Source organism: Neobacillus niacini, from assembly GCF_023715785.1.
Taxonomy (GTDB): Bacteria; Bacillota; Bacilli; order Bacillales; family Cytobacillaceae; genus Neobacillus; species Neobacillus niacini_E.
Genome location: NZ_JAMBOX010000002.1, coordinates 401,854 through 459,524 on the forward strand (window position 1 = coordinate 401,854; position 57,671 = coordinate 459,524).

53 protein-coding genes, 2 pseudogenes and 1 riboswitch (2 of these 56 only partly in view) are annotated in these 57,671 nt (G+C 42.0%); of the genes and pseudogenes, 28 read left to right on the forward strand and 27 right to left on the reverse strand.

Going from position 1 to position 57,671, the window contains the following annotated elements; all coding sequences use genetic code 11:
* Window positions 1-205, reverse strand: a pseudogene (locus tag M3234_RS06600) (nucleobase:cation symporter-2 family protein) (it extends 1,106 nt beyond the left edge of the window).
* On the reverse strand, window positions 202-798 hold the full coding sequence (locus M3234_RS06605) for a xanthine phosphoribosyltransferase (protein WP_262303939.1): 597 nt from the start codon (window positions 796-798) through the stop codon (window positions 202-204). Before M3234_RS06605 ends, M3234_RS06600 begins: the two are co-directional and overlap by 4 nt.
* A gap of 124 nt (window positions 799-922) precedes the next feature.
* Window positions 923-1,024: riboswitch (purine riboswitch) on the reverse strand.
* Between the two features lie 336 nt (window positions 1,025-1,360).
* Between M3234_RS06605 and M3234_RS06610 the strand changes: the two genes are divergently transcribed.
* From M3234_RS06610 to M3234_RS06620, 3 genes are read left to right on the forward strand one after another with little or no spacing between them, the layout of a single operon-like run.
* Window positions 1,361-2,551 (forward strand): glycine C-acetyltransferase, encoded by a 1,191-nt coding sequence (locus tag M3234_RS06610; RefSeq protein WP_262303940.1) that lies wholly within the window; start codon window positions 1,361-1,363, stop codon window positions 2,549-2,551.
* 12 nt (window positions 2,552-2,563) lie between these two features.
* Window positions 2,564-3,526, forward strand: a complete 963-nt coding sequence (locus M3234_RS06615; protein ID WP_262303941.1) for an L-threonine 3-dehydrogenase — start codon at window positions 2,564-2,566, stop codon at window positions 3,524-3,526.
* A 56-nt stretch (window positions 3,527-3,582) separates the two neighbouring features.
* Window positions 3,583-3,750, forward strand: coding sequence for a hypothetical protein (locus M3234_RS06620; RefSeq protein ID WP_262303942.1), 168 nt, complete (start codon window positions 3,583-3,585; stop codon window positions 3,748-3,750).
* On the opposite strand, the gene selD is transcribed toward M3234_RS06620, so the two are convergent.
* Window positions 3,747-4,799: a selenide, water dikinase SelD gene (gene selD, locus M3234_RS06625; protein WP_262303943.1), complete on the reverse strand. Its 1,053-nt coding sequence runs from the start codon at window positions 4,797-4,799 to the stop codon at window positions 3,747-3,749. The two genes, M3234_RS06620 and selD, sit on opposite strands and share 4 nt — an antisense overlap.
* A gap of 192 nt (window positions 4,800-4,991) precedes the next feature.
* Here selD and M3234_RS29225 point away from each other — a divergent pair.
* Window positions 4,992-5,177 (forward strand): annotated as a pseudogene (locus M3234_RS29225) (Rdx family protein); the annotation flags it as partial.
* Between the two features lie 79 nt (window positions 5,178-5,256).
* Here M3234_RS29225 and M3234_RS06630 read toward each other — a convergent pair.
* Complete coding sequence (locus M3234_RS06630) at window positions 5,257-5,664, reverse strand: Hsp20/alpha crystallin family protein (protein ID WP_262303944.1); 408 nt, start codon at window positions 5,662-5,664, stop codon at window positions 5,257-5,259.
* Window positions 5,665-5,765: 101 nt separating this feature from the next.
* Between M3234_RS06630 and selA the strand changes: the two genes are divergently transcribed.
* Window positions 5,766-7,175: an L-seryl-tRNA(Sec) selenium transferase gene (selA, locus tag M3234_RS06635; RefSeq protein WP_262303945.1), complete on the forward strand. Its 1,410-nt coding sequence runs from the start codon at window positions 5,766-5,768 to the stop codon at window positions 7,173-7,175.
* Between the two features lie 39 nt (window positions 7,176-7,214).
* Here the strand turns inward: selA and M3234_RS06640 are convergent, their stop codons facing one another.
* Window positions 7,215-7,355, reverse strand: a complete 141-nt coding sequence (locus M3234_RS06640) for a small acid-soluble spore protein P (RefSeq protein ID WP_262303946.1) — start codon at window positions 7,353-7,355, stop codon at window positions 7,215-7,217.
* Between the two features lie 111 nt (window positions 7,356-7,466).
* On the opposite strand from M3234_RS06640, the gene M3234_RS06645 reads away from it, so the two are divergent.
* Window positions 7,467-7,733: a hypothetical protein gene (locus M3234_RS06645; RefSeq protein WP_066304858.1), complete on the forward strand. Its 267-nt coding sequence runs from the start codon at window positions 7,467-7,469 to the stop codon at window positions 7,731-7,733.
* 45 nt (window positions 7,734-7,778) lie between these two features.
* On the opposite strand, the gene sspO is transcribed toward M3234_RS06645, so the two are convergent.
* Window positions 7,779-7,928: a small acid-soluble spore protein O gene (gene sspO / locus M3234_RS06650; protein ID WP_262303947.1), complete on the reverse strand. Its 150-nt coding sequence runs from the start codon at window positions 7,926-7,928 to the stop codon at window positions 7,779-7,781.
* Between the two features lie 307 nt (window positions 7,929-8,235).
* Between sspO and acnA the strand changes: the two genes are divergently transcribed.
* The 9 genes from acnA to M3234_RS06695 all read left to right on the forward strand — a co-directional run bounded on the left by acnA (window position 8,236) and on the right by M3234_RS06695 (window position 17,663).
* Window positions 8,236-10,941, forward strand: a complete 2,706-nt coding sequence (gene acnA / locus M3234_RS06655) for an aconitate hydratase AcnA (protein WP_262303948.1) — start codon at window positions 8,236-8,238, stop codon at window positions 10,939-10,941.
* Window positions 10,942-11,294: 353 nt separating this feature from the next.
* The gene (abc-f, locus tag M3234_RS06660) at window positions 11,295-12,992 is read left to right on the forward strand and encodes a ribosomal protection-like ABC-F family protein (RefSeq protein ID WP_262303949.1); all 1,698 of its coding nucleotides are present in this window, start codon (window positions 11,295-11,297) and stop codon (window positions 12,990-12,992) included.
* Window positions 12,993-13,070: 78 nt separating this feature from the next.
* Window positions 13,071-13,607 carry a peroxiredoxin family protein gene (locus M3234_RS06665; RefSeq protein ID WP_262303950.1) on the forward strand — a complete coding sequence of 179 codons (537 nt, stop codon included), beginning with the start codon at window positions 13,071-13,073 and terminating at the stop codon, window positions 13,605-13,607.
* A 140-nt stretch (window positions 13,608-13,747) separates the two neighbouring features.
* On the forward strand, window positions 13,748-13,879 hold the full coding sequence (locus M3234_RS06670) for an FbpB family small basic protein (protein WP_066304847.1): 132 nt from the start codon (window positions 13,748-13,750) through the stop codon (window positions 13,877-13,879).
* 65 nt (window positions 13,880-13,944) lie between these two features.
* A complete protein-coding gene (locus M3234_RS06675) occupies window positions 13,945-14,085 on the forward strand; it encodes an acid-soluble spore protein N (protein WP_262303951.1) in 141 nt (46 codons plus the stop codon).
* Window positions 14,086-14,242: 157 nt separating this feature from the next.
* Complete coding sequence (tlp, locus tag M3234_RS06680; protein WP_262303952.1) at window positions 14,243-14,470, forward strand: small acid-soluble spore protein Tlp; 228 nt, start codon at window positions 14,243-14,245, stop codon at window positions 14,468-14,470.
* A gap of 117 nt (window positions 14,471-14,587) precedes the next feature.
* On the forward strand, window positions 14,588-16,903 hold the full coding sequence (locus M3234_RS06685) for an AAA family ATPase (protein ID WP_262303953.1): 2,316 nt from the start codon (window positions 14,588-14,590) through the stop codon (window positions 16,901-16,903).
* A complete protein-coding gene (locus M3234_RS06690; protein WP_066304838.1) occupies window positions 16,903-17,331 on the forward strand; it encodes an acyl-CoA thioesterase in 429 nt (142 codons plus the stop codon). Before M3234_RS06685 ends, M3234_RS06690 begins: the two co-directional genes overlap by 1 nt.
* A 14-nt stretch (window positions 17,332-17,345) precedes the next feature.
* Complete coding sequence (locus M3234_RS06695) at window positions 17,346-17,663, forward strand: hypothetical protein (RefSeq protein ID WP_262303954.1); 318 nt, start codon at window positions 17,346-17,348, stop codon at window positions 17,661-17,663.
* Between the two features lie 14 nt (window positions 17,664-17,677).
* Here the strand turns inward: M3234_RS06695 and M3234_RS06700 are convergent, their stop codons facing one another.
* The 4 genes from M3234_RS06700 to plsY form a co-directional block, all read right to left on the reverse strand.
* Entirely contained in the window at window positions 17,678-18,439 is a 762-nt protein-coding gene (locus M3234_RS06700) for a CPBP family intramembrane glutamic endopeptidase (RefSeq protein WP_262303955.1), read from the reverse strand.
* Between the two features lie 37 nt (window positions 18,440-18,476).
* Complete coding sequence (locus M3234_RS06705; protein ID WP_262303956.1) at window positions 18,477-19,625, reverse strand: CapA family protein; 1,149 nt, start codon at window positions 19,623-19,625, stop codon at window positions 18,477-18,479.
* 122 nt (window positions 19,626-19,747) lie between these two features.
* The gene (locus M3234_RS06710; RefSeq protein ID WP_262303957.1) at window positions 19,748-19,918 is read right to left on the reverse strand and encodes a hypothetical protein; all 171 of its coding nucleotides are present in this window, start codon (window positions 19,916-19,918) and stop codon (window positions 19,748-19,750) included.
* Window positions 19,919-20,045: 127 nt separating this feature from the next.
* Entirely contained in the window at window positions 20,046-20,645 is a 600-nt protein-coding gene (gene plsY, locus M3234_RS06715; RefSeq protein WP_262303958.1) for a glycerol-3-phosphate 1-O-acyltransferase PlsY, read from the reverse strand.
* Window positions 20,646-20,808: 163 nt separating this feature from the next.
* Between plsY and M3234_RS06720 the strand changes: the two genes are divergently transcribed.
* The 10 genes from M3234_RS06720 (at window position 20,809) to M3234_RS06765 (ending at window position 35,226) form a co-directional block, all read left to right on the forward strand.
* The gene (locus M3234_RS06720) at window positions 20,809-22,548 is read left to right on the forward strand and encodes a glycosyl hydrolase family 18 protein (RefSeq protein ID WP_262303959.1); all 1,740 of its coding nucleotides are present in this window, start codon (window positions 20,809-20,811) and stop codon (window positions 22,546-22,548) included.
* A 250-nt stretch (window positions 22,549-22,798) separates the two neighbouring features.
* On the forward strand, window positions 22,799-23,632 hold the full coding sequence (locus M3234_RS06725; RefSeq protein ID WP_262303960.1) for a sensor histidine kinase: 834 nt from the start codon (window positions 22,799-22,801) through the stop codon (window positions 23,630-23,632).
* A 101-nt stretch (window positions 23,633-23,733) separates the two neighbouring features.
* Window positions 23,734-24,153, forward strand: coding sequence for a CoA-binding protein (locus M3234_RS06730; RefSeq protein ID WP_262304130.1), 420 nt, complete (start codon window positions 23,734-23,736; stop codon window positions 24,151-24,153).
* 266 nt (window positions 24,154-24,419) lie between these two features.
* Window positions 24,420-26,399 (forward strand): DNA topoisomerase IV subunit B, encoded by a 1,980-nt coding sequence (gene parE, locus M3234_RS06735; protein ID WP_262303961.1) that lies wholly within the window; start codon window positions 24,420-24,422, stop codon window positions 26,397-26,399.
* A complete protein-coding gene (gene parC, locus M3234_RS06740) occupies window positions 26,396-28,843 on the forward strand; it encodes a DNA topoisomerase IV subunit A (RefSeq protein ID WP_262303962.1) in 2,448 nt (815 codons plus the stop codon). The genes parE and parC overlap by 4 nt, the downstream gene beginning before the upstream one ends.
* Before the next feature lie 97 nt (window positions 28,844-28,940).
* The gene (locus tag M3234_RS06745) at window positions 28,941-29,690 is read left to right on the forward strand and encodes a hypothetical protein (protein ID WP_262303963.1); all 750 of its coding nucleotides are present in this window, start codon (window positions 28,941-28,943) and stop codon (window positions 29,688-29,690) included.
* Window positions 29,691-29,808: 118 nt separating this feature from the next.
* Complete coding sequence (locus tag M3234_RS06750; RefSeq protein WP_262303964.1) at window positions 29,809-30,258, forward strand: MarR family winged helix-turn-helix transcriptional regulator; 450 nt, start codon at window positions 29,809-29,811, stop codon at window positions 30,256-30,258.
* A gap of 22 nt (window positions 30,259-30,280) precedes the next feature.
* Entirely contained in the window at window positions 30,281-32,008 is a 1,728-nt protein-coding gene (locus M3234_RS06755; RefSeq protein WP_262303965.1) for an ABC transporter ATP-binding protein, read from the forward strand.
* Window positions 32,005-33,894: an ABC transporter ATP-binding protein gene (locus M3234_RS06760; protein ID WP_285858301.1), complete on the forward strand. Its 1,890-nt coding sequence runs from the start codon at window positions 32,005-32,007 to the stop codon at window positions 33,892-33,894. The genes M3234_RS06755 and M3234_RS06760 overlap by 4 nt, the downstream gene beginning before the upstream one ends.
* Window positions 33,895-34,023: 129 nt before the next feature.
* Complete coding sequence (locus M3234_RS06765; RefSeq protein ID WP_262303966.1) at window positions 34,024-35,226, forward strand: glycosyltransferase; 1,203 nt, start codon at window positions 34,024-34,026, stop codon at window positions 35,224-35,226.
* 120 nt (window positions 35,227-35,346) lie between these two features.
* On the opposite strand, the gene xerS is transcribed toward M3234_RS06765, so the two are convergent.
* The 16 genes from xerS to M3234_RS06845 form a co-directional block, all read right to left on the reverse strand.
* A complete protein-coding gene (gene xerS / locus M3234_RS06770) occupies window positions 35,347-36,435 on the reverse strand; it encodes a tyrosine recombinase XerS (protein ID WP_262303967.1) in 1,089 nt (362 codons plus the stop codon).
* Between the two features lie 220 nt (window positions 36,436-36,655).
* Complete coding sequence (locus M3234_RS06775; RefSeq protein ID WP_262303968.1) at window positions 36,656-37,294, reverse strand: GntR family transcriptional regulator; 639 nt, start codon at window positions 37,292-37,294, stop codon at window positions 36,656-36,658.
* Window positions 37,295-37,573: 279 nt separating this feature from the next.
* On the reverse strand, window positions 37,574-38,629 hold the full coding sequence (locus M3234_RS06780; RefSeq protein WP_262303969.1) for a M42 family metallopeptidase: 1,056 nt from the start codon (window positions 38,627-38,629) through the stop codon (window positions 37,574-37,576).
* A gap of 80 nt (window positions 38,630-38,709) precedes the next feature.
* Window positions 38,710-40,389 carry an ABC transporter substrate-binding protein gene (locus M3234_RS06785; RefSeq protein WP_262303970.1) on the reverse strand — a complete coding sequence of 560 codons (1,680 nt, stop codon included), beginning with the start codon at window positions 40,387-40,389 and terminating at the stop codon, window positions 38,710-38,712.
* Between the two features lie 83 nt (window positions 40,390-40,472).
* Window positions 40,473-41,393 (reverse strand): ABC transporter permease, encoded by a 921-nt coding sequence (locus M3234_RS06790; protein WP_262303971.1) that lies wholly within the window; start codon window positions 41,391-41,393, stop codon window positions 40,473-40,475.
* 18 nt (window positions 41,394-41,411) lie between these two features.
* Window positions 41,412-42,323, reverse strand: coding sequence for an ABC transporter permease (locus M3234_RS06795; protein WP_262303972.1), 912 nt, complete (start codon window positions 42,321-42,323; stop codon window positions 41,412-41,414).
* Window positions 42,324-42,346: 23 nt separating this feature from the next.
* A complete protein-coding gene (locus M3234_RS06800; protein WP_262303973.1) occupies window positions 42,347-43,318 on the reverse strand; it encodes an ABC transporter ATP-binding protein in 972 nt (323 codons plus the stop codon).
* Window positions 43,315-44,295 (reverse strand): ABC transporter ATP-binding protein, encoded by a 981-nt coding sequence (locus M3234_RS06805; protein ID WP_262303974.1) that lies wholly within the window; start codon window positions 44,293-44,295, stop codon window positions 43,315-43,317. Before M3234_RS06805 ends, M3234_RS06800 begins: the two co-directional genes overlap by 4 nt.
* Window positions 44,296-44,502: 207 nt before the next feature.
* Window positions 44,503-46,266, reverse strand: coding sequence for a M28 family peptidase (locus tag M3234_RS06810; protein WP_262303975.1), 1,764 nt, complete (start codon window positions 46,264-46,266; stop codon window positions 44,503-44,505).
* Between the two features lie 222 nt (window positions 46,267-46,488).
* Window positions 46,489-47,763 carry a hypothetical protein gene (locus tag M3234_RS06815; protein WP_262303976.1) on the reverse strand — a complete coding sequence of 425 codons (1,275 nt, stop codon included), beginning with the start codon at window positions 47,761-47,763 and terminating at the stop codon, window positions 46,489-46,491.
* Entirely contained in the window at window positions 47,744-48,466 is a 723-nt protein-coding gene (locus M3234_RS06820; RefSeq protein ID WP_262303977.1) for a creatininase family protein, read from the reverse strand. Before M3234_RS06820 ends, M3234_RS06815 begins: the two co-directional genes overlap by 20 nt.
* Window positions 48,467-48,486: 20 nt before the next feature.
* Window positions 48,487-49,626 (reverse strand): M20 family metallopeptidase, encoded by a 1,140-nt coding sequence (locus M3234_RS06825; RefSeq protein WP_262303978.1) that lies wholly within the window; start codon window positions 49,624-49,626, stop codon window positions 48,487-48,489.
* 184 nt (window positions 49,627-49,810) lie between these two features.
* The gene (locus M3234_RS06830) at window positions 49,811-50,752 is read right to left on the reverse strand and encodes a M14 family metallopeptidase (protein WP_262303979.1); all 942 of its coding nucleotides are present in this window, start codon (window positions 50,750-50,752) and stop codon (window positions 49,811-49,813) included.
* Between the two features lie 29 nt (window positions 50,753-50,781).
* Complete coding sequence (locus M3234_RS06835; protein ID WP_262303980.1) at window positions 50,782-51,816, reverse strand: ketopantoate reductase family protein; 1,035 nt, start codon at window positions 51,814-51,816, stop codon at window positions 50,782-50,784.
* A gap of 9 nt (window positions 51,817-51,825) precedes the next feature.
* Entirely contained in the window at window positions 51,826-52,635 is an 810-nt protein-coding gene (locus M3234_RS06840) for an SDR family NAD(P)-dependent oxidoreductase (RefSeq protein WP_262303981.1), read from the reverse strand.
* Window positions 52,636-53,065: 430 nt separating this feature from the next.
* Window positions 53,066-55,036 carry an acetate--CoA ligase gene (locus M3234_RS06845; RefSeq protein WP_262303982.1) on the reverse strand — a complete coding sequence of 657 codons (1,971 nt, stop codon included), beginning with the start codon at window positions 55,034-55,036 and terminating at the stop codon, window positions 53,066-53,068.
* A 264-nt stretch (window positions 55,037-55,300) separates the two neighbouring features.
* Between M3234_RS06845 and M3234_RS06850 the strand changes: the two genes are divergently transcribed.
* The 3 genes from M3234_RS06850 (at window position 55,301) to M3234_RS06860 (ending at window position 56,334) form a co-directional block, all read left to right on the forward strand.
* Window positions 55,301-55,552 carry a YpbS family protein gene (locus M3234_RS06850; protein WP_262303983.1) on the forward strand — a complete coding sequence of 84 codons (252 nt, stop codon included), beginning with the start codon at window positions 55,301-55,303 and terminating at the stop codon, window positions 55,550-55,552.
* Window positions 55,553-55,680: 128 nt separating this feature from the next.
* Window positions 55,681-55,953: a ferritin-like domain-containing protein gene (locus M3234_RS06855; RefSeq protein WP_262303984.1), complete on the forward strand. Its 273-nt coding sequence runs from the start codon at window positions 55,681-55,683 to the stop codon at window positions 55,951-55,953.
* A 24-nt stretch (window positions 55,954-55,977) separates the two neighbouring features.
* The gene (locus tag M3234_RS06860) at window positions 55,978-56,334 is read left to right on the forward strand and encodes a spore coat protein (RefSeq protein WP_262303985.1); all 357 of its coding nucleotides are present in this window, start codon (window positions 55,978-55,980) and stop codon (window positions 56,332-56,334) included.
* Window positions 56,335-56,568: 234 nt separating this feature from the next.
* Here the strand turns inward: M3234_RS06860 and ltaS are convergent, their stop codons facing one another.
* Window positions 56,569-57,671, reverse strand: partial view of a lipoteichoic acid synthase gene (gene ltaS / locus M3234_RS06865; protein ID WP_262303986.1) — the 3' portion only. Its footprint extends 853 nt past the window's final position; only the last 1,103 of its 1,956 coding nucleotides appear in the window; its start codon lies off the right edge, out of view; it ends in the stop codon at window positions 56,569-56,571.

Genomic DNA, 57,671 nt, shown 5'->3' on the forward strand with positions numbered 1-57,671 from the left:
CAATCCCAAAATAACGGTTCTGCCACACCTGCTATAAAGTGGCGATCCCGCTTGTTAGAATATCCAACGAGACTAAATACGCCAATTGTTTATGGTTTAAGCCTAAAGCACCGCCGATAATTAACGGGACAATGACGGCTCCAGCATACATAGCCAGAACATGTTGAATTCCAAGTGATGCTGTTTTTAATGGATGGTTTTTTATTTGACAAGTTCCTCTGCTTTCTCCGATTTAAATGTAACCTCGCCGTTAGCAAGGGATGCGACCCTGGCTAGCGATTCCACCCTAACTCCATGTTCCTGAAGCAGTTTTGCTCCGTCCTGGAACGACTTTTCAATGACAATTCCGAGACCTGACACTTGGGCGCCGCTTTGCTTGACGATTTCGATTAAACCTAGCGCCGCTTGTCCGTTGGCAAGAAAGTCATCAATAACCAGGACTACATCATTTTTATTTAAGTATTTTTCTGCGATGGATACTTCGTTTGTTTCATTTTTTGTAAACGAATGAACGGAGGCAGTTAACAGGCCGTCGTTTAAGGTAAGCGATTTTCTTTTTCTGGCAAAAACAACTGGTACATTCAGCTGCAATCCGGTCATCACTGCAGGAGCAATCCCTGAAGATTCGATAGTGACAATTTTGGTAATCCCTTCATTCTGGAAGCGGCGGGCAAATTCTTGGCCAATTTTCTGCATTAAGTTGGGATCAATTTGATGATTCAAAAATGAATCCACTTTTAAAACGGATTCCGAAAGGACTTTTCCGTCCCTTTGAATTCTTTCTTCCAATAATCTCATGATGTACCTCCATTTTTTTGAAAAATAAAAAGCCCAATGGTCATTGCTCACAAACGAGAGTGAGGCAATGTCCTTTGGGCTTATTACTAAAAGGAATAGGAAGAAGACCGCAATCAATAAAGCGGAAATCACATTACCCACTCATAGTCGGATTGTTAACGGCAATCCGGTAGAAACTTGCGGGCCATATCCCCGCGATTATACGAGTGTTGCTATGAATTTATACCCCATTATAGCACGGTCATTTGTCATTTCAAGCATTTTTTTGTTGAAAAGGCGAATGATTTTAAAAGTAAAAACATTTTCGTTCGCCTTTGCAACCCCTGTCAATATTTTGCTTTGTAGGTTTTCGCCATTTTTGGGGCAATCTATACAATATAAAAATATTTTTTACTTTTGTCCTTCAGGGGTGAACATTCTTGAAATAATATGATATTGTATAGTAAAGGAAATCCTTTAATGGCGCAGTTTTGAAGGGGTTCGCACTGTCCGCCTCAGGAGGACATTTGTATTTTTGTAAACGACAAAAAGCAAGTTTTGAATAGAAAAGGGGGATTTTGATATGTCCAGTCAAACGTTAGAGCAATTTTTAAATGAAAACCTTGAAGATTTAAAAGGCAAGGGTCTATATAATGTTATTGATCCGCTGGAAAGTCCAAATGGCCCGGTCATCACGATTAATGGCCGCGAATTGATCAACCTTTCTTCCAATAATTACTTGGGCTTGGCAACAGATGAGCGCTTGAAACAAGCCGCCAGAGAGGCGCTTGAGAAATATGGCGTTGGAGCAGGTGCTGTTCGAACGATCAATGGCACCATGAAACTTCACGTGGAATTAGAAGAGAAGCTGGCAGAATTTAAACATACCGAAGCTGCGATTGCTTATCAATCTGGGTTTAATTGTAATATGGCTGCGATATCTGCGGTAATGGACCAAAACGATGCGATTTTATCCGATGAATTAAACCATGCCTCGATTATTGATGGTTGCAGATTATCCAAGGCAAAAATCATCCGTTTTAATCACTCGGACATGGAAGATTTGCGTGCTAAAGCCAAGGCTGCCAAAGAGTCTGGTCAATACAATAAATTGATGGTTATTACTGACGGCGTTTTCTCTATGGATGGGGATATCGCGTTATTGCCGGAAATCGTAATAATTGCTGAGGAATTCGACTTAATTACATATGTGGATGATGCCCATGGCTCAGGTGTATTGGGTGATGGTGCAGGTACCGTCAAGCATTTTGGCCTTTCCGATAAAATTGATTTCCAAATCGGCACCCTATCAAAGGCGATCGGGGTTGTCGGCGGTTATGTGGCCGGGAAGAAAAATCTGATTGACTGGCTGAAGGTCCGCAGCCGCCCGTTCTTGTTCTCCACCTCGTTAACTCCTGCAGATGTCGCAGCCAGCAAGCGGGCGATTGAAATTCTGATGGAAAGCACGGAGCTTAATAAAAAACTTTGGGAAAACGGAAACTATCTGAAAAAAGGCTTGAAGGATTTAGGGTTTAATATCGGCAACAGCGAAACACCAATCACTCCTTGTATTATTGGTGAAGAAACGGTAGCGCAACAGTTCAGTAAGCGACTGAACGAAGAAGGCGTTTACGCAAAAGCGATTGTGTTTCCAACTGTACCAAAGGGGACAGGGCGGGTCCGCAACATGCCGACTGCAGCGCATACGAAGGAAATGCTTGATCGGGCAATTGCCATCTATGAAAAGGTTGGCAAGGAAATGGGCATTATTTAAGGGGGAGAAACAATGAAGCGGATTATGATAACCGGCGCTTTAGGGCAGATTGGTTCAGAACTCACCTTAAAGCTTAGAGATATATACGGCACAGACAATGTTATTGCGACTGACATAAAGAAAAACGACAGCGAGGCCGCGCTTGGCGGCCCTTTTGAAACGGTAGACGTTACTGATTTGAAAAAGATGGTGGAAACTGCAAAAAAATATAATGTGGATACGGTCATGCACTTGGCCGCTTTGTTATCTGCCACCGCCGAAGCAAAGCCGGTGTTTGCCTGGAATTTAAACATGGGCGGATTGATGAACGCCCTTGAAACCGCTCGTGAGCTAAACGCGCAATTTTTTACGCCGAGTTCAATCGGTGCCTTTGGCCCGGCAACACCGAAAGACAACACGCCGCAAGACACGATTATGCGCCCGACAACGATGTATGGGGTCAATAAGGTGGCAGGAGAGCTGTTGGCCGATTATTATTATCATAAATTTGGTGTTGATACGAGGGGCTTGCGTTTCCCTGGATTAATCTCTTATGTGGCACCTCCAGGCGGCGGCACCACTGATTATGCCGTGGAAATTTATTATGAAGCGGTGAAGCACGGTCGTTATACTTCTTATATTGATAAAGGCACCTATATGGATATGATGTATATGCCGGATGCGCTGAATGCGATTATCGATTTAATGGAGGCGGATCCTAGCAAATTAGTCCACCGTAATTCCTTTAATGTAAGTTCAATGAGTTTTGATCCGGAGGAAATCGCTCGTAGCATCGCCAAGTATATTCCTGGATTTAAGATTAGCTACAATGTGGACCCTTCGCGCCAGAAAATCGCGGAAAGTTGGCCGAATTCGATTGATTCCAGCGCTGCTGTAGCTGAGTGGGGCTTCCAATACGAGTATGATTTAGACAAAATGACGAAGGACATGATCGAAAAACTTCGCCAGAAATTTCAATTGAGAATCCCAAGCTAAGGCTTGGGGTTTTTGTTTGGGTAGGGAGGGGGAGGATCCAACGGGGTGGGGATTTGATGAAAGTGAGGTTTCTGGGGCTCTTGAAGACAAAACCGGTGCAGAAATGGCTGAAAGTTTCCTCAACCAGGCCTCTTGAGGACAAAACCGGTGCGGAAATCAATGAAAATGTCCGTAAGAACGACCGTCAACTAGAAAAACAGCGAAGCGTCGAGCTTCGCTGTTAACTTTTTACATAAATCAATTTCTCTTTTCTTTCAGTCACCCGTCCGACAATAGCGGCATGGGCCAACCCTCTTTCATGCAACGCCTCAACATAAGGGCCCGCTTCCGCCTCATCAATCGAAACCAACAGGCCGCCGGAAGTGATCGCATCACACAATACCAGTTGTTCCTCAGGTAAAATGTCTTCGTACTGAACGTCATCACTCAGCCATTTATGATTGGACTTAGAGCCGCCTGGAACGACGCCTTCCTTGGCCAATTCAACAGCGCCATCCAAAACGGGTACTTGTCCAGCAAATATTTCGAAACTTACTTCGCTGCCGCGGGCCATTTCACTGCCGTGGCCTAGCAATCCAAATCCGGTTACATCTGTCACCGAATGCGGGGAGAACGGCATCAAAGCTTCTGCAGCGTCCTTATTCAGCAGCGCCATCGTTTCGGTAACCACAGCCTCTTGTTCTGGAGTCACCGCGCCTCTTTTAATCCCGGTTGTCAGAATGCCGACACCGAGCGGCTTTGTAAGAACAAGCACGTCCCCAGGCTTTGCCCCGACATTTTTCCACACCTTATCGGGATGGACAATACCCGTAACGGAAAGGCCGAATTTTGGTTCCTGGTCATCGACTGAATGGCCGCCAACCGTTAATGCGCCTGCTTCCTTTACTTTATCGGCTGCGCCGCGTAAAATTTCTGCCAGCATATCGGCGCCCAGCTTTTTAATCGGATAACCGACAATATTCAGTACCGTTTTCGGCTCACCGCCCATGGCATATACATCACTCAGCGAATTGGCGGCAGCAATTTGTCCAAACATATATGGATCATCGACAATCGGAGTAAAGTAATCGACCGTTTGAATTAGAGCGATCGAATCTGTTAATTTATAAACCCCGGCATCATCGCTGGTTTCGTTGCCGACGAGTAACTCCGGAACGGGGTCTTGCTTTGGTAATTGACGCAACACTTGCGCCAGGTCCTCAGGACCGATTTTGCAGCCTCAACCAGCTTTTGTGGACATGGCGGTCAGGCGAATTTTCTCTTGCTCACTCATCAATTTACACCTCCATTTTCTTAGTATACATTTTTCTACAATAAACCGCACTAATGGAAGCAGAACATTTGCGGAATACTAGGCCGTAGGCTACACTGTTTGTACTACTACAATATTGTAAACTCCAGGGGGTACAAAATGAAGGACTTTCATGTTATCGTCGAATTTTGCATGCAATGAAACTACGCACCAAAGGCCGCGAGTTTCGCGGAAGAAATCATTACCCATTTTAGAAGGGATATCGCAAAAGTAGAATTGATTCCAGCTTCAGGCGGCATTTTTGAAGTAACTGTCAATGGAGAGAAGATCTATTCAAAAAATGAAACAGGCGTGTTCCCTGATACCGATGAATTAATTCAAAAAATGGAAGAAAAATAAAAAAAACCTCGTACCAATCGGTGCGAGGTTTTCTATTGTATATAATAATGTTATGTTAATTGAAAATAGAAAAAAACACCTAAGGCAGGGTAATAAAACGATCTTTTCCAAATCCATTCTCTATCTTTTTTGATATGAAAATTTCCAACACCCCATGCTGAAAAGAGGCGCGTACACAATGATTTATTATAGGAAAAGGGAAGTTAATGGCGCGAACTTTTTTGGGGAAAGGCGAGGGGGAGGAATAATCATGCTTCTGGGCTGAGATAATTAGCTGCGACTTTTCCATTTTCACTGTAATTTCCGAGCTGGCATATTCGTCCAAAGAACCTTCGACAATCCAATTTTCATCTGTTTCGTATATGTCTATTCTGAATTGAGAATGGTCATAATGCGATGTGAGCGGATCTAAAAAATAGTCTTTTAACCATTGCTCCATTTTCTCCAAATCAACGGTTTGGTCTTGAGGAGACTTTTTATTCTTCACTTCCATTTCCTCCTTGCTCGTATCATACTATTCACTGAGCCGTTAAACGTGAAAAATGTTATAATAGGACGAAAGAAGGAATTGTAAAAGGAGTTTACATAATGAAAGAATCGCTAAGATCAATCCCCCCTGTCCATGAACTGCAAAAACATAATGAATTTTTAAGCATCCTTGAAAAAAGCGGGCTCGATTCGGTCCAATTAACCAATCAGTTAAAGGAAGTAATGGAAGAGATTAGACAATGGTTGCTTCAATCAAAATGGTCAGGACCAAAACCGGGAACCACCGCGTTTATTGAAGAGGTATTCAATCACCTTAACATAAAAGTATCCAATCAATATTCCTATACAATACAACGGGTCATCAATGCAACGGGCACCATCTTACATACAAATCTTGGCAGGGCACGATTAAGCGAATCTGCGATTAATCATGTGGTGGAAACAGCGCGAAGTTATTCGAACCTCGAATATAAGCTAGACGAAGGTGAGCGTGGTTCGCGGCATAGCCATGTGGAAGCTTTAGTAAAAGAGATCACCGGCTCAGAGGCCGCCATGGTTGTCAATAACAATGCCGCGGCTGTTTATCTCGTGCTGCGGGCGCTGGCAGAAAATAAGGAAGTCATCGTATCTAGGGGACAGCTTGTCGAAATTGGCGGGTCATTCCGAATTTCTTCCATTATGGAGGAAAGCGGCGCCAAGCTGGTGGAAGTTGGGACAACCAATAAGACTCATCTTTATGATTATGAAAATGCTTTAAGTCCGGACACGGCGATTATCATGAAGGTTCATACAAGCAACTTTAAAGTTATCGGATTTACGAAATCAGTCGAAACGGACGAGCTAATCCAGTTAGCCAAAAAGACCGATGATGTCATTTTTTATGAAGATTTGGGCAGCGGCGCCCTGTTTGATTTTAGAAAACACGGAATTGGTGATGAACCTGTTGTCAAAGAGGTAATCGAAATGGGGGCGGATGTTGTTACTTTTAGCGGTGACAAGCTTTTGGGCGGCCCTCAGGCAGGAATTATAGCCGGGAAAAAAGAAATTATTGCGAGGTTGAAAAAACATCAATTGGCGCGAGTGGTGAGGGTCGATAAGATGACTCTGGCAGCGCTCGAGGGTACATTATTAGCTTATGCCCGCGGTGAAAAAGCCATGCTTGAGATCCCAACGATCCGCGATTTATTAGTTTCCGTTATAGAATTAGACGAAAGGGCACAAACCTTTGTTTCAAAATTGTTACAACGATCAAGCCAGTATAGAGCAAAAGTTTTGCCGGACATCAGCCAGGTGGGCGGTGGAACGATGCCCGATGTGGAATTGCCTACAGCAGTCATTGCTTTAACCCATCAATCATTAACGGCAGAACAGTTGGGCCGTAAACTGCGGACTGAAACGAAGCCGGCGATTGTCGGCAGGATTCAAAGGGATGAGTTCATGATTGATTTGCGGACCGTCACGATAGAAGAGGAAGAGTTGATTATTGAAGCATTAACAACTATTCATTGATCAGCATCGGTCCGGGGTATCCCGACCGATGCTTTTTGGTTACATATCGTGATGAGACTTGCTTTTCTGGCGTGTATGATTGCGGTTTTTCACCTTTTTTGATCCGCTCAGCGGCTCTGGCTGACCGGATGTCTTTGGCTGATTTCGGTGCATATCTTTGCTGTCATTTTTGTTTGTCACGATTATCCCTCCTCATTTTTTAGGATGCAGTCAATCCGTCGTTTTATGCTGAATATTTTTTTAGCATCTGTGCAATTTAAAGGGTAAACAAATTTGAGGAGGAAAAACAAAATGCAAAGAAATCCGTACAACAAGAATAAGCAGGAGGCATTTCAAGCGGCCCAGCAAGGATTTGAAAACGCTCAAGGGCTTTATGAAACGATTGTCAGTGACAGCGCAAGCTACGGCCATCAGTTAAAACATTTAAAAAATGAAGTCAATGAGGCTTACCAGCAGATTGAAAATGCTCTTGAGGTGGCTTCTGAGCACCAAAGAGCTCAATTAGAGCGGTTTCAGCAGGATTTAAAGCAGATGGTGACCGAAGTAAATATGGATTAACACATAAAAAGCGGTGGCCACTTAGGTCCCGCTTTTACTACGTTGTTATTGATTCTTTTTCCGTTTTTTATTGTTCCGTTTTTCCATTTCAGTTAAGTGCTCTGTTGCCATTTCTTCATTAAAACCGGCACCCACACCCTGTGCTTTTGCCGCATTCATGCCGGGCCGTACATGGTTCGCCTTCCGCTTCGCCATATTCATCACCTCCCAATACTGTTATGATTTCCATTCGAACGAAATAAATGACAAATTAAAGTTTTTTTGCCATAATAAAGGGGAAAGTCCTTCGGCCCACGAACCACAATTCATCATAAGTAATCAACTGTGTTTTCGAAATATTTCGAACAAATTACATAAAAAAGATAAGATAAACTTATCAAACACAATAACTTTCTTGTTATTTACTTATGTAATCGCTTGTATTAAGATTAGAATTGTGAGAAAAGTTAAGCCGGATGGGAATTTTCAAACTTTTCGACTTTTCGAATAGGGGGGTTTTTTCATGGTTAAAAAGGATGTATTTAACGCCCGCTCTTCCTTCGACGTTAACGGCAAAAGCTATCACTATTATCGCTTGGCCGCTCTGGAAGAAGCAGGCATCGGCAATGTATCAAAATTGCCTTACTCCGTAAAAGTATTACTAGAATCAGTGCTTCGCCAATACGATGGCCGTGTAATCACAGAAGAGCACGTTGAAAACCTGGCAAAATGGGGAACAGATGAGCTTAAAGAGGTGGATGTGCCATTCAAGCCATCACGCGTTATTCTTCAAGACTTCACTGGCGTTCCTGCAGTCGTTGACCTTGCTTCTTTAAGAAAAGCAATGGCTGACCTTGGCGGTGACCCAGACAAAATCAACCCGGAAAAAACAGTTGACTTGGTTATTGACCACTCTGTACAGGTTGATGCATATGGAAACGAAAATGCGTTAAAAGTAAACATGGACCTGGAATTTGAACGTAATGCCGAGCGTTATCAGTTCTTAAGCTGGGCACAAAAAGCGTTTAACAACTATCGTGCTGTTCCTCCTGCAACTGGGATCGTTCACCAAGTTAACCTTGAGTACTTGGCCGATGTGGTTCATGTTGCTGAAGTGGACGGCGAACTAGAAGCATATCCAGATACCCTTGTTGGTACTGACTCCCATACAACGATGATCAACGGTCTTGGTGTTTTAGGCTGGGGCGTTGGCGGTATCGAAGCAGAAGCTGGCATGCTTGGTCAGCCTTCATACTTCCCAGTGCCAGAGGTTGTCGGGGTTAAATTAACTGGCGAACTGCCAAACGGCGCAACTGCGACAGACCTTGCGTTAAAAGTAACCCAAGTTCTTCGTAAGCATGGCGTGGTAGGCAAGTTCGTAGAATTCTTCGGACATGGCGTATCTGTACTGCCACTTGCTGACCGTGCCACAGTTGCCAACATGGCTCCTGAATATGGCGCAACTTGCGGATTCTTCCCAATTGATGATGAGTCTCTCGCATATATGCGCTTAACTGGCCGAGATGAAGAAGCTATTAAAGTAGTAGAAGCATATTGCAAAGCAAACGGCTTATTCTTCAATCCTGCAGAAGAGCCTGTTTATACGGACGTCATCGAAATCAATCTTGCTGAAATCGAAGCAAATCTTTCCGGCCCTAAGCGTCCGCAAGATTTAATTCCACTTTCAAAAATGAAGGAAGAATTCGTGAAGGCTGTTTCTGCTCCGCAAGGCAACCAAGGTTTCGGCTTAGGCGCAGATGAGCTTGAAAAGTCTGCAACGGTTAAGTTTAATAATGGTGACGAAGTAGAAATGAAGACTGGTGCAGTTGCGATTGCGTCAATAACTAGCTGTACAAACACTTCTAACCCTTATGTACTGGTTGGTGCAGGACTTGTTGCGAAGAAAGCAGTCGAACTTGGAATGGAAGTTCCTAAGTTTGTCAAAACTTCTTTAGCACCTGGCTCCAAGGTTGTAACTGGATATCTTCGTGATTCCGGCTTGCTTCCATACCTTGAGCAAATCGGCTTCAACCTTGTAGGGTACGGCTGTACAACATGTATCGGTAACTCCGGTCCATTAAAAGAAGAAATCGAGAAAACTGTAGCGGAAAACGACCTATTAGTTACATCCGTTCTTTCCGGTAACCGTAACTTCGAAGGACGTATTCACCCGCTTGTAAAAGCGAACTACCTGGCTTCACCGCCGTTAGTAGTCACTTATGCATTAGCAGGTACTGTCAATGTTGACTTTGAAACAGACCCGATTGGTAAAGACAAAGACGGCAACGACGTGTTCTTCAAGGACATTTGGCCAACAACTGCTGAAGTTAATGATGTTGTGAAGCGCACTGTAACTCCTGAGCTATTCCGTAGAGAATACGAGAATGTCTTTGGTGACAATGAGCGCTGGAACGAAATCAAGACTAGCAATGAGCCATTATATACTTGGGATGAAGATTCCACTTACATTGCTAACCCGCCATTCTTTGAAGGTTTATCTAAAGATCCAGGCGAAGTTGAGTCATTAACTGGTCTTCGTATCGTTGGTAAGTTCGGCGACTCTGTAACAACTGACCATATTTCTCCTGCAGGAGCAATCGGCAAGAATACTCCAGCTGGAAAGTATCTATTAGAAAAAGGCGTTCAGCCTCGTGACTTTAACTCTTACGGTTCTCGCCGTGGTAACCACGAAGTCATGATGCGCGGTACGTTTGCAAACATCCGCATCCGTAACCAAATCGCTCCTGGTACAGAGGGCGGCTTCACCACTTACTGGCCAACAGGCGAAGTGATGTCGATTTATGATGCTTGCATGAAGTACAAAGAGCAAGGTACAGGCTTAATGGTTCTTGCCGGCAAAGACTACGGTATGGGATCTTCCCGTGACTGGGCTGCTAAAGGTACAAACCTTTTAGGCATCAAAACCGTGCTTGCTGAAAGCTTTGAGCGTATCCACCGTTCTAACCTTGTGTTAATGGGCGTTCTTCCGCTTCAATTTAAAGACGGCGACAGCGCTGAATCATTTGGTTTAACTGGTAAGGAAACATTCGAAGTTCAAGTGGACGAAAGTGTTAAACCACGTGATCTTGTAAAAGTAACAGCAACTGCTGAAGACGGCAGCAAGAAAGAATTTGAAGTGGTTGTCCGCTTCGATTCCGAAGTTGAAATCGACTACTACCGTCATGGCGGTATCCTGCAAATGGTATTGCGTGAAAAGCTGCAAGCTTAATCGAAAAGCGGAAGCGCCTAAGCGCTGTAGCTAGACAATAATCTGCAATTAACACACCGTGCTCCTTGGGCACGGTGTGTTTTTCTTAAAACCATTGACATTTCGGGCGTTATTTAAATAAAATGGAACTATCAAACGAAAAGGAATGAAACAAAGGCCGATGAAGTTTTAATCTTATTTTTCAGCACATGATTCGAATAAACGAAAAATGTTGAACCTGAAGAATGGGATTTGTCTGCCCTTTTTTATGTCCTGATCATACGTACGCTTCCTCAAACCTAATTAAGGTTTATTTTGTGTGCCATTATTATGACATTTAACTCTCTTCAGGTTCGCTCGAAGGGGGTTTTTTTATGAACAAATATACAGTGGTTCTGAACGTGAAGGGTTTAGAGAAAAGCTATAATTCACGTAAAATTTTGGACCAAATCCAGTTTGATCTTAAATACGGCGAAAGAATCGGGCTTGTTGGCTATAACGGGGCGGGCAAAACCACTTTGGCCAACCTGGTATTGGGAAAGGAAACACCTGACAAAGGATGGATTGAAAAAAAAGCCCAATTAAAAATCGGGTATCTTTCACAATCGATCGATTATGAAGTGAATGATTTTCAAGAAGCATTAAAAATAAAAGAGGTCTATCAGCTTGCCAGCGAACTTGGTCTCAAAAAGGTCTATGATTGGCAGGAAGACAGGCTGGCTAACTTGAGTGGCGGGGAGAAATTAAAGCTTGCCCTGTCAAGCATTTGGGCTTCCAATCCAGATTTATTGATTCTCGATGAACCAACTAACCATTTGGATTACAAAGGAGTCAATTGGTTAGTTTCTGAAATCGAAAAATTTCCAGGGGCTGTGTTCATTATTTCCCATGATCGGCATTTTCTTGATCAGACTGTCAAACGGATATTTGAACTGCAAGCGGGGAAACTCCATCATTTCAATGGAAATTACACCGCTTACCGTCAGGAAAAAGAACGGCAAAGGGCGAATCAGCACCATCAATATGAAGTCCAGCAGCGCCAGATAGAAAGAATGGAAGCGCAAATGGAGCAGTTAAAGACTTGGTCTGATAACGCGCACCGAGCCTCTACAAAAGAAGAAGGCTTTAAAGAATATCACCGAGTAAAGGCCAAAAAGGTTGATAATCAGGTAAAATCAAAAAGAAGGCGATTGGAGAAAGAACTTGCAAAAAATAAGGTAGAAAAACCGATTGAGGATGCAAAGGTTCGTTTTCAGTTTGACGGCCATGGCAAACGGGGAAAACGAATCATTGAAGCCCGAAACTTGGGGATGTCCTACGACGATCGGAAGCTGTTCCAAAACTCGCAGTTTTATATCAATCACGGCGAACGGATTGGGCTTTTAGGAGAAAACGGCTGCGGTAAAACAACCCTAATCAAGATGATTATGGGTTTGGTGGAAGGTACCACAGGCGAATTGTGGAGCAGTAAGTCGCTAAAGATCGCTTATCTTAGCCAGGATGTTTCCGATTTGCCCGCTGAAAAGACAGCGTTGGAGGCTATGGGTTTTACGGATAAGAAAAGCATTTTTAAAGCTAGGACCATGCTAGCCAACATTGGATTAACAGAGCAGTTGATCATGAAGCCAATCGGTACATTAAGTCTCGGCGAACGGACGCGGGTAAAGTTGGTGGATATGTTGATGAAAGAATACGATGTGTTGATTTTGGATGAGCCAACCAATCATCTTGATCTGCCAAGCAGGGAGCAGCTTGAAAAAACGTTAAGCGAGTTTACTGGAACAATTATAACAGTCTCCCATGATTATTATTTTTTAAACAAGCTTTGTGACATTGTGCTTGCTTTTGACAATAAACAAATTAGCCGTTTAGAAATGACACCGGAACAATATTTTAATAAAGGCAAACAGGATGGTGATGATAAACAGGAAACACTGTTGGTCATTGAAACGAAAATCGCTGCTATACTCGGAAAATTATCGACTATAGACCAAAAGGATTCAAATTATCAGCGTTTGGATGAGGAATTTCAAGCGCTTGTAAAGCAAAAAAACCGATTGTCACAGAATTAACACATCCGATTTTGTTTCCATAGGGTTTATAGTGTAAAATCAACATTAGTGAGTACTAAAACGAAGGAGAGATTCGGGATGTGGAAAAAAGTCATTGCTGCCGTGTTGTTAATTTCGTTATTAACCGTAGCAATTGTCCAAGCAGTTAATAAACAAACAAAAGAACCCGAGCCAGCGAGTCAGACCGCTGCAAGCCAAAAAGGCCCTGCAGTAGGCTCAATGGCCCCGGATTTTGAATTAAAAACATTGACTGGCGAAACTGTAAAGCTTTCCAATTTAAAAGGAAAAAAAGTGATGCTCAATTTCTGGGCAACCTGGTGTCCGCCTTGTAAAGCGGAAATGCCTGATATGGAAAAGTTTCATCAGGAAGTTGGCGATGAAGTGACCATTTTGGCGGTAAACATTGACCCGCAATTGGATGTTCAAGCATTTGTGGATGAATATAAAATTACGTTCCCAATCCCGTTAGATACCGAAGATGCAGTGAACGAGGAGTACAAGGTCCTGTCGATTCCTACCACTTATTTTATAGACAGTAAAGGAATAATGCAGCATAAATTTGTTGGCTCCATGAAATATAAGGACATGAAAGAACAGGTTGGTAAATTAAAATAGAGAAATCAGGCATTGGTTCACAGCCAATGTCTTTTTTATGAAAAAAGAAAAAAACGAATAAATTTTCAAAAAGTTGTAATAATTGCAACCGTTTCCGGGCATAATTACTGTTACAATAGTAAGTAAGGAAGGTGAGCCAAATGAGAAAACCAAGAAAACGTTCATTTGCAGAACTAGTATCTGAAAATAAATCACAACTTTTAAAAGATCGTGCTGCAATGGAAAAAATCGAACAGCGCATTGAAGCAAAACGTCTCGGCAAAGCTGAGTAACCCAAAAGTTTACCATTCATGGTTTAACGCCCTTTGGACAAAATGTACATAAGGGGGGATAGTGAATGGGTAAAGGGTATCAAACAAAACGTTTCCGACCTTCACATGTGGGGACACAACCTAGAAGGTCAACTGCAAATAAAGGAAATCAAATGCAAGACACCTCAGGCGAACACGCCCAGGTAATGCAAACAAAAGGCGAATAAACATCATTTATAGACCCGAGCCTAAATTGGCTAAGGGTCTTTTTGTTGTGTTAAAATAACGAAATTTTTAGGCATTAAGGTAAACATTGCCGTGATATTTTTTTGCTGTCGAAACAAACTATATCTGTAGTGAGTACATTTCAAGGAGGAACTACGGATGACCTATAATAACAAACCAAATCCAGATGACCGTAGCGATAATGTTGAAAAGCTGCAAAACATGATTGAAAATACAATCCAAAACATGGAAGCGGCTGAAGAGTCAATGGCGTTAACAGACAGCGATACACAGCGCCGGCAAATCCAGGAAAAAAATGAGCGCAGACGTGAAAGCATTGATTCCTTCCGTTCTGAAATCAAAGATGAAGTTAGAGATCAAAAATAATCCATCCAAAGGACCTGTTCCAGCCTAACGGGTCCTTTTCTAATGCCATTTATTTCGCCGGGGTGCGGACTTTATGGTAAGATAGGGAAAGAAATTTTTATAGTGATGTGATAATGAATGAATCAAGATAAACAAGAACAAATCAACACGTGGGAGAACGAGCTAAATGAAGCAGGGGTGCTTAAAGAGGAAAGCCATGTGCTCGAAGCCTATAGCCAAGAACACGATGTCAAAATCTCCTCGAAGCTGCTCACATTATTAGCACTGTCAAGACTTGGCCGCGATCACCAAGATCCATTGGCACCCACCCTGCTTGAAAAAGCAATCGCTCTTAACCCTGAGAACAAACAAGCTAAGGAGATCCTTGTTCGCACCGATTGGCATGACTTTAAAGATATGTTGGACTCACTTGCCTTTCCGGCCATTAGGGAAACAGATAACCGCACGGCAAAGAAGAAAGTATCACAGCATTACATAAGTGTATGCCAGAGGTTTTTGCAAAAGGGTGAAGAGCAGCTTCCGGCCCTAGAGGCGAAGCTTGATCTTGCCTCGACCATGATGGATAAGAATATTTTTCAAACCTACCGCAAGCTCTATGAATTGCTGACTTCTGCGATAAGCGAAACAAGCAGCTTGTTGAAAGCGGCAGAGGAATATGACCAATCGATTACCGGTGTATTTCATACCGCCACCTACTACGATGCTTTAAAATTTCATTTAGCCAACGTAGAAGAAATCAAAACCAACTGGCAGCAGCTTTTTATAACGGATGAAGAGGAGCCCGCCAGTACTGAAAAAACTGCTTTGGACCAATTGCACGGCTTAATCGGCATGGATTCTGTCAAAAAGCGCGTCAATGATTACTACCGGTTTTTAAAATACCAGCAGCAGCGAAAAAAGCTTGGTTTTGCCAGTAAAGACGAAATGAGCCTAAATATGGTCCTTACCGGTAATCCAGGGACAGGGAAAACCACCCTCGCGAGACTGTTGGCGAAAATTTATCACGAGCTTGGAGTTCTGCCACGCCAGAAAGTAATCGAAACCAATCGATCACAGCTTGTCGGCTCCTTTGTCGGCCAGACAGAGGAAAACGTCAGAATGGTTGTCGAACGGGCTGTCGGCGGTGTTTTATTTATTGATGAAGCCTATAGCTTGAAACGTGAGGGTCAATCAGGCAATGACTACGGACAGGCTGCGGTCGATACGCTCGTTTCCTTGATGACGTCACATGAATATGGCGGTAAATTCGCTGTCATCCTGGCAGGCTATCCAGAAGAAATGCGGACGTTTTTACACGCCAATCCTGGCCTGCGCAGCCGGTTTCCGCAATCAAACTTTATCCATTTGCCGAATTACTCCAATGATGAATTAATTCAAATTGCCGAAGCAACTGCCATGGATAATGATTATTATCTAACAGCTGACGCGAAGCTTGAGATCAGTCATCGCCTTGACCAGGAGCGTGTGGACGATACATTTGGCAATGCCAGAACGGTCCGCAATATTGTGATGGATGCGATTTTTAAAAAAGGGGCGGGTACAACCGGGGACGACCTGCTCCAATATATGCTTTTAACCAAAGCGGACTTTACCGTTAATCGTGAGGATCAAACGGAATCACCGAATGATAAGCTCAATAATTTAATCGGTCTTGAATCGTTAAAAACAGAAATTCGTACATTGGTATCGTTTGTAAAAATGCAGCAGTTTCGCCGAAATCATGGACTGCCGACAGTGCCGGTTCAACTGCATTCCGTGTTTACGGGAAACCCTGGGACCGGAAAAACCACTGTGGCCAAGATTTATTCCGAGCTGTTAAAGGAATGCGGGCTATTAAAGCGCGGGCATTTAATTGTCACCAGCAGGGCCGATTTTGTTGCAGGGTATGTGGGGCAAACGGCGGAAAAAACGAAGCGAAAAATCAGAGAAGCACTTGGCGGCGTGCTTTTTATTGATGAAGCCTACTCACTGCTTAGCCAAACCTCAGGAGACTTTGGGAAAGAAGTCATAGATACACTGGTTGACGAAATGACCAAGCAGAACGAAAACTTGGTTGTGATTTTAGCAGGCTACCCAACTGAAATGAATGTCCTGCTTGAAAGCAATCCCGGCCTGCGTTCGCGGTTTAAAAAATTCTTCTTCTTTCCCGACTATTCTCCAGAAGAATTATTGGAAATTATCGTTTCATATGCGGGGAGCTTTCAATACAGCGTGACAGAGAAGGCAAAACAAATGCTAATAAATACCCTTGAAACAGAAACAACTCGAGGAAATGGCCGGTTTGCGACTAATTTGGTCGATGAAATGATTCAGGCTCAGGCGGCCAGATTGATGAATGACGATCCCGGTGAAAATCTGCTGGAGAAATCGCTGATTCTCGAAGCTGAGGATGTTCAAAGAGCAATTGAAAAAATAGTGGGAGTGGAGCGGTAATGGATCATTATTTTGTTTCAACTAGGGAAATTCAGCTTTATTATGCTGATACAGACATGATGGGCGTGATTTATCATGCCAACTATTTAAAGTTCTTCGAGCTCGGCCGGACAGGCTTAATCGAAGACCTCGGCTACAATTATTTATCGATGGAAGAGGCTGGCTATTATGCTCCGGTGTATGATATTGGAATCACCTACAAAAAACCACTTCGATACGGTGACAAGGCCTTTGTGAAAACATGGGTTGAACTTAATGACGGCATTAAAACCATTTATGGCTACTCCATTATGAACGGCAATGATGAAGTATGTGCCGAGGGAACTTCGACTCATATTATTGTCAAGAAGAATAATTTTCGACCGACATCGTTTAAAAAGGCATTCCCTGAATGGTTTTTAAAGTACGAGGAAATTAAAAAGAAGTAAGAGGTGAGGCATGGGTGGCGTTTGGGATTAAGAGACGTGATGTGATCGAATGGAAAGAGAAAATCGATCGTGGCGAAATTGCTTTTCTCACCCATTATTGGCTCGATGACCGTTTTCCTGGGTATAATACCGTAACAAAGGTTGGCTGTGGTGACCTTGATCGGCTGGCACAATGGGGGAAGAAATATGGCCTGAAAAAAGAGTGGATTGACCATCGCAAGGACGGCTATTCCCACTTTGATTTAATTGGACCGAAACAGAAGGAAATCCTGCTCCAGGAAGGGCAGTTTCAACATATTTGGGAAAACAACGAGGGCATACACATGAACTGATGTGTGCCCTCGTTTTAAATTGGCAGAATTACTATGCCACTTAGCAATATAATGACCGTGATCAAAGTATGGACGACAAAAGCAGGAAGAATGCTGTTTGTCTTTACGGTTAAAAAAGTCAATAGTAAGCCCAAGCCGATGAAGATTAAGCTAATTTGCACAGATATACCAAACATCGTCGAACTCAAACCGAAAGCAATACTTGAAATGATCATGGCCCAGGTTTTACCTATTATTTTGATGAACTGGGGAAGCAGCAATCCACGCCATAACACTTCATCTATTAAAGCGTGAATAATGGAAACCAGTAAAATGAATGAAACAGCTCTCACACTTATGTTAACTTTTTGAGAGAAAAGCAGCCCAAGATTAACGAAAAGTAGTAAGCCAGTGAAAAATAGGAACCCTTTCAAATTCAATAGCGCCACTCTTTGTTTCCCACCGTCACACCATAGTTTCTGCTTGAATTGTGCTAAAATATAAATGACCAACACGACTGGAAGCAGACCCAGCAATTGACTAAGTATTACATTAGACGCGGGCGAAAAATGATAGCTTTCCAGGAATTGATCGCCATAAGCTGCCGTTAAATGTCCAACGAAAAAGGCGAGAAGAATCCAGGTGAAAATTCGATTATGTTCCTTTAAAAAGAGGATGGTCAGGAATAAACAGACCAGTAACACAAAGAAGGATGTGTAAATCCCTCTTGATAAAAGAAAAGTCATAATCGTAAACTGAATGCTTACTATAACCCCTGTACTATTGCGGTTTTCCATCCCAAATTCCCCCGTGAATCCATGTTTTTTCTCTGGTTCATCGGAGCCATTGTACCATATGTTCTTGAATTTCGTTATTTTTTGCAACCGCATTAGGGAGGCCAATTGTGGTTGCTGCCTCCAGTGACACTACACGGTAATGATTATTTACTTTTGTAACATATGTCGGATAAAAGACTGGATTTGTCAGCTCCACCATCGTTGCTGCCGCGGATTTATCGAGAGCGATATCAACGCTTGCGATCCCGCCAATATCTTTATACTGGCCAGTCTGGGCTGAAAGGAAGTTCCCTAATGAATAGACGACAAAGGTCTTTCTCCCATCGTCTCTTTGAATCCATTCCATTGGTTGAAGAACATGTGAATGAGAACCAAAAATGATGTCAACACCCTTATTTGCTAAAAAGTTTGCCAGCTCTTTTTGCTGGTTGGTCGGATTCCGTTGGTATTCAATTCCCCAATGAATGCTCATAATGACAACATCTGCCTCGGCTTTAGCCCGGTCTATTTCTTGTGCCATCCGTTCGCGGTTGATGACATTGACTAAGTAATCTTTTCCCTTTGGGACAGAAATTCCGTTCGTTCCATAAGTATAGGAAAGAAACGCCAGCCTGATCCCGTTTTTTTCGATAATCCTTAAGGTTTTCTGGTCAGCAGCATCGGTAAAGCTGCCAACGTACGGCAATCCTATGCTGTTGAAATAGGCCGTTTCCGATCGGATCCCTTTCTCGCCACGATCCAATGTATGGTTATTGGCCGTTGAAACGATGTCAACTCCATTTTCCTTGAGAGCATCGGCCACTTGGTGCGGGCTGTTGAATTTAGGGTAACCGGATAAACCTAGTTCAACTCCGCCTAGCAAGCTTTCCTGGTTGGCTGTAAGAATATCCGGATTTTGCAGCAACGGTTTAACCTGTTCAAACATCGGGTTAAAATCGTAATTGGCCCCATTAAAAGCATCTCGATAAAGCGGGCTGTGAATCAGGATATCGCCGATGGCAGCGACGGTAATTTTTGGGGTATAGGCATGCTGAATATTTTCGAATAAACGCGGTTTATGGCTGGCTGAAGCTTTTGCGACGACAGGTTGTTGTGAAAGCTCTTGTTGTTGCGCGATGAGAAAGGAGGCCAAGAGGCTACAGCCTATTATGATGAGAAAAGATGGGATAACGGCACTTTTTTTCATAAACCCTCCGATAGCACTATTTTTATATAGTTCTTTATTACTACTATAGTGGATTATTCGGAATCTTGGAATAATTTTTATACAAAAACAGAGTCCCAATTTAAAGGACTCTGTTTCTCAGTCTAATTCTCTAATTCATTTAAAAAATCGATTAGTTCATCAAAATTTTTAGTAACCTTTATAGGAGAACTTTCGGCGGCGTTTTCATGATAAAATTCAATGATAAATTCCTTCACATCCGTGCTGTCGGAAACAAGGGTAGAAAATATAAAGTCCTGTTTACACATTTCCATCTAACGTCCCTCCCAGTATGTAGCAGTTTGGTAACTTAAGTTTACTCTAATATCTACTTTACAGCCGGGAGAAAAATGAAAGTTTCATGAAAATTAAAAGGACCTTGAGGGGTCCTTTTAATCTGCTTTACAACCAACTTATTTTTGGTTCCGTTTTATTCTTAATTCTTTTAATATTAGCCCTGTGCCGGTAAACCACGAAGGAGGCCAATAAGAATACCGCGACTAAAAGGGGGATGTCCAATTGTTGAATCACCCCGGTCGTCAACACATACAGAACGGCAATCACGCCGGCGATCATCGAAGACAAGGACACATACTTCGTTATGTAGAGACTGATAAAAAAGGACAACAGCAGCGTTATAAACAAAAATGGCGCATAAAACAGCAGGACTCCTCCGGAGGTTGCTACCGCTTTCCCGCCGCGGAATCCGGCAAAGATTGGATACGTATGCCCCAAAACAGCCAACAGACCAGGTATTAGAGGATTCATATCAATGGAAAGCAAACCAGGCAGTGCTGCGGCCAAAGTCCCTTTTAAAATATCCGCAATGGTTACGATTAATCCTGCTTTCACTCCAAGTGTCCGGAATGTATTGGTTCCGCCCAAATTACCGCTGCCATGCTGGCGGATATCGGTTTTATAAAAGGTCTTTCCAATGATTAACCCTGAGGGAATCGACCCAAGCAAATAGGCGAGGATGATGATGAGAATAATTTGAATCATTTAATGATAACTCCTTCAATTAAAAATTCGGGTTCTTTTATTTTACCATGTATCTTTCAAAAAACACTATAGTCTATGTATTGTCGCTAAACTTATATTTAATTAAGAAATTTCTTTTCATTTCATCCTTCTTACCGTACGATTATATACGGGAGTGAGATATATGGCACAGATTGAAATTCATAAAACAAAAAAACAATCAAAAAAATGGCTGATTACGGGCATTGTCGGCTGTTTATTGCTGATTTTTTCTTCGATTATTCTATTATTATATCCATTTGCTTCGGAAGAAAAAAAGACTTATTTTAACGGCAAGTTTCCCATCCTTTTTAAGGGAAAGCAACAGGCCAATGCCCTTGTTGAGGGAAATTCCCTTTTTGTCCCCTTGGCATTTTTGCAGGAACAGATCGACCAAAGCATTCTTTATGATGAAAAATCAAAATCCGTCATCATGACTACGAAAAGTAAAGTTGTTCAGATGCCCACCGATTCGTTAACCTATTTTGTCAACGAGGCACCGGTCGATTTGCAGCTTTCACCGATTATTTCACGGGATGGCAGAATTTTTGTCGCGCTCGACGCCATCCTGCCATTTTACGGCATTCAATATGAGAAATTGCCGGACAGCGGGGCGATTCTGATTCAGGCGGATGGGGACCAATTCATATTTGCCAGAGTGATAGAAAATGATATTAATAAAGAAAAGTTAAGGTTGCGCACCGGCGCTTCTTGGCAAACGCCATATGTGGCGGAAATGAAGCCAAAGGAAGCGGTCACGATTGAGGGAGAGAAGGATGATTTTTATTTCGTGAGGAAAGCGAATGGAATCGGCGGCTATATCAAAAAAGAATATATTACAAAGGGAGAACCTGTAAAGATCACCATCAACCGTGAACTAGAGACAACCCAAGCCCCCAAGATTAACGGACCGATTCACTTAACTTGGGAAGCGGTTTATACAAAAAACCCTAATTCTGCAAAAATACCGGAAATGGCTGGGGTGAATGTCGTATCGCCGACCTGGTTTTCGCTTGCAGGTGCTGACGGCTCGATTAAAAATCTCGCCTCTCTGGAATATAGTAAGTGGGCACAAGGGAAGGGCTATCAGGTTTGGGGCTTGTTCTCCAATTCATTCGACCCGGAGCTCACCCATGAGGCATTAAAGGACTTTGACACGAGGAAGACCATCATACGACAACTACTCACGTTTAGCCAGATGTATCAATTAAATGGAATTAATTTTGATATCGAAAATGTCTACCCAGAGGATGGGCCGCTCGTCACGCAATTTATGCGGGAGGCAGTTCCTTATTTGCATAAAGCAGGGCTGATTGTCTCGATGGACATTACATTTGCCGCAGGTGAAAATAATAACTGGTCATCTTTTTACAACCGGCCGAAGCTTGCTGAAATAGTCGATTACTTGGTGGTAATGGCTTATGATGAGCACACAAAAGCCACCGGTCCCGGCAGTGTGTCAAGCTTGCCATGGGTGGAGAATAATCTGCAAAGGTTGCTAAAGGATGTTCCAAAGAAAAAATTGATCCTAGGAGTACCGTTATATGCAAGGCTGTGGAAAGAGCAAACTGGCGCTGAGGGCAATGTTGAAGTGTCCTCAACAGCGATGTCGATGGATAAGGTAAAGGCATGGCTGGCGGAAAAAGGTGTGCAGTCGAGTTATGACCCTGAATCTGGCCAGAATTACGCTGAATATCTTGACCAAGGCGAGAACGCCACCTATAAAATATGGATAGAAGATGAAATGTCTTTGAAAAAGCGCGCGGATTTGGCTATAAAATATGAGCTGGCAGGAGTAGCCAGTTGGTCTAGGCTATTCGGGGACCAAACAGCTTGGACGGCTTTAAATTTAATCCCTGATCAAACTGTGACCCAAAACGACTGAACCGGCTTCATGCCGGTTATTTTTTTACCCTATAACGTCAAAAAGAAAGAAAATCAACAGGAAGATTTTCCTAAAAAGTAAGAAGATTTAACGTCAATTTTATTACAAAAGTATGGAGAATTTTCTAACCATTTGTTAACTTGTAGAAACCCTTGCAGGTAAAAACCTATAATTAGTATAACAATAAACTAGTGACAGTTAGACCGTTCAATAGATTATTACTATACTAAAAAATAATGGATGTGAATGTATGAAAGGGCTAGTAGAAAGTCAAATAGGTTATCGGGATCTGGCAGAGAAATACGAGGCGATTAATCGGCGACTAGAGGAACGCCTTCAGCATGAAATTGCCAAAAACAAAGAGAAAGATCTGTTGCTAATTCAACAGGCTCGGCTTGCGGCGATGGGTGAAATGATTACCACGATCGGCCAGCAATGGCGCCGCCCGTTAAAAAGCCTATCCCATCTCATTCAGGATGTAAAAGAGGCGGATGAATTTGGCGAGATTGACGGGCAATTTATTGACCGGTTTACTCGCGAAAGCATGATGCAAATCAATCTAATGTCACGAGCGATTAACGATTTTCGTAAGTTCTATAAGCCCGATCAAGAAAAATGCACATTTTCCGTAGGGGATGCCATCGAAGATGCCCTGTTCATTTTTTCCCAAACGTTTAAAGATCATGGAATTGAGGTGGGATTTGAATACCGGGGGCAACAGCCGGCCTTTGGATACCCTAACGAATTCAGCCAAGCTGTCTTGCATATCTTAACCAATGCCAGGGATGCCTTTGTGGAATCAGGAAGCAGCAGTCGGATCTTGACAATCAAAATCTTTGAAACAGAACAGTTCATTACTGCGGAATTTACCAATAATGCCGGAGGAATAGAACCGAGCTTAATGAAAACTATATTTGCTCCGTATTTTACAACAAAACCGCATGGCACAGGGCTTGGACTTTACATGACAAAAAAGATCATGGAAAACATGAATGGCATCGTTACCGTTGAAAACACTGGGGAGGGGGCCCGCTTCACCTTATTTGTTCCAAAGGTTAGTGCAGCAGTTAAGGCTGATTATTAATTATTTTGCAAGGGCTTCCGGGTATCGGAAGCTTTTTGTTATATATTTTTCTGATAAACAGGTAAAATAAAGAAAATGGACCAACATAAGGAGTGAAAATGATGGCAATTGAAAATCCGAGCCTTGAAGAGATTGGGGCAATTTTGAAAAAAGCGAAAAGAATTGCGGTTGTCGGGTTAAGTAATAATCCGGAGCGCACCTCCTACCAAGTTTCCGAGGTGATGCAGCAAGCGGGTTACGAGATCATCCCGGTTAACCCAACAATCGATGAAGCTTTAGGTGTTAAAGCGGTGGCGTCATTAAAGGACATTGAAGGTCATGTCGATATCGTTAACGTATTCCGGCGTTCCGAGCAATTATTTGATGTTGCCAAGGAATTTGTTGAAATTGATGCGGATGTTTTTTGGGCACAGCAAGGCCTCGTCAATGAAGATGCCTACAATTTTTTAAAAGAAAAAGGCTACACCGTGATTATGGATCGCTGTATTAAGGTTATGCACGCCTATACTCGGAATCAATAATTATCCTAAAAAGCTGCCAAAAAATAGGGCAGTTTTTTGTTTTTTATCCGGGAAATAATAGGGCAAAACGATGTTGTTTTAAAATACATATTTGCCAAATCAAAATAAATCGCTAAAATAAAGCTTAGACACGCTCAGAACTTATGGTAAAATTAAGTAACAAACATTTGTTCTAGGATGTTTTTAAACTTCATTCATTTTTTAAAATGATTGTTTATAAATAGAAAAGATGTTTTCTTTTGTGAGGGAATGAAAGGGGTATTTTAGTGGCAAGAAATCAGCAAGCTTTTGATTATAATGATGATGCCATCCAGGTGCTCGAAGGTCTTGAAGCGGTCCGAAAGCGCCCGGGGATGTACATCGGCAGCACCGACGCCCGCGGCCTTCATCATCTCGTTTATGAAATTGTCGATAACGCCGTGGATGAAGCGCTTGCAGGGTATGGCGACCACATCATTGTAAAAATCCATAAAGACAATTCAATCAGCGTCGTTGACAAAGGACGCGGGATGCCTACGGGCATGCATAAAATGGGGAAACCGACTCCTGAGGTCATCTTAACGATCCTCCACGCCGGGGGTAAATTCGGCCAGGGCGGTTATAAGACAAGCGGCGGTTTGCACGGTGTGGGCGCATCTGTCGTGAACGCATTATCGGAATGGCTGGTCGTCACCATCAAGCGTGACGGCTTTACGTATGAACAGCGATTTGAAAATGGCGGAAAGCCGGTTACTACGCTTGAGAAGATCGGTAAAACGAACCAAACCGGAACAACCATTCACTTTAAACCAGACTCGACCATTTTCTCGACCATCACTTATAATTTTGAAACACTCGGTGAGAGGTTAAGAGAGTCGGCATTTTTATTAAAAGGGTTAAAAATTGAGATTATTGATGAGCGGAATGATGTGCGCGAGACCTACCATTATGAGAATGGGATTGAGGCATTTGTCGCTTATTTGAATGAAGAGAAGGATTCCCTTCATCCGGTAGTCAGCTTTGAGGGTGCGCAAAACGGAATTGAAGTGGATTTTGCCTTTCAATTCAATGACGGCTATTCAGAAAACGTCCTGTCTTTTGTCAATAACGTTCGCACAAAAGACGGCGGCACCCATGAGATTGGGGCCAAAACGGCAATGACAAGGGTGTTTAATGACCATGCCCGCAAGGTTGGCTTATTAAAGGACAAAGACAAAAATCTTGATGGGGCCGATATTCGCGAAGGATTGTCCGCGATCATTTCAGTGCGGATCCCAGAACAGCTATTGCAATTTGAGGGACAAACAAAAGGAAAATTGGGAACAAGTGAAGCTAGATCGGCTGTAGATGCAGTTGTCTCCGAACATCTATCCTACTTTTTGGAAGAAAACCCGGATATCAGTTCCCTGCTTGTCAAAAAATCAGTTAAAGCCTATCAAGCACGCGAAGCTGCCAGAAAAGCTCGTGAAGATGCACGAAGCGGCAAGAAACGCAAGCGCTCAGAGGCAATGCTATCAGGTAAATTGACACCGGCACAATCGCGCAACCCACAAAAGAATGAGCTTTACCTTGTTGAGGGGGATTCAGCGGGCGGTTCCGCGAAGCAAGGCCGTGACCGCCGTTTTCAAGCTGTGCTTCCACTAAGAGGTAAAGTTATTAATACCGAAAAAGCAAAGCTGGCTGACATTTTTAAAAACGAAGAAATCAATACTATGATTTATACAATTGGCGGCGGGGTTGGCACTGATTTTAATATTGAAGATATTAACTACGATAAAATCATTATTATGACCGATGCCGACACGGACGGAGCGCATATTCAGGTATTATTGCTGACATTCTTTTACCGTTACATGAAGCCGCTTGTGGAAGCCGGACGCGTCTATATTGCCCTGCCTCCGCTTTACAAAGTTAGCAAGGGCACCGGTAAAAAAGAAATCATTGAATATGCCTGGAATGAACAAGAATTGCAAACGGCCATGAAAAAGGTTGGCCGCGGCTATATCATCCAGCGCTATAAAGGTCTTGGCGAAATGAATGCGGACCAACTGTGGGAAACAACGATGGATCCGGAAAAACGAACGCTGATCAGGGTGAAAATCGACGACGCCGCACGTGCGGAACGCCGAGTCACGACGCTGATGGGCGATAAAGTGGAACCCCGCCGCAAATGGATTGAAAGCAATGTGGCGTTTGGTCTAGAGGAAGATGATAACATTTTGGAAAATGAAAATATCTCTGTTTCAGAGGGGGGGAATGAAGGATGAGTGCAACTGAGAAATTCCGTGACCTGCCTTTGGAAGATGTCATAGGCGACCGTTTTGGCCGATATAGCAAATATATTATTCAAGAACGGGCCCTGCCTGATGCCAGAGATGGATTAAAGCCTGTGCAACGAAGAATTTTATATGCGATGCATGTCGAAGGCAACACCCATGAAAAAGGATTTCGAAAAGCGGCCAAAACTGTCGGTAACGTCATCGGTAACTATCACCCGCATGGCGACTCCTCTGTCTATGAAGCGATGGTGCGGATGAGCCAGGATTGGAAGGTCCGCAACGTCCTTGTCCAAATGCACGGCAACAACGGAAGCGTCGACGGTGATCCCCCGGCCGCGATGCGTTATACGGAAGCGCGCCTGTCCGCGATATCGGCAGAGCTTATGCGTGACATTGAAAAAGATACCGTGGAATTCATTCCAAATTTTGATGACACCTCCAAGGAACCGACCGTTCTGCCGGCCGCGTTTCCCAATCTGCTTGTTAACGGATCAACTGGTATTTCTGCCGGTTATGCAACAGATATTCCGCCGCATCAATTAGGAGAAGTCATTGATGCCTGCATCATGAGAATGGATAATCCTATGGTGTCTGTGGATGAATTATTGACCGTGATCAAGGGGCCGGATTTCCCGACGGGTGGTATTATTCAAGGACTTGATGGCATCAAAAAAGCCTATGAAACTGGTAAAGGTAAAATTATCGTTCGTGGGAAAACGGAAATTGAGGAGATGCGCGGCGGCAAGCAGCAAATTGTAATAACGGAAATCCCGTACGAGGTCAACAAAGCGAATCTGGTAAAAAAAATCGACGAATTGCGGTTTGACCGCAAAGTCGAAGGAATTTCCGAGGTTCGTGACGAAACGGACCGGACCGGCCTAAGGATTGCTATTGAATTAAAGAAGGATGCCGATGCTGAGGGCATTTTAGCGTTTTTATTTAAAAATAGTGATCTCCAGGTCACCTATAACTTTAATATGGTCGCGATTCATAACAAGCGGCCAAAGCTAATGGGCTTGCGCGAGCTGCTTGATGCCTATATTGCACACCAAAAGGAAGTCGTAACAAGAAGAACCAAATTTGACCTGGCGAAAGCAAAGGAACGCCAGCATATCGTCGAAGGCCTGATGAAGGCTTTATCAATCCTCGATGAAGTCATCGCGACAATCCGTGCCTCAAAAGACAAGCGTGATGCAAAGGATAACTTAATCGCGAAATTTGCGTTTACAGAACTACAGGCAGAAGCGATTGTTTCCTTGCAACTTTATCGCTTAACCAACACGGACATAACTGCGTTAAGAAATGAAGCGGAGGAATTGGCAAAAAGAATTGAGGAGCTTACCAGCATATTGGAAAGCGAGAAAAAGCTTCAATCTGTTATTAAAAAAGAGTTAAAAGAGGTTAAAAAGCGGTTTTCCGATGAACGGCGCTCGAAAATCGAAGCGGAAATTGAAGAAATTAAAATCAATTTGGAAGTCTTGGTCCCTAGTGAAGACGTCATTGTTACGGTAACCGAACACGGCTATGTGAAACGGACAAGCCCACGCTCCTTTGCCGCATCAAACGGCCAAGATTTGGCGATGAAGGAATCGGATCGCTTGCTGGCACAGCTGGAGATGAATACCCAGGACGTATTGCTCCTATTCACAAATAAAGGAAATTACCTGTATTGTCCGGTACATGAGCTTCCGGATATTCGCTGGAAGGACCTTGGCCAGCATATTGCCAATATCATTCCGATTGACCGCGATGAAGATATCATCAAGGCGATCGCTGTGAAGGATTTTGAGGCTGCAGAGGCATTCCTAGTCTTTATCACGAAAAACGGAATGGTCAAGAAAACGGAACTGAAACAGTACAAGGCACAGCGCCACTCCAAACCGCTTGTCGCAGTCAATCTGAAGGAAGATGACCAAGTTGTCGATGTTCATTTGACCGATGGCAGCAAGGAGATTTTCCTCATTTCCCATTACGGTTACGCCTTATGGTTTGCTGAAGAGGAAATTAGCATTGTCGGTGTTCGTGCCGCCGGCGTAAAGGGCATGAATTTAAAAGATGGTGATTATATTGTTAGCGGTCAAATTCTTGTACCTGGCAGCAAGGACGACACCATCGTGGTTGCCACCCAGCGCGGCGCGGTAAAACGAATGAAATTATCTGAATTTGAGCTTACTTCCCGTGCGAAACGGGGTGTTGTGATTCTGCGCGAATTAAAAGCAAATCCACACAAGATTACCGGTTTTGTCACTGCCAAGGACGAGGATGAAATTTTCATTTTAACTGAAAAAGGACATATTGAAACGTTAAAGACTGGCGAAATTCACTTTAGTGACCGCTATTCAAACGGATCGTTTGTTCTGGATGAAGGAGAAAACGGAAAAGTCTCTTCCATTTGGAAAGTGGCGGCACCACAGGAGAAACCATCTGAATAATGAAATCAGGAACCCGTCAAAGCGGGTTCCTATTTTTTTCATCTTTTTTCCATAATTGGGCATACTAAATAATACTTGATTATGGGAGGGGAAAATAATGAAGAAAGAAGTGCTTCTTGCGATTGTAGCATTTTTCTTAATCTCGACTACCGTTGTCTACGCTATTGAAGAAAACAACAAAATCATTACGATCTCCAAGGAATCAGTCGATATAACCGGCGACGGCAAGGCTGATGACATTTTATTGAGGGGTGTAGCCTATGAGGATGAGGATAGCTATTTAAAAGAAATCTTTGTCGAGGTGGCAGCCTCAAACGAAAAAAACTATAAAATTCCTCTTGAAAGCGGTGCTAGAGCGGGACTTAAACTGGCAGATTTAAATCACGACGGCCTGAAGGATGTGTTCGTAACTGTTGAAACTGGCGGCAGCGGCGGCATTATTCTGAACTATTTATACACATTGAAAGATTTTGTTATAACCGACTTAACTGTCCCAGAACCTTTGGAAATGGACGCCCATTTTTTAAATGGTTATAAGGCAGAAATAGTGGTAAAAGCAACCGGTAAGTCGTACCTTTTTAACTTAAAAGACCGAAAGAAATATTATAAAAAAATCGGGTTGTATGTGAAAGGAAAGTTAAATGAACCAACTGAGCTAATGGTCAATGCGTTTAGCAGCATGGAGCTCGTTCCATTGAACGACGGTAAACTGGGACTAAAGGGTATCCAAAGGGTGGCGGGTATCGCCAATGCCGACACGATTGCCTATGTGGAATCAACCTGGGCTCATGTGGATGGAAAGTGGAAAATGATTGGTATTAATGTATTGCAACACAGGGATAATTAAACCTGTGTTTTTTTATTTTTAAAAATTGACGTCTAATACTTACGGGAATATAATTAGGTATGCAAATTAATAAGTAGCCTAATTATTTGTAATCTTAATGAAAATTGAGGTGTAAAGCATGGCAGATATTGAAAGTGCAACTGCGCAAAAACTGTTGCAATCATTTATGCAGTTTCGCAAGACCGGCTGGCATGAAAAGAAAATTGCCGGGTATAATCCCAGCGAATTTAAAGTGTTGGCAACGATTCAGCGTGGCACGGCAGAGAAGCAATCCGAGATGAAAGTCTCGGAAATTAGCCAGGTGCTTCAGGTCACGCCGCCAACCGTAACACAAATTATCAATACGCTTGAAAAGGATGGTCTTGTTGAACGCACTATAGACCCTGCCGATCGTAGGGCGGTAAAAATTAAACTGACACCGACGGGGATGAAGGCAGTTAAAGAAGCGAAGGCAGCTTTTACCGAAACCTTCCTCGGCCTCATCGATTATCTGGGTGAGAAAGAAAGTGAGCAATTAGCTGATTTGCTTACTAAGGTCCATCATTATTTTCAAGACTTAAACCGTTAATCCATAATGGAGCTGATCGCAAATGGGAAAACTGATTAAATTTTTAAAACCCTATCAAGTCCAAGTTTATTTTGTATTAATTTTGGTCCTCCTGCAATCTTTGTCAGAGCTTTACCTGCCAACGTTAATGTCTGATATCGTTGATAAAGGAGTCGTAACCGGTGATACAGGTTACATCTGGAAGGTCGGAGGCTTTATGCTATTGGTTGCCGCAGGGGGGATGGTATGTTCGATTGCAGCCAGCTTCTTGTCCGCAAAGGCAGCCTCCGGGTTTGGGAAATTATTGCGAAGCAAACTGTTTGGCCATGTTGAAAATTTTTCTCTGCATGAATTCGATCAACTGGGGACAGCCTCGCTTATTACCAGAACGACAAATGATATTACGCAAATTCAACAGGTATTGATCATGATGCTGCGGATGATGGCAATGGCTCCCATGATGTGTATTGGCGGCATTATCATGGCATATTCCAAGGATGCCAAACTAACCTTGGTTTTGGCTGTATCACTGCCTGTTCTCGTCTTGGCTATTGTCATTATTGCCAGAAAGGGACTTCCGCTGTTTAAATCAATGCAGGTAAAACTCGATAAGGTCAACCGGGTGCTAAGGGAGAATTTAACCGGGATTCGGGTTATTCGCTCGTTTAATCGTGTAGGATATGAGAAAACTCGTTTTGACGCGGCCAACTGGGACTTAACCGATACCGCGATTAAAGTCAATAAATTAATGGCGGCGATGATGCCGATTATGATGATTGTTTTAAACCTGACAACAGTGGCGATCGTTTGGTTCGGCGGCATCCGCATCTCGAACGGCCATATGGAAGTCGGGGACATGATGGCATTTATCCAATACGCGATGCAAATCATGTTCTCGTTCATCATGCTATCCATGATGTTTGTGATGATTCCCAGGGCACAAGTTTCAGCAACAAGGATTAACGAAGTATTTGCAACAACTGCAGACATTGTTGACCCGGATAAGCCAAAAGCCAACAACGGGAATAGAAGTCAGGTGGTATTCGAAAATGTTACGTTCAGCTATCCGGGTGCGGAAATGCCGGCGATTTCCAATATTTCTTTTAAAATGAACCCAGGCGAGACCACGGCCATTATTGGCGGAACCGGATCAGGCAAATCGACGCTCATTAATTTGATCCCGCGTTTTTATGATGTCGGCAGCGGCCAGGTGCTTGTCGACGGAATCGATGTTCGGGAGATGACGCAAGCAGACTTGCGCCAAAAAATCGGTTTCGTTCCACAACAGGCGGTTCTATTTACCGGGACTATTGCTGAAAATATCCGCTATGGCAAAGAAGATGCGACCGATGAAGAAATTCGTCATGCCGCAGAGATTGCCCAGGCATCAGGGTTTATTGCCGGAATGCCAGATGGGTTTGATACGAAGATAGCCCAAGGGGGAACAAATGTTTCGGGTGGCCAAAAACAGCGCCTGTCGATTGCAAGGTCCCTTGTCAGAAAACCGGAAATCTATATTTTTGATGATAGTTTTTCCGCACTTGATTTTAAAACAGACGCTAAGCTTCGGGCAGCATTGAAAGATGAAACGGCAGATGCGACCGTAGTCATCGTCGCCCAGCGGGTCAGCACCATCATCGATGCCGATCAAATTATCGTGTTGGATAACGGAGAAATTGCCGGGATTGGCAGCCACCCCGAGTTGCTGAACGCTTGTTCGGTATACCGAGAAATCGTCATGTCGCAGCTATCGGAGGATGAAATCGCATGAGCAAAGAATCTAAACATGAAAAAGATACCAGACGTAGTGGACCAGGCGGCGGATTCGGCCCACGCGGCATGGGAATGGGAGCGCCGGTTCAAAAGGCGAAGGATTTTAAAGGCACGCTTAAACGATTAATTGGCTATTTAATGCCGTATAAACTGCAACTAATCGCTGTTTTTATTACGGCGATTATTGGTACCGTATTTGCGATTGTCAGTCCGAAAATCATGGGAAAAGCCACCACCAAACTCTTTAAGGGCTTGATGATGAAGCTTAGCGGTGTTCCTGGAGCCAAAATTGATTTCGATTATATTGGCCAGATTATTCTGCTTCTGATAGGTTTATATATTTTAAGTGCGGCATTTACTTATCTCCAGCAATATATTATGGCAGGCGTCGCGCAAAAAACAGTCTATAACCTTCGTAAAGAGGTACTTAATAAGCTTAACCGTTTGCCGTTGAAATATTTTGACGCCCGGACACATGGGGAAATTCTTAGCCGTGCTGTCAACGATGTCGATAATATCAGTTCTACCTTGCAGCAAAGCTTAACCCAGTTGATTACCTCAGTTGTCACCATCATTGGTGTTATTGTCATGATGCTGACAATCAGTCCGTTAATGACATTAATCGTCGTGGTGACCTTGCCGCTAAGTATTCTTGCTACTGCCACTATAGCCAAACGTTCACAACTATATTTTAAAGGGCAGCAGAAAGCACTTGGTGAGCTGAACGGCCATGTTGAGGAAATGTATACCGGACACAAGGTGATCAAGGTGTTTGGCCATGAGCAGAAATCAATTGGACAATTTGAACGGATCAATGATCAGCTTTATCAATCCGGCTGGAAGGCGCAATTTATGTCCGGTATGATTATGCCGCTAATGTCATTTATCAACAATATTGGCTATGTCCTTGTAGCCGTAACAGGCGGGATCTTGGTCACGAAGAAAGCCATTGAAATTGGCGATATTCAAGCGTTTATCCAATATGCACGGCAATTTTCTCAGCCGATTGCCCAAACGGCCAACATCGCTAACATCATTCAGTCGACAGTGGCCAGTGCGGAGCGGGTGTTTGAGATTTTGGATGAAACTGAGGAAGTGCCTGAAGTGACTCAAACAAAAGAATTAACAGCCCCTAAAGGCGAAGTAGTTTTTGAGGATGTTTCCTTCAGTTATACCGAAGGGGAACCCTTAATGGAAGATTTAAATATTTTCGTGAAGCCAGGGCAAAAAGTGGCGATTGTTGGTCCGACAGGTGCCGGCAAAACGACACTAATAAACTTGTTAATGCGCTTTTATGAAATTAATGACGGACGTATTTTAATCGACGGAATGGATACGAGGGAGATGAAACGGGAGCACCTTAGGAGTTTATTTGGCATGGTACTACAGGATACTTGGCTCTTCAACAGTACGATTCGCGACAATATCGCTTATGGAAGAGAGGGGGCAACTGAAGAGGAGATTATAACAGCCGCCCAAGCAGCCAATGCTGATCATTTTATCAGGACCTTGCCGGATGGCTACGATACGATTTTAAACGAGGAAGCCTCCAATATTTCACAAGGCCAGAAGCAATTATTGACGATTGCGAGAGCCATTCTTGCCAATCCGTCCATTTTGATCCTTGATGAAGCGACAAGCAGCGTGGATACTCGGACCGAGGTACAGATTCAAAAGGCGATGGACCATTTGATGAAAGGGCGCACAAGCTTTGTCATTGCTCACCGGTTGTCAACCATTCGCGATGCGGATTTAATCCTAGTGATGAATCATGGCAAAATCATTGAAAAAGGAAATCACCAGGAGTTATTGGAACAAGGCGGGTTTTATGCCGATTTATATAATAGCCAGTTTTCCGCCAATGTGCAGAAACGTGTCGGCTAATATAAGCGTTTGGATGGTCCGATTGGGCTTTCCAGACGCTTTTTTCATGTTTTACTTGTTACACAAGAGAATGCATTTCAATAAATTAAAAGAAGGGTAGTTTTTTAGAAATTGAGGTGTAGTCCTTCTATGAAAAATAATACTGAGCGGACTGAAAAGAAAATTTGTCTTTGCATGATTGTGAAGAATGAATCTGCCATTATTGAAAGATGCTTGAATAGCGCAAAGCCGATTATTGATTATGTTTCGATTTGCGATACCGGATCTAGTGACAATACCGTGGAACTAATTGAAGCGTGGTGTAGTGAAAATGGGGTTCCAGGCACATTGCATTTTGCCCCGTTTAAAAATTTTGGTTACAACCGGACTTTGGCGGTCAAACTGGCGCAGCAAACCTATCCTGAGGCCGATTATTTGCTGCTGCTTGATGCCGACATGCTCCTTGAAGTGGCTCCGAGGTTTGATACATCAGTATTGGAAAAGGATCAATATTTAACCATGCAATATAACTCGCAAATCAAATTTTGGTTACCACGATTATTAAAAACATCCTTACCTTGGCATTCCGTCGGGGTGACCCATGAATATTGGGATATTGACTGTTCAAGACTTGAAGATCAAACATATGTAGTTACATCGGCAAAGCTTGACGGGCTGCCGATATTTGATCATGAGGATGGCGGCAGCAGGCAAGATAAGTTCGAGCGAGATAAACGCTTATTGCTCTTAGGTCATGCGGATCCGACAACTCCAGATGATTTAAAAATGAGATATAAGTTTTACCTGGCGCAAACCTATAATTGTCTGGATGAATTAGAAGAGGCAATCAAGTGGTATAAGCTTAGAGTAGAAGCCGGAGGCTGGGCGGAAGAGGTTTATTATTCGTTCCTGCAAATCGGATTTTGCTATGAACGGTTGGCGATTCGGGCTGCACAGGAGAACAGGGGGGAGGAGGCGGAGGACCAATATATCGCCATGGCATTGCTATTTTTCCAAAAAGCATGGGAATATCGGCCGGTAAGGGCGGAATCACTATACCAATTGGCGAGAATTCTTCGAGAAAAGGGACATTACCAACTCGGGCTAATGTATGCGTTAAAAGGGAAGGAAATCCCATTTCCAAAGGAAGATTTGTTATTTGTCGATTATCATGTGTACGATTACTTGTTCGATTACGAAATCTCGATATGTGCCTATTACATCGCTCAGAAGGTTGAGTTAGGCCGGAAAGCGCAAAAGCGACTGATGAATAAAATAAACCAATTGCCGGAGCCTATAGCGGCAGCAGTAAGGAATAATGAAAAATATTATAATAATAGTAAAAAAACATAAATTTTTTTGTTGTCTCACTATCTTAAGTATACTTAGGAAATGAGACAAGATGAATTTTTATTATTATAATAATATTATGTTAACTGATAAAATAAGAGGCTCACAAAGGGTGGAGCCTCTTTATTCTATTTGCTCTTTTGGCAGATCCATCTTATCTACGGCAATTTTAAGGTCATCGTTCTTGATATGCGTGTAAATCATCGTCGTTTGGATTGAAGAATGACCCAATTGCCGCCTTAATTTTGGTACATCATTAATCTCTGCATGATATCTGGTTGCAAATGAATGCCGCAGTTTGTGTACGGATAATGATGGTTTACCGAAAGCAGTTGCATATTTTTCGATTAGTTTCTCTACAGAACGTGCTGTAAGCCGCCTAGTTTTGCCTTTAGGACCCATGGCCGCAGCAACAAATAAAGCTTTATTGGTTTTGTCGACCCCATATTTGACGGTTCTGATAGCAAGATATTCCTGCAAATCATCCATGGCCGTCTGGCTGAAATAAACAAATTGCTCCTTATTGCCTTTACGGATTACGCGCGCACAATACTTGCTAAAGTCGATATCATCGAGGTCGAGACCGATTACTTCCGACAGCCGGAGCCCAGATCCGAGGATTAATGAAACAATCGCTGTGTCACGTTCCTTGTTTAATTGATGAAAATTGAAGACTTTTTTGTTATCTTTGTTAAGTTCGCCATATTCATGGGCAACAAACAAGCGAAAACGCTCGTACTCGTCACCAAGGAGGATTTTTCCTTCCATTTTGTTTGCTTTTGTTTCCATCGATTCCTTTACTTCGTTAAATTCGATTTTTGCCATGACGTTCCGATTGATATAGGGCTGAAAGTCCGGTGTTTCCGCGATGTTTTGCAGATAGTTAAATAGCGATTTTAAAGCTGATAATTTGCGGTTGATCGTTAATTCTTTGTTATTAAGCTGATAATGCAGATAGTTTAAAAAGTTATCAACCTCGATGACCGTCAATTTTTCAAGGCGCTCCAAAGGAATGTCTTTTATTTCACCCGTCCATAAATTTTCGCTGATCATCCAGTTAAAAAAGATTTTGTAGTCATGGCCATAATTGAACAGAGATGTGGTCGAAAGTTTTCGTAATTTGTGGTTTATGTATTCTTCAACATACCAAGGAAGCTCATTAAGCAGAGCCTGAAGTTTTTTGAAATTTTGCTGCTTTGCTGGATTTACCATAATAACACCTCACTACTACATTTTATCTTTTATAGATTAATTCGTCAAATTTATATTTTACGTAATAATATAAGGAAGAGGAGCACATATAAATAAATTGTCTCCCTTCTCCATGTTAGTTGCATTTGGGTACTGATTGTTCAGCAACCAGATATATTCAATCATTCAGCAAACTAAGCATCAGTCAAGTTTTTTACTATTAATAGACGAACCCCTTGCTTTAATCTGTTAATTCTTGCAGAGTAATCATATAATGCTCGGAAAAAGCCGTCTTGATTTTCGCTTCATCTTTCTGTTTAAGAGCATCCAATAGCATTAGATGATTGTTCACTAATTGGTGAATCCGAATAGGAACAATATTTGCTACAGTAAGAAACATGGCTCCAACCTGTGTATCTAGATGATGATGCATTTGGATAAGGCGTCCGTTACCGCATTTGGAAACAATCTTTTTGTGGAACTCTAAGTCCGTTCGGGCAAGATTCTCCCAATCATCCAGTATAGTTAAATCGCGAAAATCACCTATCAATCCATCAAGCTGATGATAATCCTCTGCTGTTAAATTTTTGGCAGCTAGCCGCGCTGCTTCACTTTCTAGTAGAGCTCTTAACGTATAAATTTCATATTGATCTTGACGAGATAATGTGGTCACAAATGTCCCCTTGTTGGTTTCATGCTTAATTAAACCTTCGTTTTGAAGCAACATCAAGGCCTCGCGAATTGGTCCTCTTGAAATTTCCAGTTTCTCGGCCAATTGTGCCTGATTGATTCTTTCACCTGGTTTTAATGTTCCATCAAAAATCATTTTTCTTATAACACCTGCAACATTATTGGACAGAGTTTGATGATTTAATAGCATGTAGCTGCACTCCCCCTTTTTGTCTTTATATACTTATGATGAAAATTAGTTCAAACGGAATCATTTAATAGTTCAATCAATAAAGTCCTTTTTATTCTATGAAATTAATTTCTTTATGTCCATATTTAAAATACCAGACAAATGGTGAAAATAAACTAGACCGGCTAAAATGATGATCAAGACTTGAACTTGCCGCCTGGCAGCATGTTTGTCAAGTTATGTCCATTTTAGCCGTCGTATATTTGATAAATCTAATTCACATTATTCAGAAGCTGTTAATCATAGTTTATCTGTAAGATTTTCAATAAATGAGACAATTAACTGGACAGAGTTTTCTAAATCATCAAGATGAATCATTCCAACTGCAGAATGGATATAGCGAGATGGAATGGAAACGCCTCCTGTTACGACCCCTTTACCACTCAGGCTGATGGCCTTCCCATCTGTCGCGCCTTTTAAAAGTACTTCCCGCTGATAAGGGATATTTTCTTTTTCTGCGACTTCAATTAATTTTTTAGATAATTTTTTTGGCACTGCCAGACCACCGTCATAAATAACAATGGCGGTCCCCTTCCCTAACTGAACACGGAGGTCTTTATCTTCGATTCCGGGAGTTCCTCCTGCAAGTGTAACATCAATTGCTAAGGCTATATCGGGCTGAACAATAAATCCGGCTGGACCAGCGCCTCGGATTCCTACCTCTTCCTGTGCAGTTGCTACCCCATAAACGGTTGGGACGATTTGTTTATTAGCAAGACGTTTCATCACTTCTACCATAACGGCACAACCGGCACGATTATCTACTGCTTTACCAGTAAAAAACTTGCCATTATTTAAATACTGCCCTTTACGATCAAAAGTAATATAGTCACCAACACGAACCCCTAATTCAAGTGTTTCATTATAAGAATCTGTTCCAACATCAAGATGAAGCTTCTCAATAGGAATAGCCTTTTTTTCTTCTTCCGCAGAAACGATATGGGCCGGTTTACTCCCTGTTACGCCATTTACAAATCCTTTAAATGTATCAATGGTAAGCACCTGATCAATAACCATTCGACTATCATGGAATCCAACTGGTCCAAAATAAACAAAGCCCTTTTCATCTATATGGGTAACAATAAAACCAATTTCATCCATATGTGCAGCCAACATTACCTTTAAATCCGGGTTAGACCCCTTTTTTATGTAATATTGGCCTCCCAGTGGATCTTCAAAAAAATCATCCGCTTTACCTGATAATTCTTCCTTTATATAGGCAGCGACCCTGCCTTCATCTCCAGAAACACCAAAAATTTGATCCAATTCAAGCATCAGCCTTTTTAACGATTCCATACAGTTCATCCTTTCAACGATTAGCTTAATGACGATAACCGACAGGAGCAGGTGTTACCCTTGCTCCTGTTGATTAATAATTATTTTTTTGTCATCGAAATATCATGAAGCGGATCCATTAATACCGGGTGTTGATAGTAGCCTTTTAACCAAGGCTGTACAATTGCATATCGAACAGGGTTAAATAATGGAACCCAAGGGGCTTCCGCAAGAATTTCGTTTTGGATTTCAACATAAAGGTCAATTCTCTCTTGACCAAAGGCCATGGATTTGGCTTTATTCAGTTTTTCGTTAACGGAAGAGTTATTGTAAGCAGCCCAGTTATTAGCCGGTACTTCCGCGCCATTTAAAAGAACATCCAGGAAGTTTGTCGGGTCCGGGAAGTCCTGGAACCAAGCAGTATAAACCAAACCATACTTTAACGAACGAGCACCATCAGAATAAGAAGCTCCACTTAATGGTCTGATTTCCACATCAATTCCGATATCTTTTAAATCAGCCTGGATCGATTGGACAATCTTTTGGTCTGTTTCACCAGATGTTGATAACATTTCCACCTTAAAACCATCAGGATGCCCTGCTTCTGCCAATAATTTCTTTGCCTTTTCCTTATCAAATTTGTAATCTACTTCCGCTGGAAGATTCTTCTGATAACCAGGCATTGTTGGCGGCAAAATCTGATTGGCTACACTGGCTCGGCCGTTTTGCAATTTAACTATTTTTTCTTTGTCAATCGCCATATTAATCGCTTGACGAACTTTCACATTATCCATTGGCTTCACTTGATTGTTTAGTGCCAAATAATAAGTAGAGGCCAGTTCTTTTTTCATCAACATATCTTTAAAATTTGGATCACTCTGCAGCTGTACAAAATCTGCTGAGTTAATTTCTTGGTTCCAACCGATAAAAGCAGTTTCCCCTTGCTTGAACTTAAGAACCGAGTTTTGTTCGTTAGACTCAATCGAAATAACGATTTCATCTAACTTTGGCTCCCCTTCTTTAAAGTAATTCTCGTTCTTTTTCAATACCATTTGTTTACCAACATCATAAGATTCCATTTTCCAAGGACCTGTTCCCAATGGTTTTCTGTCAAATTCTTTATCCCCGATGGAATCTACGTATTCTTTATCGATTGGAGAGAAGAAAGGCATCCCCATCACATAAAGGAAGTTACCCCGCGGCTCAGTCAGTTTGATAACAAGTGTGTAATCATCCGGAGCCTCAAGCCCTGATATTTTATCTGCTTTACCTTCAAAGAAATCAGTCGAACCTACAACCAGTGGATCGATAAATCCGCGTGCCGGTGATCCCACTGCCGGAGTTAGGATCCGCTCAAACTGATCAATAAAACTTTGAGCCTTCATTTCTTTACCATTCCAGAATTTTACCCCTTGCTTTAATTTAAATGTATAGGTTAGCCCATCTTCTGAAACATCGTATGAATCAGCGAGTTCAGTCGTTAACTCGCTTGAATCAGGTTTATAAGTTAATAATTGATCGTAAAATTGGAGGACGACTTCCCAAGAACCAAAATCATAAGCCATTGCTGGATCAAGGTGAGCATAATCCACACGTTGGTCAATTTTAATTGAACCGCCTTTTACAGCCTCCCCAGCCCCCTGATTTGATTGATTTTTTGAGCCGCTACCATTTTTATTAGATGATGTGTCTTTTGAACAGCCAGCAACTACTAACATTAGAATGAACAATGGAATTAACAGTGTTCTTACAGATTTAAAACTTAAAACCTTTTGTTTCATACATTTCCCCCCAAATTTAAAATAGTTTGATTGATTATCATTTAGGTTTCTTAAATTATCACCTCCTTTATGATCTAGTCCAATTAGGTTAAACTAATCCGCGGATCAATGAGGAAGTAAAGCAAATCTACTATAATATTGACCACCACAACTATAATGGCTGCCAATAGTACAGTAGCCATGATAACTGGAACATCTAGTCTTTGGATTGACTGCATCGCAAGCTGCCCAACCCCAGGGTAGTTAAAGACAGTTTCTGTTACTACAACGCCGCCAAGGAGAAAAGCGATATCCATTCCTGCATAGGTTACCGCCGGAATAATTCCGTTACGTAACGAGTGCTTAAATGTGATCCTCAGCGGGGAAGCCCCATTTGCTTTTGCAGTACGAATATAATCTTGATTGTAAACATCCACCATCGACGATTTTACCAAGCGCTGGTAATAGGCTGCACCGGCAATTCCAAGTGTTAAAGCCGGTAATATGAGGTGCATAATAGAACCAGACCCGCCAATCGGGAGGATCCCCATTTTGAAGGCCACATTATAAATCAGCCACATCCCAAACCAAAATACAGGTAATGATATTCCAATAATAGAAAGTACGGATATGATATAGTCAGCAATTTTTCGATTATAAACAGCGCTCAATATTCCGAGTGGAATTCCAATCAATATTTCAACTGTCCAGCCGCTAAAAGCAAGCAACGCCGTATCCTTTAGTCTGCTTAATACTAAATCCAATACTGGTTGATTGTTATAATAGGAGAAACCAAAATCTCCATGAAGAAGCCGATTAATATAGGCGAAATATTGGACATATAATGGTTGATCAAGTCCCAGTTCATGCCTTACTTGCTGAACAACCTCTTCCGAAGCCTTCTCTCCGACAATTGCCCTGGCAGGATCCCCCGGAACGGCATATGCAATGATAAATGTAATGATAGAAATTCCTATTAAAACGACAATCGCACCAACTATACGCCGGATTAGATATGAAAACAAAGTTCCATCACTTCCCTTCTAACGACCTGTTTTAGGGTCAAGCCAATCTCTTAAACCATCACCTAATAAATTAAAACCTAGTGTTGCCCAAATTAAGGCAATCCCAGGACCATAAATCATCCATGGGGCGATTTGATAGATTCTCATCCCTTCTTGAAGCATATTTCCCCAACTGGCTGTCGGGGGCTGAACACCGATGCCTAAGAAACTGAGAGCAGCTTCAAGCATAATGTTTTGCCCGATTGCCAGCGTACCCATGACAATAACGGGACCCATGATATTGGGTAAAACTTCAATAAATAAAATTGGAAAAGAAGAGGAACCTAGGGCTTTTGCTGCCTGAACGTATTCTAGCTGTTTTACTTTGAGAACTTCTGCTCGGACAACCCGTGCCATGGTTGCCCATCCTAAAATACCGATTGCTATGTAAACATTGGTAATACTAGGTTTTAAAACGGCTACCAGTGCAATTACAAACAATAGAAATGGAAATGCCAGCATCGTATCGGTGATTCTCATAATGATCATATCAATCCAGCTACCGAAATAACCTGACACAATTCCCATAAATACCCCAATAATCAAACTGATTAAACTGGCAAATATGCCTACCTCTAATGAGACAATCGAACCATGAACCACCCGTGATAACGCATCCCGCCCCAAAGAGTCCGTCCCCAAGATAAAATTATCGTTCGGTTCAATTGGGGTACCAATGTCACTTAGTCCTTCAGGATATTGGGTAATTGGATTATGGTTCGCTATTACCGGTGCAAATACGGCCATAATAGCGAGCGTGAACACCATAATGCCACCGATAATAATCAACGGATAGGACCTGGCAAATCTACTGAATTTATTTCGTTTTTTTACCTGTTGCTGAATAGAAACGGCAGAAGCTTTTACTGTGGAAACGTTTGGATTGGTCATGAATTTCATCCCCCCTGACAAAACTATTGATTATATATATGACAAGAAACGAAGTGTCCCTTGCCTGCATCCTTCCATTGCGGTTTTTCCTGTCTACACATATCCATTACTTTTGGGCATCTTGTATGAAACGGACAGCCAGCCGGTGGATTTGAGGGGCTAGGCAAATCTCCTTTTAACATAATTCGTTCAATCTTTCGATTCGTATCCGGTAAAGGAATGGCTGATAATAAGGCTTGTGTGTAAGGATGAAGCGGATTGTTAAATAACTCAATTGTTTCAGCCATTTCGCACATTTGTCCTAAATACATCACGATAATTCTGTCGCTTATATGCCTTACTACACTAAGGTCGTGTGATATAAATAGGTACGTTAGATTGAATTCTTCTTGCAAGTCTTCTAATAGATTAATAATTTGAGATTGGATTGAAACGTCCAGCGCAGAAACCGGCTCATCCAAGACTAGCAAACTTGGATTTAGAGCTAATGCTCTGGCAATTCCGATCCTTTGTCTTTGCCCACCAGAAAACTCATGTGGATACTTATGAATAGAGGATGGGTCTAAGCCGCATTGTTCCAAAAGCGATAATACTCTATCCTTTCTCTCCTTTTTGTCATACAGATTATGAATCTTCATCGGTCTTTCAATAATCGAGCCAACTTTATATCTCGGATTAAGGGAGGAAAACGGATCTTGAAAAACGATTTGCATTTCACGGCGAAGTTTTTTTAATGTTGCATAATCAGCAGTTGTAATGTCTTTATTTTTAAAAATGATTTCCCCGCTGGTCGGGTCTTCAAGGCGAATGATGGTTTTCCCTGTAGTCGACTTTCCGCAACCAGATTCACCAACAATCCCTACAGTTTCTCCTGCTTCGACAGAAAAACTGATATTATCGACAGCTTTAACGTGCCCAACCGTCTTTTTTAAGAGACCCTTTTGTATAGGAAAATACTTTTTTAAATTCTTTACTTCAAGCAACGTTTCCGTCATTCACCAACAGCCTCCTTGTTCATCCAACAGCTTACTCGATGTTCAGAATCAACAGTTGCTAAGCTGGGGGCGTTATTTGTGCAAACATCCATGGCAAAATCGCATCTTGGTGCAAATCGACAGCCAATGGGCATATTTGTTAGAGAAGGAACATTCCCTCTAATTGGCTTTAATCTTTCTCTTTCACCGGTTAATTTTGGAATGGACGAGAGCAGTCCTTTTGTATATGGGTGTTCAGGTGAATTAAACAGCTTGCTCGTAGTTCCCTCTTCCACTACTTTGCCCGCATACATAATGGTTGCTCTATCACACATTTCTGCCACTACACCTAAATCATGCGTAATGAGCAGCAGCGCCATATTATGGTCCCTTTGCAGATTTTTAAGTAAATCAAGAATCTGAGCTTGGACTGTTACGTCAAGGGCTGTGGTCGGTTCATCTGCGATAAGCAGCTTGGGATTACAAGCCATTGCCATGGCAATCATGACCCGCTGTCTCATCCCTCCGGACAGTTGATGCAAGTAGGAGTGTTCAATCAATTTTGGGTTCGGGATACCAACTAAGTCCAATAGCTCTAAAACTATGTTCCTGATTTGGCTCTTCGTTAATTTTTGGTGAAGTCTTAAAGGCTCGCTGATTTGATCGCCTATTCGCAGTACTGGATTTAGAGCAGTCATCGGCTCTTGGAAAATCATCGCAATGTCATTGCCGCGAACCTTTCTCATGGCTGGTTCTTTATAGTTCAAAATATTATTGCCATTTAGGTTAATTTCACCAGATACTTGAGCATTGTTGGCCAATAGACCCATGATTGCTAGTGAAGTAACACTTTTACCACAGCCAGATTCGCCAACAAGGGCAACGGACTCACCCGGCATAATTTTAAAGTTGATTCCTTCGATTGCATTCAAGGATCCATCCAGTGTTTTAAAACCTATAGAGAGATTCTTAATTTCTAATAGAGGCTTTTTATCCATATTCCCCACCTTTTCAGAAACAGTCAACTGTTAACAGTTAAATGTTAATTTTTTCAATTTATTGAAAATATAATATATTAACTACTAGCTTTTCGTCAAGTAATTATCAGAATTTTTCGCAAAGAAATACAAAATACTCAATATTTAGACGAAAATACTCGAAAACAAAAGAAAAAAAAGATTAATCAAGAGAACTTCTTAAAAGGACTAAATTTCAACATCTACTATTCTTTCATTTTTAATGATTGCCACCATCTGCTTTGCCTCCCGGAGTGCTATTTTTAACAAGTAATTCACTTTATTAATTTTTCGATTAATGGAAGTTTTCAACAGGTTAAACTCGTGTGTATCTTTTTCAAGCTTAGAAAGTTCATAAATCGATGCCAGGATTGGTATTGGCGCAAAAGAGACTGCAGGATCATGTTCAAAGATGTCGGTAGAAACATAATTTAGAGGTACAAGGATGCGGGATAGATTCATGAGCGATTGATTCACTTTTCTCCGTACCTCATTAGAGTTGTGCTCTGGTAGATTTTCATAAAATGCAGTCAACAGGTTATTCAGCTGCGATAATCGTTGCAGCGTTAGCGCCAAACAGATTTTATCCCCCGCGGTTTTCTGATATCTAGAAATATGGTGAGACAACTCCTCGACTGCGGCCAGTTGATTGATTGGCAAAATGGGATCAGTTAATACTTTGAACAGGGAAAGAACATAAATTTCACAATCACGCTTTAGTATAGCGGGATCAATCTTGTCAATGGTATCTTCAACGGTGTGCCACCACCAGCCGTAGCCGCCTGCTTCTTTACCTTTAAACACTTTAAATACTTTTTGGGACATCGGATCGTCTGACAATGGCTGCTCAGACATACCCATAAACAAGGATGGGACTCCTGCCCCCCAAAAAGATTGATCTGCATATTTTCCATACCGCTTGCCAATATACTCCTGATCTGCAATGTGTTTAATAAAAAGGGACCCAATATCCATTGTTTCAGCCATGCAATCAGCTTCACTTACAATAGTTGCCCCTCTTCCTCCAACAGAGTCAATGTAAAAATGCATAACACAATTTTCATGAATCTCTTCCCAATGTTGGTCTGCATAATTCTGTGAACCAGCATACCTCCCGTGGGAATGACCTGACCAAAAGCCGAACCGAATTGACCGTTTTAATAAATGCTGATATTTAGAAAGCACCCTTGCACTTTCCAGCATGACAGCATTTGCAGAGCCATTATCCATTGCGCCATAATGCCATGAATCAATATGACCACTAAATAGGACAAAATGATTTGGCTCTTCAGTTCCTTTAATCTCGGCAGTTAGAGAAGGAATCAATGTCCATTTCGTCTCCACATTGGCATGGATTTTAACACAATCTAACCCTTTATTGATTAATTGGCGAAGCTCTAACCCACTTTTATCATTTATTGAGATGACCGGAATTTTCGGCATTTGCTCAATATTTTCCTCGGATGGGCTTCCCCAAATCGTTGAAACAATCATTTCATGGGTGTATGGTCCATTGATAAAGATCGCTCCGGATGCCCCTGCAGCTTCCAAACCTTTCAGGACGACAGGTGAAGCAATTCCTTCTATAACCGCAATTTCCCCAGAGTTTAACTGGATTTGAACTGGCGAATATTCCCCCAAATATACAGGTTTGCCTACTAATCCTCCTTCATCCGTGCTTGGAGCCATTGAGTGCGTAATACATGAAATCTCCCGGTTCCCGGCGATTAATTTAGCATCACCCGGTAGTGAAATGTAGGCGTTGTGGAAGCTTAAATCGGTTTTTAATCCATAGTTTTCCAATGTATTCTTTGCGTATTGAAAGGCTCTCAATTCCTCCTCTGAACCTGATAATCTAATTTCCTTAGCTATTTCTCTGTTGTACTCCATTAGTTGACTTGTATTTATGTTTAATAAAATTTCCTTCTCTATTGAACTCAAATTCTCTTTCAAATCGATTCAACCCCCTCGTAAATCAGCCTTTTCTGCAGTGGCTGCCGCCCATTTATGCTCAAGAATTCCCATTTCATAATTGCCTCACTATTCCGCTCCAATCCTGCGTGCTTTCCTAGTAAACCTTTCTGTTTTTAACCCTAATTTTTTATGTAAATTAAAAACTTCATTCTTTTATAGAAGGTGAAACCTATAAAGCTTCACCTTCTATCCGGCTTAGAATTATTGGTTTAATGTATTGAACGCATCAAACGGTTTGTCGTTTAATTGGCTGATTGCCTTAATAAACGTATTAGTTGTATGCGGTGTATCATAAAGAATACTAAAATACTTTGCCCGTTTTTCTTTCGGTGTTTCTTTATAGGAGTTGCCAACCATCCAGCGTCCATGGTAATAGCATGGATAGTAGGTTTTCTGAACTGGGTCGGAGAAGAACCTGAAGCAATTGTTTGCTTCGATTTCTGTTATTCCACCACGGTTAACCATGTAATCAATTGCTTCGTCCTTTGAGACTTCGCCAAGATTATACAAATAACAAGCATTTGTCATAAACATCCGCTGGTAATCGAGATAATTCCTGGCCAACAAATATTGCTGTTTTTGTTCAATGCTCACTCCTGGCGTATCTTCATTAATATCGTCCCAACCTAAGAAACTTAAGGCCGTTTCTGGACCGCCCTCAAATAGAGCGTTGGTTGGGCTGCAAATTAAATAATAGGAAGCTTCAAGCGGCAGTTTCCCCTGCTGATAGAGATAATCCCAGCGGCAGTAGAAGGCCTGATGTCCCGGGTATCCTTCATGTGTCATAATTTGGGCTAAGATGGGCTCTGTCCATGGCCGGTCAATATTGAAGGTTAAGTTCCCCCGGAAGTTTCCAGTATATTTGGAATAACCGCTCCAAAATACTCCCCTTATCGATTTAATCCAATCAATGCCATCCTCTTCCGGGAGGCCGATGACCCGTTTTAAGGTACCAAGTTTGCTCCTCTCCCGGAAATTCTCAGCTACGGTTGTAACAGCATCTGGGGCAATGATTGTATCAGAGCGCCACGCAGCTGCTTTATCCTTTAAAGTTCCCTTGTAACCGAGATCGGTTAATCCTTTTTCAACCAGTTCTTTCGCATAGTCTATCTGGATATCGGAAATTAATGTGGCCGGAAGTTCTTGAATATTAGCAATGAGCTCATCGTATGGAATCCGATCACCTTGAAGGCTTCTGGCAAAATAACGGAACGCATTTACCATTGCTCTCAAATATTCTCCTTCATGACCTTCTTTGAATTGTACAGCGGTATTTACCTCATCCAGGGCCCTGCCTATTTCATCAAAAGTATTTAATGACGGTGAAATGCCACTGTAGCTAGCAGTTGCAGTTTCTTGGCCATACAACTTCTGCGTTTGCTCGTTTATACTAACAACGATATCGACGAATTTTTCTCCAATAGGCTCTTCCGTCCAGCGCAGCACATCTTTTTTCTTATTGGTTAACGGGTTCATAGTTCACACTCCATAAATCTTCAATATCCTTTAAGACTAGCTTCAGCATCAGTTGAAACAATTTCTCTCCATTTTCTGCAGTAGCATTCCCTGCGTTGCCAGAGAAGCCATCTTTATACATCACTTTTCCACTCTTTGGAAACTTGATTTTTGGATTTAACATAATCTTGTGCTCTCCGACGATGGACGGGTCAGCCAGCTTTTCATCAATTGCCAGCATTAATGACGTCTCATCTTCTCCCCCATGACCCGGGCTTTTAGTGATTTCCAATATCTGTTCCCGGTAATCCGTCCACCAGTTAATCGTTAACACCTTCATCCCTAAATCAGCCAGCTTTTCCGACACAACCATCAGGCTTGGTATATTTCCGCCATGGCCATTAAATAAAATGATTTGGTTAAAACTATTTCTATGAAACTCCTTACCAATTTCATAGACATATTGCGTGAAAGCTTCAGCAGAAATATCAATTGTTCCTTCAAAAGGCGCTAGTGACCATGAATGGCCATACGGAACCTCAGGTGCCATAATAACCCGATCACCGATCACCTTATCCAAGCGGCGGACAAATTCACGCGGTATCCAAACGTCTGTTCCTAATGAGCTGTGCGGACCATGTGTCTCGATCATGCCGATTGGCAAAAGGACGGTATCTGCAGTCTTTTTTGCTTCGATAAATTGTAATTGTGTAAGGTTCATCATGTACATACTTTTCACCCACTCTATTTATTTCCATATTTTAAGATTATTTCTGCTAATAATGCGGCTCTATATGGAAGATTGGTTAAATCAACATGTTCGTTTTCGGAGTGAGCGCCATCTCCGATGGGACCAAGTCCATCAATAGTAGGAACACCAATTTCTGCGGTAAAGTTCCCATCACTAGCTCCACCGGACGATCCTTCCCTTAATTCATAACCATGCGAAGCCGCAATTTCCTGCAAATCCTTATACAATTGAATAACTGCTTCGGTCCGTTCCAGTGGATAGCGCTCTATTTTACCGGTTACTGTTAGTTTTGTACCATTGATAAAATGGGGACGGTTCAAAATGATTTCTGTCAGTTCTTCTGCCTGGGCTTTTTTCGTGATTCTAACATCTATTTCCGCTTCTGCTTCTTTGGCAATCACATTCATGCGAGTTCCGCCTTTTACCACCCCTACATTGACGGATATCCCTTCATCACGATTGGCAAGCTTTTTTAAATCAAGAATTTGCCAGGCTAATTCCTCGATTGCACTTGCTCCCTCCCATGCATTAATTCCTGCGTGAGCTGAGATACCCTCAATTTTCAAAAGAAAGCTGCCGGCGCCTTTTCGTTGCGTTTTGACTGCTCCATCTGGACCAATGCTTGATTCAGGCACAAACACAACGAAACTTTTTTCCGCCTCTCTCATGATGATATCTCTGGAATATTCGCTGCCAATCTCTTCATCGGTTGTAACCAAGAAGGTTATTTTTCTTTTTAGAGAGGCGCCCGTTTCTTTTAAAGCTTTCATCGCCCAAAGTGTAACAGTTAGTCCGCCCTTCATATCAAAGACTCCGGGCCCGTAAAGGATGTCACCTTCCCGTTTGATTGGAAGAGCCCCTTCATCCCATACAGTATCCATATGGCCGATAACAAGAATTTGGTCAGAATCATTTCCTTTTCCGTAGGTAAATTTATATTGATTGCCAACTTCCGTTTGTTCAATTTGTTCGACAGAACCGCCAATTAAACGATCAAATTCATGTTTTAAAATTTCTCCGCACCTATCTGTCAAAGTCTTCTTGTTTGAAGGTGACTCAGCTTTGGTAAGGGTTAACAAAGTTTCCGTAATAGCGTTATGCTGTTTCTTCAAATAGTTAAGGATTATAGACATTTTTCCTGCTTCCTTCCATTTGGCAGTACCGCCTGTTTTGTTACGATAATAAATGCATTTAGCTATGGTTCCACGTCCTAAAGGGTACGGAGAATATCTTGGACCACTTCCACAGGAGAAAGTCCCTTTCTTCTGTAAAGTTCCGCTGTTTCCTTTATGGTAAGTTGGTACCATTGTTTCATCATTAATCACCTATAGCCAAGAGTGGATCTTTCTTGTTTATGGCTAACGAAGTAACCAAAAATAACACTACCCCAGAAACGGATGCGTAATATTCTTTTATCGTTTCACCAAATTCATCAGTAATTTTGCCTATCAACTGGTCTTCTTCAACCATTTCACCAATCGACACCACTGGGTACCACAACCCAGCGCTGTCAGCAAAAGTCCAGTCAAATGTTTGTAGTTGCTGTGTAGGATTGCTTACTGTTTTTCCATTTAATACTCCAATGGAACATAAAGCATTTTTTGTCCCTTTCTGTAAGAGCAGAGATTTGCTTTTATCCAAGATTCCCTGTTGTCCAGCTTCAACAATTGCCGCAACTTTTCCTTGTTTGGCGGCGGTGCCGTAAGTTGAACCATTTACTTGTCCAGTTGACCCAACCACATACTCAATACCAAAAAGGGAGGCAAGTTGTTTCGATTGGTGTGTCAATTCACTATCATCCGTCACTTGATAGATGCTAAAAGGAACGAGGGCTTCTATCATATCACCACCATGAAGGTCGATAAGATAATCTGTAGCTTTGATGGCTGTTTCGTTAAGACAGTAAGCTAATTTTTCAGCAGCAGTACCATCTGGTTTTCCCGGAAAAGACCGGTTAAGATTCTTTTTGTCCTCAGGGTGAACATAAATGCTTCTCGCATAGAAGGAGGCAGGGTTTGCAATCGGAATGACCGCAATCTTTCCGTTTATCTCTTTTGGATCGATACTTTTTCCCAATTCAAGAGCCGCATCAATTGAAGTATATTCGCAGCCGTGAATACCTCCAAATATTAGGACGGTAGGACCTTCCTTTTCCCCGTGAATTAAAAAGACAGGGAGCTTTTCCTCAATCAAATCAAATGTTAAATAACCTTTAACTTTTTCGCCTTTATTTGCGCTGAGATTACCAAACTGCCACATATTCATCTCCCCCGAAATGTAAAAATACGTTATATATCATGAATATATACATATTTCAATTTATTTAGGTTATCCCAGTCCATTTTGATTGACTGGGCTTCTAGCTCTTTTATTAATGAAATTAATAAGGTTGTTAAAGGCATTGATACATTGTGTTTTGCCCCAATTTCCACAATTGGTACTAGCTGTGAATCAATCTCCGTTTTTCTCTTCCTGACGGCCAAATCTCTCCAGATTCCGCTTTTTGTCTTTTTGTTTGTCGCCATCCTGACAGCCAGTTTTTCAAGCTGATCGTCCAAAAGTTCGCTTTTGCGGGTTTCTCTTGGATATACTAAGGATGGATCCCAATCATCAAAAGCGATTGTGGTTACACTTTCTTTTTCGGCAACCTCCAGGATCTCTGAACACAATTCCATTAACGTTTCTCTATATTCCCTATTTCGAACGACTGTTGCCATTGTTTCATCTACCAGCGCAGTAGCATATAGCAACCCGGCATAAGCCATTTTACTCCATAAATAACCCCAGATGTTATCAGTTACTTGAGCTGGCCCCCAGGCTTGAAGGACCTTCTGTAACTCTAGTACTCTCTCACTAATGGAATAGTCCAGTTCGCCAACAAATAAGGCTGCAGTTCCACCATAAAGGATTCTTCCTGGTGCCAAATAATCTGCGGAGAAATTAACGAAGCAGCCAATTGTTTTTTCCTTGCCTATCATTGAAGCAATAATGTTTTCACAAAGTCCGTTTTGAATTGAAACTACCTTTGTATGTTCATTAATGAAGTCAAGAAATGGGGACAATGCCATTTCTGTATGCTGTGCTTTTACACATAAAAAAATAGTGTCAAATCGTGGCTTATTTTCTATCAACTCTTGGGGTGTGAAGGCATGACATGGAACGGTAAATGTTTCATCTGGCCCTTCAATTGTAAGCCCCAGTTTGTTCATAGCCTTTACATGGTCAGAATCAATGTCGCAAAACGTGACTTGGTTTCCCGCTTTAACGAGATAAGCTCCCAGTACCCCACCAATTGCTCCTGAACCTATTATCGTAATATTCATAAGGTCCCCCTAAAATAGTTGTTGTCCTCCATCAGCCGATATGGTTTGCCCGCTTACATAACTGGCAAAATCCGATGCAAAAAATAAAACGGGATTTGCAATATCCTCTGGTTTTCCTAATCTTTTTAAGGAGATGGATTGGATTAATGCTGTCTGCTGTTCTTGGGTCATAGCTCTCCACTGTTTCTCAGTGGATGGATTTGATAGAACAAAACCAGGTGCCACATTATTGACGGTAATTCCGTAAGGTCCAAGTTCTTGGGCCATTTGACGGGAAAATCCAATTTGTCCGGCCTTGGCGCTTGCATAGGCCTGTATACCCGTCAGGCTGGTACTTCTTCCGGCACCGCTAGAAATATTAATGATTCTTCCGTATTTCTGATCTTTCATAAATGGGGCTACCGCTTTTGTCGTAAAAAATGCCCCGTCGAGATTTACGGAGAATATTTTTCTCCACTCTTCAGCTGAAACTTGTTCTACAGGTTGATGTACCTGACCGCATACACCTCCAGCATTGTTAACCAATATATCTATTCGTTGGAACTGTTGGATGACGGTTTTGACCAGATCCGTCACTCTCGATTCGTCCGTAATATCGCATGTGTATGTATAAAAAACATTTTGCTTTTCATTCAAATCACTTATTTCACTTTTTGCTTCTTGAAGTCTATCCTCCAAAATATCTGTCCCAATTACAGTTGCTCCATGTTGAATGAATGCCTTGCAAATGCCTTTTCCAATACCATGAGCAGCACCTGTAACCAAAACAATCTTCCCTTCAAAAAGTGTCGAATGTAAACTGTTAACACTTTTAATCATATAATCACTTCCTTTTCTTACATCCCCGTGTATTTTTTTACAATATATACTATTTATCCCTTAAAAGTCAACTGAATTTTCAAAACATTTAGATTTAATGTGGTGTTTTTTGTTTTTACAAACAGAGTCCCTACTGTTCCGAAAATTTTTTCACAAAACGCGCAGTTTTCAAAGCATTTTTATGGTTATGGTCCATTACGATATCAAATACCACTTTAGTTTTAAACAATTTATTAAAAGGATGTTAAAAAGAACTAACTATTCAAGGTTAGTCCTTTTTAACATAAGATGATCTTGTTTTATCTAAGGATAAACAGGTGAGATTTCAAATCATTCATACACTTAAATTACCTTCCATGTAGCCAATGAATTAGGTAAATCTTTTATATTAACGAATCCATGAATCAACATCAAAAGGGCCCACAAGCTACTAATTCTTCAATATGGACCTTTCATGGATAATACTTTGAACTTGTGCTACAGTTGCTGGATCTTCAAGCCCGGTAATGTCACCTGAAACTTTTCCTGATACGAAGATTTCCTTTAATAAACGGCGCATAATTTTTCCGGAGACTGTTTTAGGGAGTGCATCTGTGAAAATAATCGCTTTTGGCAGAGCAATTTTTCCGATTTGCTCCATAATACGCCCATTTATTTTCTCTTTTAAAGCATCTGTCCCTTGGGAAAGGTCATTTACCCTGGCAAATACGAGCGGTACCTCTCCTTTGATTTCATCCGGAACTCCAATGACAGCGGCCTCGGCAACTCCATCACATTCAAGCACTGCACTTTCGATTTCCATGGTACTTAAGCGATGCCCGGCTACATTGAAGGCATCATCGGAACGGCCAACGACCCATACATAGCCATCCTCATCAATCAGGGCTAAATCACTGGCAAAATAGCTTCCTTCCACCTGGCTAAAATAAGAGAAAAGATAGCGTTCAGGTTCCTTCCAAAGCGTACGGCAAAGCATCGGGAATGGCTTCCTGATAATGAGGTTTCCTAATGTACCCGGTTTAACTGGTTTGCCCTCTTCATCCACTACAGCAATATCCGCACCTAAAAATTGCATTCCAGCTGATCCTGGCTTCATTGGTGTTAACCACGCAGCTCCTGCAATAGGACAGCCGGCTGTTTCTGTTTGGCCCCATGTATTATTGACACATATCCTTTTCTTCCCTAACACTTCATAGGTCCACTGCCATGAATCCGGATCAAAGGGCTCACCAACAAGGGAGATGACATCCAGGCATGATAAATCAAATTGAGCCACTGACTTTTCTCCCAGACTCTTTAACATCCTGAGTGCCGTTGGGGCTGTAAATAATTTATTGACCCGGTATTTTTCAATCATCCGATAAAATCTATCCTTGGATGGAAAATCAATGGCTCCTTCATATACGACCGTGGTAACACCATTTGCAAGTGCGCCGGCAATGCCCCAAATATGCATCGTCAGCCAGCCAATATCGGCCGTACACCAGAAAACATCTTCATCGTGATGGTCCATATGATATTTGCTGTAGATGTAATTTTGGATGACAAAGGCCATTCCTGAATGAACAACACCCTTTGGCTTTCCGGTTGTGCCGCTTGTATAAAAGACAATTCCATAATCGTTGGCCTCGAGCTTCTCCGGTTCACAAACGATACTTGCCGTTCTTGTCAGGTCCTCCCACCAGAAATCACGTCCTGCCGTCATTTTGACTTCTGTATTAAGGCGATTTACGACAATGACCGCTTCAATGGATGGAATATCTGGAATGACCTGATCCACTTTTTCCTTCAAGAAAATCTTGTTGCCCCGCCTTGTCGTAGCGTCGGTCGTCACAATAATCTTTGGCTCAAAGCTGACAAGACGGTCCTTCAAAGACTTTTCGGAATACCCCGAAAAGACGGTATTGTAAATAGCCCCAATCCGGAAGCAGGCGAGCACAGCAATAATCGCCTCGGCCAAATTCGGGAGGAAAATCGCCACACAGTCCCCTTTTTTCACGCCAAAGGAGCGGAGAACATTGGAAAAACGATTCACTTCAGCGAGCAGCATATTATATGTAAAAAATTTCGTGTCCCCGTTTTCTCCCTCCCAAATAAGAGCAGTCCGGTTTCCTGCACCGTTTTCCACATGACGGTCCAGTAAGTTTATGCAAGGGTTGCTAATACCGCCTTCGAAGAAACGAAAATCAGGTAGGCTTCCACTTATTGTTTTTTGCCAAGGCTCGTACCAGAATAATTCTTTCGCTACATCGTTCCAAAAAGCTTCGGGATTTTGCTGGGATTTCTGAAGAAGTTCTTGAAATGCTTCACTGCTTCCAATTGAGGTGTTAGATTGTTTTTTTTCGCTTGGATAAACAAGCTTACTTTCGGCAACTACCTTTAAAATTCCACTTACATCCATTTGAATCCCCCTATATGAAAATATTAGAACACTTGAGGCTGACGCAGTTAGCTGATTTTGTGTTCTAGGTATTGAAAGCGCTTAATATTTTAAAAAAATAAAAAGAATCTAAAAATAATCTCTAGGTAAAAGATTAACATGAATATTCTAAATTTTCAATCCGTTACTTATCAGCATTTCATGGAGTTTTGATATTTTTCACTTTTCTTCAAATATTGTGATATGATTATTAAATATCGTCCATACTTCGAGGAGTGTTTTTTCATGAGTGTACATAAAGATCTAATTAACCATGCAGCTAACCAGAATAAATTGTATCACGAGTTTTTGGCTCTTGATCAGCAACGTGAATTGTATATCGAAGAAGCTGTCCAATTATGTAAACAAGGCAAACCGTTTACCACTAATAAAATCAATGAAGTAACCGATAGAATGAATAGAATAAATCTCCGTATCGTATCACTTCGGAAGAATGTGACAGTTGAGATGGTTCAAGAGTATGCAAAAACATTATAAATTATTGAAAGTTCACCTTATTAACGTTAGGGTGAATTTTTTTGTTCCTCCCTTATTTTCTCACATATAAAGACCCCGTTTTGTTCAATCTAATGTTGATTGAATTCAAATACGAAAGGAGTTTCCCTATGCAAATGAATCAAGCACCAATGACTACTCCCCCACCTGCTGTAACAACAAAGGATTTGATGTATCTGAAAGATGCGATGTCATGGGAATTGATGGCGTTTAAGAAGTTTCATTTTATGGCTGAGCACGCCGAGAACCAACAGATTAAGCAAGCACTAGATAAAGTAGGCAAAATGCATCAGGACCACTACAATCGCCTTTTGAATCACCTGCAGGTTGATAACAATTCCGTGTTAGCCAACATGCCTAACACCCAGCAACAAACCCATTAATTGATGGAAATGGAGGTAACGAGCATGCAAAATCAGCAAAACCAGCAGCAAGCGCAAAGTCAAAATAAAATTGCGAATCCTCAGACCGGTCAATTACCTAAAGTGAAAACTTCTGAGATGAATGACCGAGACTTTCTGAATGATGGTTTGAGCACTTGTAAGTATCTAACCGACAGTTTGAATATTGCCGTTCGGGAAGCAAGTTACAATCAGCTTCATGGAGACCTGTTACAGATGTTGAACGAAACGCATCAAAGCACGCGGGAGTTATTTGAGCTTATGTTCCAGAACGGCTGGTATAAGCTTGAGGCTGCTGAACAACAAAAAATTGACCAAGCGCATAAGCAGTTTAGCAATTACTCCAGCCAATTCCCATATTGATTTTGAAAAAGCGAAAGAGTAACTCGTTTTTAAAGAGCTACTCTTTCTTTTTGTCATTAAGACATTAGAGCATCATTTGTCCTGTAAACGTGATTTTACAAGTGGGGGCTGTTATTTTCCCGTCAGCCTAGATTTTCGAACGCAACGGGTAAAAAGAGGCTGTTATTTTTACCATAATTTTCCTCTTTATAAACATAAAAAAGCTGCCGAGGAATTTCCTCAGGCAGCTGTGTATTACTTATCTTTTGAAGTTTCTCCAATAACCTTGTTATAGTCAAACTTCTTACGGTCCACTGGTGTGAAGCCGTCAGGTGTATAGAAGCGCAATAAGTCTCCGTTTACCACTTTATCGGAAAGCGCCAATTTATTCTCAACTGATTCGGCGAATTGCTTGGCCTCCTCCAGTTGATCTTGTTCTAATTCCATACCTGTAACGGAGTCATAGAATTTGCCGCCAACGGAAGTAATCGTCGGGCTGACAAAATTGCCATTTCGGAATGGGACGACCTCGTCATGCTGTTCCGATAATAGGTCTGTGCCGAATTGGATATACTCTTTTGATTCAATCCCCAAAAGGTGTAGTAGTGTCGGCAGGACGTCAATTTGTCCGCCATATTCGTGATTAATTCCACCTTCCATGCCAGGGACACGGATGAAAAATGGCACGCGCTGTAAGCCGGCACTTTCAAACGGTGTAATTTCTTTTCCAAGTACCTGTGCCATCGCTTTATTATGATTTTCGGATATTCCGTAATGGTCACCGTACATAATAATAATCGAGTTATCATATAAACCGGTTTGCTTCAAGTAATCAAAGAATTCCTTTAACGCCTCGTCCGCATATCTGGCCGTTTGGAAATAGTTATCAACCGATTTATCCCCTGTTGTGTGTGGAGCAATCGTTGCTTCCTCTTGATTCATGGTATACGGGAAGTGATTTGAAACCGGGATAAATTTTGTATAGAACGGCTGCGGCAATGTTTCCAACAGCTTATATGATTGTTGATAGAACGGTTTATCCATTAATCCATATTCAGCCAGGCTGTTTGGATCTAAATCATAAAATTTATCATCAAAGAAATGGTTGAAGCCCAATGATTTATAAATCTCGTTCCGGTTCCAGAAGCTCCCGGAGTTTCCGTGGAACACAGCAGATGTATAGCCTTGCTGGCCTAAAATTGCCGGCGCTGCCTGGTACGTGTTCATACCTTTTGTTGTAAAAGCGGCACCCTGCGGCAATCCGTATAATGAGTTTTCAAGGATGAATTCAGCGTCAGCTGTTTTCCCTTGTGCTGTTTGATGGAAGAAATTGTCAAAATACATCGTATTTGAATCTC

Bases quoted from the DNA above. Each gene is read 5' to 3' on its own strand.
- M3234_RS06605 (WP_262303939.1), bottom strand. From the start codon at position 798: ATGAGATTATTGGAAGAAAGAATTCAAAGGGACGGAAAAGTCCTTTCG.
- M3234_RS06610 (WP_262303940.1), top strand. From the start codon at position 1,361: ATGTCCAGTCAAACGTTAGAGCAATTTTTAAATGAAAACCTTGAAGAT.
- M3234_RS06615 (WP_262303941.1), top strand. From the start codon at position 2,564: ATGAAGCGGATTATGATAACCGGCGCTTTAGGGCAGATTGGTTCAGAA.
- M3234_RS06620 (WP_262303942.1), top strand. From the start codon at position 3,583: ATGAAAGTGAGGTTTCTGGGGCTCTTGAAGACAAAACCGGTGCAGAAA.
- selA (WP_262303945.1), top strand. From the start codon at position 5,766: ATGAAAGAATCGCTAAGATCAATCCCCCCTGTCCATGAACTGCAAAAA.
- M3234_RS06645 (WP_066304858.1), top strand. From the start codon at position 7,467: ATGCAAAGAAATCCGTACAACAAGAATAAGCAGGAGGCATTTCAAGCG.
- sspO (WP_262303947.1), bottom strand. From the start codon at position 7,928: ATGGCGAAGCGGAAGGCGAACCATGTACGGCCCGGCATGAATGCGGCA.
- acnA (WP_262303948.1), top strand. From the start codon at position 8,236: ATGGTTAAAAAGGATGTATTTAACGCCCGCTCTTCCTTCGACGTTAAC.
- abc-f (WP_262303949.1), top strand. From the start codon at position 11,295: ATGAACAAATATACAGTGGTTCTGAACGTGAAGGGTTTAGAGAAAAGC.
- M3234_RS06665 (WP_262303950.1), top strand. From the start codon at position 13,071: ATGTGGAAAAAAGTCATTGCTGCCGTGTTGTTAATTTCGTTATTAACC.
- M3234_RS06670 (WP_066304847.1), top strand. From the start codon at position 13,748: ATGAGAAAACCAAGAAAACGTTCATTTGCAGAACTAGTATCTGAAAAT.
- M3234_RS06675 (WP_262303951.1), top strand. From the start codon at position 13,945: ATGGGTAAAGGGTATCAAACAAAACGTTTCCGACCTTCACATGTGGGG.
- tlp (WP_262303952.1), top strand. From the start codon at position 14,243: ATGACCTATAATAACAAACCAAATCCAGATGACCGTAGCGATAATGTT.
- M3234_RS06685 (WP_262303953.1), top strand. From the start codon at position 14,588: ATGAATCAAGATAAACAAGAACAAATCAACACGTGGGAGAACGAGCTA.
- M3234_RS06690 (WP_066304838.1), top strand. From the start codon at position 16,903: ATGGATCATTATTTTGTTTCAACTAGGGAAATTCAGCTTTATTATGCT.
- M3234_RS06700 (WP_262303955.1), bottom strand. From the start codon at position 18,439: ATGGAAAACCGCAATAGTACAGGGGTTATAGTAAGCATTCAGTTTACG.
- M3234_RS06705 (WP_262303956.1), bottom strand. From the start codon at position 19,625: ATGAAAAAAAGTGCCGTTATCCCATCTTTTCTCATCATAATAGGCTGT.
- M3234_RS06710 (WP_262303957.1), bottom strand. From the start codon at position 19,918: ATGGAAATGTGTAAACAGGACTTTATATTTTCTACCCTTGTTTCCGAC.
- plsY (WP_262303958.1), bottom strand. From the start codon at position 20,645: ATGATTCAAATTATTCTCATCATCATCCTCGCCTATTTGCTTGGGTCG.
- M3234_RS06720 (WP_262303959.1), top strand. From the start codon at position 20,809: ATGGCACAGATTGAAATTCATAAAACAAAAAAACAATCAAAAAAATGG.
- M3234_RS06725 (WP_262303960.1), top strand. From the start codon at position 22,799: ATGAAAGGGCTAGTAGAAAGTCAAATAGGTTATCGGGATCTGGCAGAG.
- M3234_RS06730 (WP_262304130.1), top strand. From the start codon at position 23,734: ATGGCAATTGAAAATCCGAGCCTTGAAGAGATTGGGGCAATTTTGAAA.
- parC (WP_262303962.1), top strand. From the start codon at position 26,396: ATGAGTGCAACTGAGAAATTCCGTGACCTGCCTTTGGAAGATGTCATA.
- M3234_RS06745 (WP_262303963.1), top strand. From the start codon at position 28,941: ATGAAGAAAGAAGTGCTTCTTGCGATTGTAGCATTTTTCTTAATCTCG.
- M3234_RS06750 (WP_262303964.1), top strand. From the start codon at position 29,809: ATGGCAGATATTGAAAGTGCAACTGCGCAAAAACTGTTGCAATCATTT.
- M3234_RS06755 (WP_262303965.1), top strand. From the start codon at position 30,281: ATGGGAAAACTGATTAAATTTTTAAAACCCTATCAAGTCCAAGTTTAT.
- M3234_RS06760 (WP_285858301.1), top strand. From the start codon at position 32,005: ATGAGCAAAGAATCTAAACATGAAAAAGATACCAGACGTAGTGGACCA.
- M3234_RS06765 (WP_262303966.1), top strand. From the start codon at position 34,024: ATGAAAAATAATACTGAGCGGACTGAAAAGAAAATTTGTCTTTGCATG.
- xerS (WP_262303967.1), bottom strand. From the start codon at position 36,435: ATGGTAAATCCAGCAAAGCAGCAAAATTTCAAAAAACTTCAGGCTCTG.
- M3234_RS06775 (WP_262303968.1), bottom strand. From the start codon at position 37,294: ATGCTATTAAATCATCAAACTCTGTCCAATAATGTTGCAGGTGTTATA.
- M3234_RS06780 (WP_262303969.1), bottom strand. From the start codon at position 38,629: ATGGAATCGTTAAAAAGGCTGATGCTTGAATTGGATCAAATTTTTGGT.
- M3234_RS06785 (WP_262303970.1), bottom strand. From the start codon at position 40,389: ATGAAACAAAAGGTTTTAAGTTTTAAATCTGTAAGAACACTGTTAATT.
- M3234_RS06795 (WP_262303972.1), bottom strand. From the start codon at position 42,323: ATGACCAATCCAAACGTTTCCACAGTAAAAGCTTCTGCCGTTTCTATT.
- M3234_RS06800 (WP_262303973.1), bottom strand. From the start codon at position 43,318: ATGACGGAAACGTTGCTTGAAGTAAAGAATTTAAAAAAGTATTTTCCT.
- M3234_RS06805 (WP_262303974.1), bottom strand. From the start codon at position 44,295: ATGGATAAAAAGCCTCTATTAGAAATTAAGAATCTCTCTATAGGTTTT.
- M3234_RS06815 (WP_262303976.1), bottom strand. From the start codon at position 47,763: ATGAACCCGTTAACCAATAAGAAAAAAGATGTGCTGCGCTGGACGGAA.
- M3234_RS06820 (WP_262303977.1), bottom strand. From the start codon at position 48,466: ATGATGAACCTTACACAATTACAATTTATCGAAGCAAAAAAGACTGCA.
- M3234_RS06825 (WP_262303978.1), bottom strand. From the start codon at position 49,626: ATGTCTATAATCCTTAACTATTTGAAGAAACAGCATAACGCTATTACG.
- M3234_RS06830 (WP_262303979.1), bottom strand. From the start codon at position 50,752: ATGTGGCAGTTTGGTAATCTCAGCGCAAATAAAGGCGAAAAAGTTAAA.
- M3234_RS06835 (WP_262303980.1), bottom strand. From the start codon at position 51,816: ATGAATATTACGATAATAGGTTCAGGAGCAATTGGTGGGGTACTGGGA.
- M3234_RS06840 (WP_262303981.1), bottom strand. From the start codon at position 52,635: ATGATTAAAAGTGTTAACAGTTTACATTCGACACTTTTTGAAGGGAAG.
- M3234_RS06845 (WP_262303982.1), bottom strand. From the start codon at position 55,036: ATGGATGTAAGTGGAATTTTAAAGGTAGTTGCCGAAAGTAAGCTTGTT.
- M3234_RS06850 (WP_262303983.1), top strand. From the start codon at position 55,301: ATGAGTGTACATAAAGATCTAATTAACCATGCAGCTAACCAGAATAAA.
- M3234_RS06855 (WP_262303984.1), top strand. From the start codon at position 55,681: ATGCAAATGAATCAAGCACCAATGACTACTCCCCCACCTGCTGTAACA.
- M3234_RS06860 (WP_262303985.1), top strand. From the start codon at position 55,978: ATGCAAAATCAGCAAAACCAGCAGCAAGCGCAAAGTCAAAATAAAATT.